53 protein-coding genes are annotated in these 56,390 nt (G+C 65.9%); 38 read left to right on the plus strand and 15 right to left on the minus strand.

Annotation, left to right across the window (positions count from 1 at the left end):
• Positions 1-90 precede the first annotated feature (90 nt).
• Positions 91-723 carry a glutathione S-transferase family protein gene (locus tag V6W80_RS20615; RefSeq protein ID WP_338545262.1) on the plus strand — a complete coding sequence of 211 codons (633 nt, stop codon included), beginning with the start codon at positions 91-93 and terminating at the stop codon, positions 721-723.
• 7 nt (positions 724-730) lie between these two features.
• On the opposite strand, the gene V6W80_RS20620 is transcribed toward V6W80_RS20615, so the two are convergent.
• Positions 731-1,831 carry a catalase family protein gene (locus tag V6W80_RS20620; RefSeq protein WP_338545263.1) on the minus strand — a complete coding sequence of 367 codons (1,101 nt, stop codon included), beginning with the start codon at positions 1,829-1,831 and terminating at the stop codon, positions 731-733.
• A gap of 177 nt (positions 1,832-2,008) precedes the next feature.
• On the opposite strand from V6W80_RS20620, the gene V6W80_RS20625 reads away from it, so the two are divergent.
• Both V6W80_RS20625 and V6W80_RS20630 read left to right on the plus strand, forming a co-directional pair.
• The gene (locus tag V6W80_RS20625; RefSeq protein WP_017642700.1) at positions 2,009-2,152 is read left to right on the plus strand and encodes a hypothetical protein; all 144 of its coding nucleotides are present in this window, start codon (positions 2,009-2,011) and stop codon (positions 2,150-2,152) included.
• Positions 2,153-2,273: 121 nt separating this feature from the next.
• Positions 2,274-3,113 carry a DUF6502 family protein gene (locus V6W80_RS20630; RefSeq protein WP_184290177.1) on the plus strand — a complete coding sequence of 280 codons (840 nt, stop codon included), beginning with the start codon at positions 2,274-2,276 and terminating at the stop codon, positions 3,111-3,113.
• Here V6W80_RS20630 and V6W80_RS20635 read toward each other — a convergent pair.
• The 6 genes from V6W80_RS20635 to V6W80_RS20660 all read right to left on the minus strand — a co-directional run bounded on the left by V6W80_RS20635 (position 3,110) and on the right by V6W80_RS20660 (position 10,532).
• Positions 3,110-3,550, minus strand: coding sequence for a type IV pilin protein (locus V6W80_RS20635; RefSeq protein ID WP_338545264.1), 441 nt, complete (start codon positions 3,548-3,550; stop codon positions 3,110-3,112). The genes V6W80_RS20630 and V6W80_RS20635 overlap by 4 nt on opposite strands.
• A gap of 20 nt (positions 3,551-3,570) precedes the next feature.
• Complete coding sequence (locus tag V6W80_RS20640; RefSeq protein ID WP_338547484.1) at positions 3,571-7,827, minus strand: pilus assembly protein; 4,257 nt, start codon at positions 7,825-7,827, stop codon at positions 3,571-3,573.
• 152 nt (positions 7,828-7,979) lie between these two features.
• Entirely contained in the window at positions 7,980-8,603 is a 624-nt protein-coding gene (locus V6W80_RS20645) for a PilX N-terminal domain-containing pilus assembly protein (RefSeq protein ID WP_338545265.1), read from the minus strand.
• Positions 8,600-9,511, minus strand: a complete 912-nt coding sequence (locus tag V6W80_RS20650; RefSeq protein ID WP_338545266.1) for a PilW family protein — start codon at positions 9,509-9,511, stop codon at positions 8,600-8,602. The genes V6W80_RS20645 and V6W80_RS20650 overlap by 4 nt, the downstream gene beginning before the upstream one ends.
• An 11-nt stretch (positions 9,512-9,522) precedes the next feature.
• Positions 9,523-10,047, minus strand: a complete 525-nt coding sequence (gene pilV / locus V6W80_RS20655; RefSeq protein ID WP_338545267.1) for a type IV pilus modification protein PilV — start codon at positions 10,045-10,047, stop codon at positions 9,523-9,525.
• Positions 10,044-10,532 carry a GspH/FimT family pseudopilin gene (locus tag V6W80_RS20660; RefSeq protein ID WP_430707773.1) on the minus strand — a complete coding sequence of 163 codons (489 nt, stop codon included), beginning with the start codon at positions 10,530-10,532 and terminating at the stop codon, positions 10,044-10,046. Before V6W80_RS20660 ends, pilV begins: the two co-directional genes overlap by 4 nt.
• Before the next feature lie 1,099 nt (positions 10,533-11,631).
• On the opposite strand from V6W80_RS20660, the gene V6W80_RS20665 reads away from it, so the two are divergent.
• Complete coding sequence (locus V6W80_RS20665; RefSeq protein WP_093257443.1) at positions 11,632-12,315, plus strand: class I SAM-dependent methyltransferase; 684 nt, start codon at positions 11,632-11,634, stop codon at positions 12,313-12,315.
• Positions 12,316-12,318: 3 nt separating this feature from the next.
• On the opposite strand, the gene V6W80_RS20670 is transcribed toward V6W80_RS20665, so the two are convergent.
• Together V6W80_RS20670 and V6W80_RS20675 are read right to left on the minus strand one after the other, a co-directional pair.
• On the minus strand, positions 12,319-13,281 hold the full coding sequence (locus V6W80_RS20670; protein WP_017642709.1) for a DUF6515 family protein: 963 nt from the start codon (positions 13,279-13,281) through the stop codon (positions 12,319-12,321).
• 78 nt (positions 13,282-13,359) lie between these two features.
• A complete protein-coding gene (locus tag V6W80_RS20675; RefSeq protein WP_338545270.1) occupies positions 13,360-14,436 on the minus strand; it encodes an aldo/keto reductase in 1,077 nt (358 codons plus the stop codon).
• Between the two features lie 126 nt (positions 14,437-14,562).
• Between V6W80_RS20675 and proP the strand changes: the two genes are divergently transcribed.
• Positions 14,563-16,014, plus strand: a complete 1,452-nt coding sequence (gene proP, locus V6W80_RS20680) for a glycine betaine/L-proline transporter ProP (protein WP_017642711.1) — start codon at positions 14,563-14,565, stop codon at positions 16,012-16,014.
• Between the two features lie 444 nt (positions 16,015-16,458).
• Positions 16,459-16,938, plus strand: coding sequence for an Lrp/AsnC family transcriptional regulator (locus V6W80_RS20685; protein WP_064309082.1), 480 nt, complete (start codon positions 16,459-16,461; stop codon positions 16,936-16,938).
• Here the strand turns inward: V6W80_RS20685 and V6W80_RS20690 are convergent.
• Complete coding sequence (locus tag V6W80_RS20690; protein ID WP_271653119.1) at positions 16,912-17,763, minus strand: Brp/Blh family beta-carotene 15,15'-dioxygenase; 852 nt, start codon at positions 17,761-17,763, stop codon at positions 16,912-16,914. The two genes, V6W80_RS20685 and V6W80_RS20690, sit on opposite strands and share 27 nt — an antisense overlap.
• 2 nt (positions 17,764-17,765) lie before the next feature.
• A complete protein-coding gene (locus V6W80_RS20695; RefSeq protein ID WP_338545272.1) occupies positions 17,766-18,458 on the minus strand; it encodes a bacteriorhodopsin in 693 nt (230 codons plus the stop codon).
• A gap of 223 nt (positions 18,459-18,681) precedes the next feature.
• On the opposite strand from V6W80_RS20695, the gene V6W80_RS20700 reads away from it, so the two are divergent.
• From V6W80_RS20700 to V6W80_RS20710, 3 genes are all read left to right on the plus strand, one after another.
• Positions 18,682-19,074 carry a globin domain-containing protein gene (locus V6W80_RS20700; protein ID WP_338545273.1) on the plus strand — a complete coding sequence of 131 codons (393 nt, stop codon included), beginning with the start codon at positions 18,682-18,684 and terminating at the stop codon, positions 19,072-19,074.
• A gap of 600 nt (positions 19,075-19,674) precedes the next feature.
• Complete coding sequence (locus tag V6W80_RS20705; protein WP_338545274.1) at positions 19,675-21,564, plus strand: 3'-5' exonuclease; 1,890 nt, start codon at positions 19,675-19,677, stop codon at positions 21,562-21,564.
• Positions 21,565-21,574: 10 nt separating this feature from the next.
• Entirely contained in the window at positions 21,575-22,414 is an 840-nt protein-coding gene (locus V6W80_RS20710; protein WP_338545275.1) for a hypothetical protein, read from the plus strand.
• A gap of 48 nt (positions 22,415-22,462) precedes the next feature.
• Here V6W80_RS20710 and V6W80_RS20715 read toward each other — a convergent pair whose 3' ends face one another.
• Complete coding sequence (locus tag V6W80_RS20715; protein WP_338545276.1) at positions 22,463-23,356, minus strand: LysR substrate-binding domain-containing protein; 894 nt, start codon at positions 23,354-23,356, stop codon at positions 22,463-22,465.
• A gap of 107 nt (positions 23,357-23,463) precedes the next feature.
• Between V6W80_RS20715 and V6W80_RS20720 the strand changes: the two genes are divergently transcribed.
• From V6W80_RS20720 to V6W80_RS20825, 22 genes are all read left to right on the plus strand, one after another.
• The gene (locus V6W80_RS20720) at positions 23,464-24,741 is read left to right on the plus strand and encodes an MFS transporter (RefSeq protein ID WP_430707774.1); all 1,278 of its coding nucleotides are present in this window, start codon (positions 23,464-23,466) and stop codon (positions 24,739-24,741) included.
• Positions 24,742-25,108: 367 nt separating this feature from the next.
• A complete protein-coding gene (locus V6W80_RS20725; protein ID WP_338545277.1) occupies positions 25,109-25,831 on the plus strand; it encodes a beta-ketoacyl synthase chain length factor in 723 nt (240 codons plus the stop codon).
• On the plus strand, positions 25,828-26,595 hold the full coding sequence (locus tag V6W80_RS20730) for a lysophospholipid acyltransferase family protein (protein WP_338545278.1): 768 nt from the start codon (positions 25,828-25,830) through the stop codon (positions 26,593-26,595). The genes V6W80_RS20725 and V6W80_RS20730 overlap by 4 nt, the downstream gene beginning before the upstream one ends.
• Positions 26,588-26,848 carry a phosphopantetheine-binding protein gene (locus V6W80_RS20735; protein WP_017642722.1) on the plus strand — a complete coding sequence of 87 codons (261 nt, stop codon included), beginning with the start codon at positions 26,588-26,590 and terminating at the stop codon, positions 26,846-26,848. Before V6W80_RS20730 ends, V6W80_RS20735 begins: the two co-directional genes overlap by 8 nt.
• A 10-nt stretch (positions 26,849-26,858) precedes the next feature.
• Positions 26,859-27,113, plus strand: a complete 255-nt coding sequence (locus tag V6W80_RS20740) for an acyl carrier protein (RefSeq protein ID WP_017642723.1) — start codon at positions 26,859-26,861, stop codon at positions 27,111-27,113.
• Positions 27,114-27,123: 10 nt separating this feature from the next.
• Positions 27,124-27,696: a hypothetical protein gene (locus V6W80_RS20745; RefSeq protein ID WP_338545279.1), complete on the plus strand. Its 573-nt coding sequence runs from the start codon at positions 27,124-27,126 to the stop codon at positions 27,694-27,696.
• Complete coding sequence (locus V6W80_RS20750) at positions 27,693-29,339, plus strand: AMP-binding protein (protein ID WP_338545280.1); 1,647 nt, start codon at positions 27,693-27,695, stop codon at positions 29,337-29,339. Before V6W80_RS20745 ends, V6W80_RS20750 begins: the two co-directional genes overlap by 4 nt.
• On the plus strand, positions 29,336-30,073 hold the full coding sequence (locus tag V6W80_RS20755) for a glycosyltransferase family 2 protein (RefSeq protein WP_064308892.1): 738 nt from the start codon (positions 29,336-29,338) through the stop codon (positions 30,071-30,073). Before V6W80_RS20750 ends, V6W80_RS20755 begins: the two co-directional genes overlap by 4 nt.
• Complete coding sequence (locus tag V6W80_RS20760) at positions 30,070-30,990, plus strand: glycosyl transferase (protein WP_338545281.1); 921 nt, start codon at positions 30,070-30,072, stop codon at positions 30,988-30,990. The genes V6W80_RS20755 and V6W80_RS20760 overlap by 4 nt, the downstream gene beginning before the upstream one ends.
• Positions 30,980-32,506: an HAL/PAL/TAL family ammonia-lyase gene (locus tag V6W80_RS20765; RefSeq protein WP_338545282.1), complete on the plus strand. Its 1,527-nt coding sequence runs from the start codon at positions 30,980-30,982 to the stop codon at positions 32,504-32,506. Before V6W80_RS20760 ends, V6W80_RS20765 begins: the two co-directional genes overlap by 11 nt.
• Positions 32,499-32,933, plus strand: coding sequence for an acyl-CoA thioesterase (locus V6W80_RS20770; protein WP_313647718.1), 435 nt, complete (start codon positions 32,499-32,501; stop codon positions 32,931-32,933). Before V6W80_RS20765 ends, V6W80_RS20770 begins: the two co-directional genes overlap by 8 nt.
• Positions 32,921-33,505, plus strand: coding sequence for an outer membrane lipoprotein carrier protein LolA (locus V6W80_RS20775; protein ID WP_338545283.1), 585 nt, complete (start codon positions 32,921-32,923; stop codon positions 33,503-33,505). The genes V6W80_RS20770 and V6W80_RS20775 overlap by 13 nt, the downstream gene beginning before the upstream one ends.
• On the plus strand, positions 33,502-35,826 hold the full coding sequence (locus V6W80_RS20780) for an MMPL family transporter (RefSeq protein WP_338545284.1): 2,325 nt from the start codon (positions 33,502-33,504) through the stop codon (positions 35,824-35,826). The genes V6W80_RS20775 and V6W80_RS20780 overlap by 4 nt, the downstream gene beginning before the upstream one ends.
• Positions 35,819-37,066 (plus strand): NAD(P)/FAD-dependent oxidoreductase, encoded by a 1,248-nt coding sequence (locus V6W80_RS20785; RefSeq protein ID WP_338545285.1) that lies wholly within the window; start codon positions 35,819-35,821, stop codon positions 37,064-37,066. The genes V6W80_RS20780 and V6W80_RS20785 overlap by 8 nt, the downstream gene beginning before the upstream one ends.
• A complete protein-coding gene (locus V6W80_RS20790; protein WP_338545286.1) occupies positions 37,063-37,563 on the plus strand; it encodes a hypothetical protein in 501 nt (166 codons plus the stop codon). Before V6W80_RS20785 ends, V6W80_RS20790 begins: the two co-directional genes overlap by 4 nt.
• Positions 37,560-38,744: a beta-ketoacyl-[acyl-carrier-protein] synthase family protein gene (locus tag V6W80_RS20795; RefSeq protein ID WP_338545287.1), complete on the plus strand. Its 1,185-nt coding sequence runs from the start codon at positions 37,560-37,562 to the stop codon at positions 38,742-38,744. The genes V6W80_RS20790 and V6W80_RS20795 overlap by 4 nt, the downstream gene beginning before the upstream one ends.
• The gene (locus V6W80_RS20800) at positions 38,741-39,190 is read left to right on the plus strand and encodes a hotdog family protein (RefSeq protein WP_160921888.1); all 450 of its coding nucleotides are present in this window, start codon (positions 38,741-38,743) and stop codon (positions 39,188-39,190) included. The genes V6W80_RS20795 and V6W80_RS20800 overlap by 4 nt, the downstream gene beginning before the upstream one ends.
• A complete protein-coding gene (fabG, locus tag V6W80_RS20805) occupies positions 39,187-39,924 on the plus strand; it encodes a 3-oxoacyl-ACP reductase FabG (protein ID WP_064308899.1) in 738 nt (245 codons plus the stop codon). Before V6W80_RS20800 ends, fabG begins: the two co-directional genes overlap by 4 nt.
• A complete protein-coding gene (locus V6W80_RS20810) occupies positions 39,924-41,156 on the plus strand; it encodes a beta-ketoacyl-ACP synthase (RefSeq protein WP_338545288.1) in 1,233 nt (410 codons plus the stop codon). The genes fabG and V6W80_RS20810 overlap by 1 nt, the downstream gene beginning before the upstream one ends.
• A gap of 23 nt (positions 41,157-41,179) precedes the next feature.
• Positions 41,180-41,578, plus strand: coding sequence for a hypothetical protein (locus V6W80_RS20815; RefSeq protein WP_133862242.1), 399 nt, complete (start codon positions 41,180-41,182; stop codon positions 41,576-41,578).
• Positions 41,579-41,677: 99 nt separating this feature from the next.
• Positions 41,678-42,127, plus strand: coding sequence for an excinuclease (locus tag V6W80_RS20820; protein ID WP_160921891.1), 450 nt, complete (start codon positions 41,678-41,680; stop codon positions 42,125-42,127).
• 59 nt (positions 42,128-42,186) lie between these two features.
• Positions 42,187-42,423: a hypothetical protein gene (locus V6W80_RS20825; protein ID WP_338545289.1), complete on the plus strand. Its 237-nt coding sequence runs from the start codon at positions 42,187-42,189 to the stop codon at positions 42,421-42,423.
• Between the two features lie 388 nt (positions 42,424-42,811).
• Here V6W80_RS20825 and ilvA read toward each other — a convergent pair whose 3' ends face one another.
• Positions 42,812-44,326 carry a threonine ammonia-lyase, biosynthetic gene (gene ilvA / locus V6W80_RS20830; RefSeq protein ID WP_338545290.1) on the minus strand — a complete coding sequence of 505 codons (1,515 nt, stop codon included), beginning with the start codon at positions 44,324-44,326 and terminating at the stop codon, positions 42,812-42,814.
• Positions 44,327-44,453: 127 nt separating this feature from the next.
• Between ilvA and rpiA the strand changes: the two genes are divergently transcribed.
• Positions 44,454-45,128, plus strand: coding sequence for a ribose-5-phosphate isomerase RpiA (gene rpiA, locus V6W80_RS20835; RefSeq protein ID WP_184290127.1), 675 nt, complete (start codon positions 44,454-44,456; stop codon positions 45,126-45,128).
• Between the two features lie 181 nt (positions 45,129-45,309).
• Here rpiA and serA read toward each other — a convergent pair whose 3' ends face one another.
• Positions 45,310-46,539 (minus strand): phosphoglycerate dehydrogenase, encoded by a 1,230-nt coding sequence (gene serA, locus V6W80_RS20840; protein WP_017639986.1) that lies wholly within the window; start codon positions 46,537-46,539, stop codon positions 45,310-45,312.
• Positions 46,540-46,777: 238 nt separating this feature from the next.
• On the opposite strand from serA, the gene V6W80_RS20845 reads away from it, so the two are divergent.
• The 3 genes from V6W80_RS20845 to V6W80_RS20855 all read left to right on the plus strand — a co-directional run bounded on the left by V6W80_RS20845 (position 46,778) and on the right by V6W80_RS20855 (position 49,483).
• A complete protein-coding gene (locus tag V6W80_RS20845; RefSeq protein WP_017639987.1) occupies positions 46,778-47,443 on the plus strand; it encodes a fumarylacetoacetate hydrolase family protein in 666 nt (221 codons plus the stop codon).
• 140 nt (positions 47,444-47,583) lie between these two features.
• The gene (locus V6W80_RS20850; protein WP_338545291.1) at positions 47,584-48,489 is read left to right on the plus strand and encodes an SdiA-regulated domain-containing protein; all 906 of its coding nucleotides are present in this window, start codon (positions 47,584-47,586) and stop codon (positions 48,487-48,489) included.
• Between the two features lie 70 nt (positions 48,490-48,559).
• Positions 48,560-49,483, plus strand: a complete 924-nt coding sequence (locus V6W80_RS20855; protein WP_338545292.1) for an SdiA-regulated domain-containing protein — start codon at positions 48,560-48,562, stop codon at positions 49,481-49,483.
• Between the two features lie 861 nt (positions 49,484-50,344).
• Here V6W80_RS20855 and V6W80_RS20860 read toward each other — a convergent pair.
• Positions 50,345-50,869 carry a gamma carbonic anhydrase family protein gene (locus V6W80_RS20860; RefSeq protein WP_183633851.1) on the minus strand — a complete coding sequence of 175 codons (525 nt, stop codon included), beginning with the start codon at positions 50,867-50,869 and terminating at the stop codon, positions 50,345-50,347.
• 315 nt (positions 50,870-51,184) lie between these two features.
• Between V6W80_RS20860 and V6W80_RS20865 the strand changes: the two genes are divergently transcribed.
• The 3 genes from V6W80_RS20865 (at position 51,185) to pbpG (ending at position 56,374) form a co-directional block, all read left to right on the plus strand.
• Positions 51,185-52,636, plus strand: a complete 1,452-nt coding sequence (locus V6W80_RS20865; protein WP_338545293.1) for an anion permease — start codon at positions 51,185-51,187, stop codon at positions 52,634-52,636.
• 1,050 nt (positions 52,637-53,686) lie between these two features.
• Entirely contained in the window at positions 53,687-55,222 is a 1,536-nt protein-coding gene (locus V6W80_RS20870) for an acetyl-CoA hydrolase/transferase family protein (protein WP_064308403.1), read from the plus strand.
• Positions 55,223-55,462: 240 nt separating this feature from the next.
• Positions 55,463-56,374, plus strand: a complete 912-nt coding sequence (pbpG, locus tag V6W80_RS20875; RefSeq protein WP_338545294.1) for a D-alanyl-D-alanine endopeptidase — start codon at positions 55,463-55,465, stop codon at positions 56,372-56,374.
• Positions 56,375-56,390: the final 16 nt, after the last annotated feature.

Here is a 56,390-nt window from a genome sequence, read left to right on the forward strand (position 1 = left end):
CTAGCAGAAGGGTACCGGCTCTCCCGTGAATGGACGCTGGAGCAGGGCCTACCTATGCTAAGGGGTACGACAACTCAAGGAAGCTTCACCATGTTCGACCGGCCTGTGCTCTATACCCATCCCATGTCGCGCGGACGCATCGTGCGCTGGCTGCTGGAGGAGCTCGGACAGCCCTATGAAGTGCAGCGGGTCGACTACGGGCCGGCGATGAAATCCCCGGCCTATCGCGCCATCAATCCCATGGGCAAGGTACCGGCGCTGCGCCATGGCGCAGCCGTGGTGACCGAGACGGCGGCCATCTGCGCCTATCTCGCCGACGCCTTTCCCGCCGCCGGTCTCGCACCACCCCTCAACGATCCGGCGCGCGGTGCCTACTACCGCTGGCTGTTCTTTGCCGCCGGCCCGCTGGAGGCCGCCGCCACCAACCAGGCCCTGGGCGTGGTCCTGCCCGAGGATCCGCAGAAACGCGGCGCGGTGGGCTACGGCAGTCTCGCCGAGGTACTCGACACCCTCGAGGTCGCCCTGGCCCCGGGTGAATACCTGGTGGACGACCGCTTCACCGCTGCCGACGTCTATGTCGGCGCCCATCTCGCCTGGGGCATGGCCTTTGGCACTATCGAAAAGCGTCCGCACTTCGAGCGCTATGTGGCCGGGCTGGTAAGCCGCCCAGCCGCGATACGCGCCCGCGAACTCGACGACGCCGAACTCGCCACGCTCAACTGAGCCTCGCCTACAACTCCACCGGTCCGCGCGGATGGTGCAACGGGCAGCCGTTGCGCTCGCTGCGAAACTGCGACGACATCTCGTAGGCCGGTTGCCGCGATCTCATGATGCCGCCAAGGGGTCGATGCGCGACCAGACCGTGCCAGGGGCTGAACACCATAGCGTCGTCAACCTCGCGTGAGCGTGCCTCGTTCCAGGCCGGTTGCGGCTGGACCTCCAGGCGCGCCACGGTCACATAGGGGGTCAGGTCTTCCGGCCAGACCACCGAGGCGTCCTCGATCGGCGTCTGCTCGATGTCTACCCCCAGTTGCACACGGATCTCCCAGACCCCGCCGTGCTGGGCGAAATGGGCATTGACCGCCTCACGCAGGCCGTCGGGCTTGCCGTTGACCTCCACCGGGGCATCGGTCAGGGCGGTCAGCTCCGGCGCCACCGGCACCACGCTGAGCTTGGCGAAATAGGGGCCGTAGAGAAAGGGCACTATGGTGTAGAAGGTCTCGCCGAGCGGATGGGTCTCCGGGTGGCCACCCAGACTCTTCAGCGTCGGACTCTCGCCGCCAAAGGCCTCCACCACCTTCTCGGTGCCGCGCAGCACCGCCGAGGCAACTTTCTTCAGGCCCTCGCCGCGGTCGGTGGTCTTGGCCAGCAGCTTAAGCGTCTTGAGAAAGGTCTTGGGATCCGGCGCGGTAAAGGCCGGCGCGTTCTGCATGACGAAATCCTGGGTCACCTGTCCTTCGCTGCCAGGCAGGCGCTCGCCCGGCACGTCGATCAGCTTGAGCGCCAGGCCACGCGGGGTGGAAACGCTGTCGGCCAGGATGTCGCCCGGGTTGGTCGAGAATCTGAGCACCGCGGCATAGCTGCCCGGCACGGCGAAGGCGCCCTGGGCATAGGCCGGCGGCAGGCCGTCCAATACCGTCACCTGGCCGGTGAGCAGACCATGACTCTTGGCATGCACACTGCGGATGGCATGGCCACCATGGGCGTAGGTGGTCTCGGTGATGTCTCTCATGGCCGCCACCATTTCGCGAATGGTGTCGGCTTCATCATCCGGCACCTGTTCGAAGGCGGGCTGGAACGGCAACGGATGGACAGCGGTAGGCGTGGTCATCACGGGAATCCTCGGGTGCCGTCATTCGGACGAGACGGTCAGCCAATGGACCGCTATCGCGCTAACGGCGTTCGGCCATTGGCCACTCAGCCGACACAAGGTCGCGCTCGATGGGCGCTCGGGAACGGCCCCGCTCAGAGGGGTTCGATATCTCCATCACCCACCCAGGAGCCCACCATGAGCGATGCCGACCAGAAGACCTATGACAACCCCAGCAATACCCCGCCACCCGAAGAGCTGCCCTATGCGGACATGGAGCCGGAAGAGTTTCCGGACGATCCGGACGTGGCCGGCGAGACCGAATCGGGCACACCCGGCTAGGCAGCGCCCTGCCCCGCGGACGACAGTCTGAGCGGCGTCCGCGACACTTTATGACTGGCTGGTTTGACGGAGGCCCGAGGCCCCGCGAAGATGGGCGGGCGTCTGCCGCGTCGAGTCCCCCATGCTTTCCACCAAGGTACCCTTGCTTCTGCGCAGCCTGATCGGCCGGCTGGTACGGATCGCCATCGCCTCCGGCGTGACCTACCAGACCTTCGATCGGCTGCTGCGCCAGACCTACTTCGAAGTCGCTCAGGATTTCGAGCCGCTGGGCGACAAGCCCAATTCCGACAGCCGCATCTCGGTGCTGACCGGCCTGCCGCGCCGCGAGGTCCGCGCCCTGCGCGAGGCTGGCCCGGAACGTACGCCCTGCACGCCCAGCCTGGAATGGCAGGTGCTCAGCGCCTGGACCTCACGGCTGGACCTGCTCGATGCCGAGGGCAATCTGCGCCCCCTCCCCCGCACCCAGCGGCGCGGCGGCGAACAGAGTTTCGACGCCCTGGTCGCCAGCGTCGGCAGCGACGTCCGCGCCCGCACCGTGCTGGATGAATGGCTGCGCAAGGGTTACGCCCGCCTCGACGAGGAAGATCGCGTGGTACTCACCCCCCGCTCGTTGCTGCGCGGCACCGAGAGCCAAGAAGGCGCGGGCCGGCTGCTGGCGCATTTCACCGGCGATCTGCTGGCCGGCTTCGAGCGCCTCTACCTGCAGGATCGCGCCGCGCCGGACTTCACCTTCCATGTGGTCTACGGCCACAACCTGACCCAGGACTCGACCCTGAGTCTCTATCGCACCGCCTACGACGAATCCATGCAGCTGCTCAACCGCCTCAATCGCCTGGTGGTCGAGCACGAAGCCCAAGACGCCGGCAAGGCCGACGCCACCCAGCGGGTGACCCTGGGCTTTGGCGGCTATCGGGTGGAGCAGGAGCGGGATGCGGGCCTGGTGCAGGGGCGGGAGGATTAGCGCCAGCAGTTGCTGACCGTGGCGGCGTCGTTGGTCGCCGTCTTGTCCGCCGCGCCGCGTAGCCCGGTGGAGTCCAGCGTCAGGGTGCCGCAGGTATCCGACCTTTGGGCATTCTGGGGCGTCGCGCTGAGGCTGTAGGTCGTCGCGGTCGGGGTGCCCAGGCTCAGGCTGTAGTAACCGTTCGCCGAATTGACCGTAGTCGCGTTGGCCGTGCTGGTCAGTCCCAGCCTGTTGGGCGTGGCGGTGGCGTAGGTGCTGTTCTGTGCGTAGTAGCGCTCCATCCGCGCCGCCGCTTCGCTGAGCAGGGCCATGCCCTCCGAGCGATGGCTGCGCAGGATGTAGCTCTGATAGCTCGGATAGGCGATGGCGGCCAGGATGCCGACGATGGCGACGGTGATCATCACCTCGATCAGGGTGAAGCCTCGCGTGCTGGTCATGCTGCTGTTGTCTCCCGAACTTATTGCGGTTGCGGTATCACCCGCCAGGTTTGCCGGCCCGAGGCCTGGGGGCCCTTGTTGATAGTGGTCAATGTAGCGTCCGTACTGCCCAGTTGACTACCCGACAAGGTAGCTCCTCCAGCGGGGGTGTCGAATCCAGAGATCACCGTGCCGTTCGTACTGTCCGCAGCGTTGACCACTCCATCGCCGTTGAGGTCGAACACATTGAAGGTCGTGCGTCCTCCCGAATGGGGGTCCACCGCGTAGGTCCAGCCGGAGATACCCGCTGCGCACACCTCACCATTGGGCGTGATGGTGCTGAAAAACAGGGCCTGTCCGCTGGCCGTCATGGGATCGACCATACGCTCGCCAAGCAGGGAGTCATTATAGGCGAGGTCAAGATACCAGCCGCTTGCCGCGGACCAGTTCACGCTGTTGTTGCTAAGTACTCGCACGGCCTTGCCGCTAAGAGAGGTCTCTTGGGAAAAGGCTTGCTGTTGCAAAGAGCCGCGATTGAGCGTCGGCGTAGTGGCTGCGGCATTGGAGGTAGAGACCGTGGCGACATTCTTGTCCCATATGCCATAGATACTCTGCAGGTCGGTAGACGACTTGTCCTCCAGGGTAAAATAGCTGCCGGTGCCGAACATAACCACAAAGCCTTTACCGGATGGATGACGGACCACCGACGGCGGCGCCGTGATGGGTTGGACGGTACCCTTTTTGTCACTGCTCCTGGCCCGGTAGAGCGGACTACCGCCAAAGGAAACCTTGAAGTCCGAGGCCCGTGCCGAACTCGTGAGATCGCCATTGGCGATCAGGTCAAACCGCCATAGATTGCCCTGCAGATCACCGCCGTAGACATAGTCGGCGATACCGTCGGAGTTGACGTCCAGAGACTTCAGGTTGAACAGCCCGTTGCTCTTGCTATCGGTTTCGACCACCAGTGGAAAATTGGGACCTATGAGCGAGCCGTCCGCTACATTCAAGGCATAAAGTGCGGCTTTGCGGCCGTCGCCATCATAGCCATTGCCAAACAGTACGGCCCACTGCCCAGAGTGCAATCGAACCACCAGCGGAGTACCGAAACTGTTGCCCAACGTGGGATCGCTACGCGAATTCTTCACCGCTTTCGCGCTACTGTTGGCCGAAGAATTGGTGCGGATGTCCGCCCCGGTGAACTCCCATAACAACTTAGGCTTCGTTGGATCGGTGATATCCAGCGCGAAGATCTCCTTACCACCACCACGCAGGGTACCGATGAGAACCTTGCGCCATTGGTCGAGGAAGACGTCGGCGATGACGGGCGAGCCGTCCACATAGTAAGTATGTAGCGAAGCATTGGCGTCGTTGTAGGAAGAACGGGCCAACTGATAGAGGTTGGGAATTACCGCCGTGGGAATGAAGGCGAAGACCTCCTTGCCCGTGTTGGCGTTGAAGCCATGCAACATGCCATCGTTGGCGCCGACGTAGACCATGGGCGCGACACTCGCCTGGGCCTTCTTGAAGGCGGCGTAGTCACCCGTAGCGCCTTCCAGCGCATTGGCAGCGCTGGTCAGGTACTGAGCGCCACTCGCCACCGCAGGCGCGGAATTGACGATGTCGCCCAACAAGGACGAGCGCTTGCGATAGAGGGAAGACTCCTTGGACGTATCGCCCTTGAGGAAGTTGACCTTATCGGCGTCCAGATTGGTTTGCAGGGGCTTGCCGTCGTAGGTTCGGTCCGCAAGGTTCTTATAGGTGAAGGAGCGCACCCCCTCTCCGTCCCCGGGAACCGCAGGGATCAGAATATTGCGTTCGGTCCAGGCCGGCATCACCGTACTGGCCTTCCAGACTGTAGTGGTCGTCTTGTTCGTAGCACTGGCAGTGGTGTTGATAGCCACTGTCGTCTTGGTCAGTTCGCCGCTCCAGTACGCCACGTTGAGGCCTGTGGCATAGGTGTCGTAGTTGGTCGTCGTGCCACTGCTCGCGCTTTGCGAGGGCAATACCGCAGGCGCCGCCACGGAATTGTTGTTCTGCAAAATCTGACTCAGGGCAGCGCGCAACTGGCTTTTCAGTCTCGCGGCATTGGTGACCAGGAAGTAGTTATCCGGATCGCTACTGATTCCAGTCGTATCCCGTCCAGCGATACCGTACTTGGCGGCGAACCACAGGGGATTGTTCAGCGTGGTGGCCGCGGTACTGCCCGGCGTGAACATCTGAGTACTAGCCGCCGGGCTACCGTTGATCCAGGGCAGCAGGGCGCAGGAGGCGGGCATGTTCGCCTCGGAGCCGTAATCGCAGTAACCGGCATCCCGGCCCGGCGGCACATTGAGGAAGTACTTGAGGCTGGTGTCCTTGTCCTGGACGACGAGATAGGTTCCGTCGCGATTGGTACCGGAGATTACATAGCCGAGGTTCTGGTTACTGCCCGTGGACTGGGCCGTAGGGGTCACCACCACCCTCAGCTGACCGCCAGTTACGCTGATGTCGTACTTGACGATAACGTCACTATCGAAGTCATTGCCCTGCTCATCGGCTTCGTAGTTGACGCGAAAGACGGCGCCCGTACTGCTGTAGGACTCTACATACAGATCGACGATGGCATCGGTTGGCTGGTAGTTACCCTTGGTTCGATTGGTGCTCGCACCGTTGATGGTCTTGGCGAAGGGCACCAGGGAAACCGTCCTGCCGCCAACGCTGAATTCAAACTTGGGCAGCGAGGATGCCAGGGCGACGACGTAGGTGTTGGTTTTCTGATCGCCCGAGACGCTGTTCAGATCGGTGTTCGCGCCATAGCGGGCCACCGAGGCCGAATAGTAGCTCCCTTGTTTGGTTGGTTCTTCGGGCGCCAAACCGCGGATATTGGCGAGAGTGGTGACCGCCTTGGCCGTCGGTGCATAGTCCTCGTTGTCGCGACCTACCGCACCTATGTAGCGCTGGCCCGCGACCGAAGGCTCCAGAGCGCTGATGGCAGTGGCTTGAGCGCTGACGTCGAGCCCGCTGAGATCACCGCTGAAGGACGCGAAGGTACTGCCAGGTAACTGATCCGAATCGTAGGAGACGTTGACGTTGCTCATCACCAGCATGTTCGGCTTGGCACACCAGTGGGCATTGGCGGCGCTATTGCTGGCATAGGGGTTGTCCCACGCCGGCTGGGGAAGTCCCACATACGCGTCTTCGTTCCTGCCGGTATCGGTATTGTTGCCGGTGAAGGCAGCGGTCGCCGCGGCCTTACCCGCGAAGTAGCGCAACGTTTCGTACATCATCTCGGCGATGGGATTGCCCCAGTCGGGATAATAGCCTTCCGGCATGATGCCGGTTCGATAGCTACCGCGCCGATAGGCACTGCCGGTGCCCCCGTTGTTGTAGTCACGGATGCGCAAGGCGTCGAGGGCTTTGACGATAGTGGCGTTGGCGCTGAAGACTCCGGTACTGGCGTTCACTTCGGTGCTGAACCTGGATACGACCTTGCGCAGCACGCCACCGGACATGTTCTTGTTGTAGCTGCCCGTCAACAAGCCGAAAAGCATGGCGTCGTCGGCACCGAAGTCGTGCAGCAATCCGACCGGTTTGTACTGCCCGTTGGGATAGGCTTGGCAGTCGTTGTCGTGATAGTCACTCGTGCAGACCGCTACCTGTACGGTGTAGTTGGTACGGGTACCCCTACCGTAGGTGTTGTTGTTCAGCACCGGGGATTCCGAAGACGCCCAATCCCAGACCCGTGTCGTGGTATCCGCGGTTTTGACCACGGACAACAACGGCGGCAGGTTGCTGCAGGAACTCAAGACACTGCAGTTGGTGCCGGCAGTCATGGTTACGTTGCCGAAGAACAATCGGGTGCCGTTGGCAGGCGCACTCAGGGGCGTGAAATTAGCGATGTCGTAGCCATCGACGGCGACGCTGGTGTACTCCTTGGCCCAGGAGTGGCCATCCTGCGGGATGTAGGCCCGCCGCAGGACGGTCTGGGAGGTGTCATCGAGCTGTCGATAGCCGCCGTAGAGCACCTTGCGCAGGGCATCGATGCGACTGGTGGTGACGTAGTTGAGCCAGTTGCCGGACCAGCTCCCCGAGCAGGTGGCATAGGTCCCAGCGCTATTGCTGGTGGCCTTCCCGATGGGGGTGAACTTGTCGCCGTTGCCGCTGCCGCCGGAATGGCTGTAGCACAGGGCCGAGTCGAAGAGACCGTAGTAGGCAATGGCCGGCTTGAACTTCAGATCCAGTACGCCATCGCCGTCAATATCGCTGGCATCGTTGTAAGCTTCGAAAAACAGCGAATGATCCTTGCCCAATACCAGCATCGCCAATGGAGGCTCCGCTTGGCTAACGAATAGGGGCGACTGGTTAGGAAACGTAGTGGTGGCCTGTCCCAGGGTTGGGAAAACCAGAGCTATCAACAGCGCTACCCAGCCAGGACAACCCGTTTGAACATTCATCGAATGATCCTCGCGCATTAAAAGCTCTTAGCCATGACTGAGCGGAAGGTGATCCGCTGCCCGCCCTGCGCGCTCGCACAGCCCGCGCCGGCGCAGCTGTTGACTTCGTAGTAGCGGGTACCACAGCCGGTCAGGGCGCAATTGTTTTCACTGCCATTGTCCAGCGGTCCGAGGTCGACCACGTACCAGCGGGCATTGGGCGTCTCGGTAGCACTGGCGTTGCTCAGGATGCTGTAGCCGTCCAGGGTGGCGCTGGGGTCGCCGTTGCGGAACAGCGGCGTCATGTAACCCAGGGGCACGCTACGGGTACCGATCGTCTGGCTGCCCAAGGCCGCGCCAGCAGCATTGAGATAGGCGTTGTTACGCAGCTGATAGGGCACGCAGAAGGTCATCGTGCAGGTGCTCGCCAGGTCCGGCGCCGCGACGACCCTGCCCAGCACGCCCTCCCCGGTACGGAGCGCGGTTTCGGCGGCGCTCTGCAGGTTGCGTTGCTGTTTGATGTTGCCCATCACCCGCGATTCCAGGATGACGCTGCGCAGGCTGGTCAGCGCCAGGAGCGTCAGCAGCAGCAGCAGGATCAGGGCGATCAGCAAGGAGGCACCGCGCTGCCTTTGCCCGGCGAGGTTGTGCAAGGCGGTCATGGCATCAGGTTCCTCAAGGTGATGGTGTCCTGGGCGATCTGGTAGAGATAGGCGTTGCCGGTGAGGGTAGTGGCGTAGCGTCCGTTCCACTGGGTCAGGACGGCGGGCGTCTCGCTGCTGTCCCGCAAGCCCTGGGCTGGTGCCTGCATCAGCGCGGAGTAACGCACCGTGCGGATCAGGTTGGCCGCGCTGACGGCGGGGGTGAGGCTGAAGGCGGTGACGCTGCGATCGGCCCCTACGCCATAGTCGAAGCGCAGGTCGCGGACGCCGCCGATGAGCTGCGCGGTCGTGGTGTCGCCGTTGGTGCGGGTACAGGCGCCATTGCCACAGGCCAGCAGATTGCTGGCACATACCAGGGCACCGGGCCGCTCATTAGCCGCGCCGGTCGTGACGTTGGTATCGGCCGCCAACGAGAAGCGCTCGACGATCACCGCGTTCTGCGCCGTGTTGGAATACTCGTAAGGCGCATCGGCATTGTTGGCCAGGGCGGCCGACTGGGCACTGAGCACCTGCCCCCGGCAATTGGTCTCCTGGACGTCGCGGGCCTGGTAGCGGATGCAGAGGCTGGTGGCGTTGCCCGTCACCGCTGCACCTGCGGCGAAGTTGCAGCCAAGGGCGTTACCGGTGGTGGTCGTCCCGCTATCCGCGGGAAAATCCCGGTTGACGGCGATGTCCGGGCGCCGACGATAGCCGGCCTTGGCCAGTTCCTGGTTCAACAGCGCCAGCGCGAAGCGCCCGTTCTCCTGGTTGAGTTCCTGGCCCTGCTGGAAGAGATAGGTCCTCTTATTACTGATGTAGAGCTCGGTGACGCCAAGGATCAGGAAGCTGCTGAGCGCCAGGGCAACCATCAGCTCGACGATGGATAGTCCCTGCTGCCGGACCGGTACGGTCGCGAAACGGTTGAGCATGACGGGCGCCTTCAGAGTCGGGTTCGTACGCGATAGGTACAGATGGAGCTGGTCCCGCTGCTGGTCGTGGTGCCGTCCAGGCAGCTGTCGAGGGGTGCGCTCCAGGCCACCTGGATCTCGAGATAGTCGCCACCGGTACAGGAGGCCGTCGCGCCGGTAAGCCCGGGGGTGGCATTGCGACAGACATAGAAGGAGCCATTCAACAGATCCGCAGCGCCCGGCAGCAGCGCACTCGCCTGGGCTGCCCAGCAAGCGAGCTGGTCCGCTGCGGCCGCGGGCGTGGGCAGGCAGCTGTCCGGCGCGCTGGCGAAGTCGTCGCCGGGCGCCTTGAGATAGTCGGCAAGGGCGTCGGGGTGACTGCGCACCAGCTCGAGCAGGTCGTTGCTCAACATGATGGCGGCATTGCGCTGGACGGAATCCTGGGTGAAGGGCACGGCCTTGCTCTGCAGGGCGGCGATACCGAGCAGCCCCACGCAGATCAGCACCACGCTGACCAGTACCTCGATCATGCTGAAGCCGGACTGGGTACGTATCACGAGCACTCCCCGGTCTGCGGTCGGGTCGTCGAGGGCGGAGTGATGCGCCCGGTCACGCTGAGGCCGACGAAACGGCATTGCCCGGACTGGTCGGCGGAACAGATGGTGAAGCACTGGTTGGTGCTGGCGCCGCTGGTGCCCGTTGCACTGAAGCTGGCCTGGGCCGCCCCCGAGCTGACCGTCACCCCGGTCTGCAGGCCGCTCGCATCGATGCGCCGCAGCGGCGGCGTCTGCCCGGCGGCGGACAGGGTGAAGCCGGCGTTCCAGGCGTTGGCGTCGGTCGCCGTCAGGGTCACGGTCACGCCCCGGGTGACGGCCTCACCCCGCGCGTACTGCAGTACCCCCACCAGCTCATCGGCGGCGGCCTGGACCCGGTTGGAACGAATCAGTCCCGCGAAACTGGGCGCGGCAATGGCCACGAAGATCCCCATCAGGGTGACCACCACCAGCATCTCGATCAGGGTGAAACCCCAGGTTCTACGCAATGACACTCTCTTCACGACTGCAGTACCCAAGCGAAAGGCGTTAGCCGGGATTCCGATTCCGCAGCAAAACAGCGCTCAGCCGTCATCCTTGAGCATTCGCACGGCCGAACGAGAGCCCGGGACCTCGAGTCCCCCACGCCGGCCATCGAAAATGATTCTTCCGCCATGCTGCGGCTATTCTTGGCGCAAGTCAGTAGACGTATGACATTCGGCCTCTAAAGCATGATGATCGGTGGCCTTGTCAGGGAAACCGCCTTTCGAGGCAGCATTCATTCCTCAGATGCAAATAAAGCCAGACACCGAATAGCCTGCTAACGAAAAACCTCGACGGTTCTCCGCCGCCTTGGACAAGGCCTGAGTACAATACTGCAGACCATACAAGGCCCGGGCAGACCGCCGAAAGCGGTCTAGAATCGCTGGTATCAGCGAGAAGCAGTAATGCGGCATTCCAGTCAACCGGCACCTGGTGAAGCGCCAGGCACCCTGGAGACGCCCTGCCCTAACAGCCTAAGTATCCAATCCGGCCCGAAGCCACCGCGCCATTCGCTCTTCTGGCGCAACAAACGCAAGCTAAGTGTCAGCGAAACGCTGGTCCAGCCACCTGTCAAGGCGAAGGTGCCCAGCGTAGTAATCTTACCATTAGATCAAAGTGGTGATTCCTATACTGCTTGGCGGAAATTCAGACATGAGCGCACGCCCCGTGGGCTTTCCCAGCAACATCCATATCCCGCCACTCCGTTCCGCTGATTGAACGAACAAACAATAAAACTTGTTCAATCTTCATATTTGACTGAAGAGCCAAACAATAAAGAACGCATTAAAAGCACCAACCTCTCATTCATGAATAACTCCTTCACCCATAACTAGCCAAAGACTTCGTAATTGTTTTAAAAAGAACGAGAACAAGGACTGTCGCGTACCGCCTTGGGCCCTGCGCCTGCCTCGCGGGCAGGAGGCGCCAAGCCCGCGAACCCTTGTCGCACTGCATTTCTGGAGCGCCTCTGCCTCGCCATAGGCGCGCACCTCCCACCATCGGACACCGCTCTGAGTTAGCTCCGTAACGCCTCTGCTTTCATCTACCGACAATGACAAGGCCGCTATGCACGACTCGAAGAAAATCGATTATTCGCTAGATACCGCCGACACGTCCGCACCGCACTCCGCGCTGGACAATGCCGCCATCATTTCCGCCTACCGGCGCTGGGCCAATGTCTATGATCGAGTGTTTGGTGGCGTCTCTGCGCCCGGTCGCAAGCGGGCGGTGGCGGCGGTCAATGCCCTGGCGGGTACCCGGGTGCTGGAGGTCGGGGTAGGAACTGGTCTCGCCCTGCCGCACTATGGCGCCGACAAGCGCGTCACCGGGATCGATCTCTCGCCGGACATGCTGGCCAAGGCGCGGGACCGGGTCGCGCGCGACGAGATCACCACGGTGGAGGCGCTGCTCGAAGCCAATGCCGAGGAAACCGGCCTGCCCACCGGCTCTTTCGATATCGCCGTGGCCATGTTCGTAGCCTCCGTTGTGCCCAATCCGCGCAAGCTGATGCAGGAGATGCGGCGGGTGGTTAAGCCGGGTGGCCACCTCTTGCTGGTCAATCACTTCCAGGCCGAGAGCGGCCTGCGCCTGCTGGCGGAAAAGACCCTGGCGCCGGCCTCGCGCAAGCTGGGCTGGCACCCTGACTTCGCCATGGACTCCATCCTTTCCCGCGAAGACCTGCGCCGCGCCAGTCGCAGCAGCGTGCCGCCCTTTGGGCTGTTCACCCTGGTGCAGCTGACCAACGACTGAGCGCTACTCCACCCGATACCCACGCCTCGCCAGGCAGGCGGCCAGGGCTTGGCGGAAACGCTGGGTCAGGTAGGGATCGCCAACCGCACCGGGTCGTTCGGGATCGAAGCCCGACTCACCGGCGGCGTAGCGGCGGCAATCGTAGCGATCCGTGGCGTAGCGTTCGGGCGGCTGGCCCTGCAAGGGATAGGCGGTAACGTCATAGGCATCGTAGCCGGTCCCGGCAGGTGCTGCCGTCGTGGTCGGTACTGCAGCGACGTTGGGATCGGCGACGGTGACGAAGCCGCCGCCCGGATCGGTGCGGTAATAGCTGCCCGCGGCGAAATAGTAGGTGGTGCCGCCCATCCACAGCGTTTCGGCAAAGGCCGGCAAGACGCTGACGCGTACCCCGGTCGGCGGCAGGGTCACCACATAGCGCGGCCCCTGGGGCCGATACCAGTAGCCGTCGGCGTAGTAATACTGACTGTCCCGATACCAGACGCGGGTGAAACCGGCCGGCACGCCCGGTACCTCGAAACCGGGTCGCCACTGGGGATTAGCGCCCCAACCGGGACGCGGGCCGGACCAATGCGGGTCCCGCTCCGGTCGTGGGGGTGGCGGCGGCGGATAATTCCGACCGGGCTGGTCAGGCGCCGGCATCATGTAGCCTGGACGCGGCAGCGGGACGGGGCGGTCTTGCCAGGCCGGCTGATAGCCTGGTCGCGGCGGTGGTGGATCGTTGCGCTCCCAGCGCTCCAGGGCTGGACCATTGCCGCGTCCGGGCGAGCCGCCATTCCAGTCACCCTGACCGCGGCCCTGCCAGCGCCCAGCATTGCCTGGGGGAATGACGGGTGGCGGCTGGGCGCCCGGCGGCGGATTCACATAGACGCCGCCCAGGCGATAGTTGTTATCGGCCCAGGCGGGCGCGATGCTCCAGAGCGAAACGCCGGAGAAGACAAGCGCGAACAGCACGGCAGGCGATTTCATCGCACGGCTCCACGAGGGGATGGCCCAGAGTACCCCAAGGCTTGGACCCTCCCCCAGCCCGGCCGTTAGCCGCTCGCCCTATTTGTCGCGGCGCTGCTCCAGGGTCTTGCGCTGCTCGGCCAGGAACGGCTGCTCGGCCGGATCCAGTCGATCCATCCCGGCGACGATGCGGTGCCAATAGGGATACAGCGGCTCGCGACGGGTCGCCGCCTCGATCCGGGCGGACTCCTCTGCCGTCAGCGCCAGCTCCATGGCCGCCAGGTTGTCGTGCAGCTGGGCTTCGCTGCGGGCGCCGACGATCAGGCTGGTGATGCCCGGGCGATCCCTGAGCCAGGCCAGGCAGACCTGGGCTACCGAGACGCCATGGGCATCGCCCACCGCGGCCAGGGTCTCGATGATGTCCAGGGCGCGTTCGGGATCGTGTACATAGGGCTCGGGCCAATCGCTGCCCTGGCGCGTCCCCTGCGGCGCAGGCTTGCCGCGGCGGGTCGAGCCGGTCAGCAGACCCTCGCCCATGGGGCCCCAGACCAGGGTGCCGACCTCTTGGTCGAGGGCCAGCGGCAACAGTTCGTACTCCGCCTCGCGGGATTCCGGGGTGTAATAGATCTGCTGGCTGACCGGCTTGATGAAACCGTGCAGCTCAGCCTTGCCGAGGGTCTTCATCATTTGCCAGCCGGTGTAGTTGCTGGTGCCGAAGTAGCGCACCTTGCCGCTTTGCACCAGGTGGGTCATGGCCTCCAGCGTCTCTTCGATGGGGGTGACCCCGTCCCAGTTGTGCAGCTGGTAGAGATCCAGGTGATCGGTGCCCAGCCGGCGCAGGCTGTTCTCGCAGGCGCGGATCAGGTGATAGCGCGAAGCGCCGCTGTCGTTGGGGTCGTCGCTCATGGCGCTCCGCCCCTTGGATGCCAGCAGTATGTCGTCGCGCTTGTCGCCCAGGGCCTGGCCGACGAGTTCCTCGGCCAGGCCGTAGGAATACAGATCGGCGGTATCCACCAGATTCACCCCGGCGTCGAAGGCGATGTCGAACAGGCGTCGCAGGGTGCGCAGGTCGATGCCACCGCACTTCTCGAAGCCATCACGACCACCCACCTGCAGGGTGCCAAGGGCGAGTTGGGAAATTAGCAGGCCGGAGTGGCCGAGCGGACGATATTGCATGGTGCCTCCAAGAGTTTTTACCGATAAAGGGTCGACTCCAGGCGTGTTCGGCAAGTTTCAACCGCACAGGAATCGCACTTACAGCGGTCCGCTTGGGTCTATGGCCCCACGCAAGGAGGAAAACACATGTCGAAACACCATCATCACGTTGGCTGGTTCAAGCGTCGCCATGAGGTAAAGCCGGACGACCTCACCATCGTCGACAATTCCCTGGTCAAGCGCGCCGTCGGCGCCGCCGCCCTTGGCAATGCCATGGAGTGGTTCGATTTCGGCGTCTATGGCTACCTGGCCGTGACCCTTGGCAAGGTCTTCTTTCCCGACGGCGATGCCGCCGCCCAGCTGATCGCCACCTTCGCCACCTTTACCGTGGCCTTTCTGGTCCGCCCCCTCGGCGGCATGGTGTTCGGCCCCCTGGGTGACAAGTACGGTCGCCAGAAGGTGCTGGCCCTGACCATGATCATGATGGCCCTGGGCACCTTCAGCATCGGCCTCATCCCCAGCTACGAGAGCATCGGCATCTGGGCGCCTGCCCTGCTGCTGCTGGCACGTGTCGTCCAAGGCTTCTCAACCGGCGGTGAATACGGGGGAGCGGCGACCTTCATCGCCGAGTACGCCACAGACAAGACCCGCGGACGCATGGGCAGCTGGCTGGAATTCGGCACCCTGGCCGGCTATATCGCCGGCGCGGGAACGGTCACGGCGCTCACCGCGGCCCTGACCCAGGAACAGTTGCTCGACTGGGGCTGGCGCGTGCCCTTCTTCATCGCCGGTCCCCTCGGCCTACTCGGCCTCTACATGCGCCTAAAGCTGGAAGAGACTCCGGCGTTCAAGGCCCACACCGAGGCCAACGAAGGCAAGGCCGCGGACGGTCCTGCGCACAGTCTGCGCGAGCTGTTCACCCTGCATCGGGTCGCCCTGCTCAAGTGCGTCGGCCTGGTATTGGTGTTCAACGTCACCGACTACATGCTGCTGACCTACATGCCCAGCTATCTGGCGGTGACCATGGGCTACGCCGAGACCAAGGGTCTGCTGCTGATCCTCATCGTCATGGTGGTGATGATGCCGCTCAACATCCTGGGCGGTTTCTTCAGCGACCGGTTGGGGCGCAAGCCGATGATCATCGGTGCGTGCGTGGCGATCCTGGTCCTGGCGATTCCCTGCCTCAAGCTGATCGGCAGCGGCCACGACTGGCTGATCTTCCTCGGCCTGATGCTGCTGGGCATGGCCCTGGCCTGCTTTACCAGCACCATGCCGTCCACCCTGCCGGCGCTGTTCTACACCCCGATCCGCTACAGCGCCCTGTCCATCGCCTTCAACATCTCGGTGTCGCTGTTTGGCGGGACCACTCCGCTGGTCACCGCCTGGCTGGTGGAAAAGACCGGCGACCCCCTGGTGCCGGCCTACTACCTGATGGCTGCAGCGGTGATCGGCATCCTGACCATGCTGACCGTGCGCGAAACCGCCGGCCAACCCCTGCGCGGCTCGCCACCCTCGGTAGCCAGCGAAGAAGAGGCCCGGGAGTTCCTCGCCAGCGACGCACCCCTGACCGTGGACAAGCAGCCGCCGGGACAGGCGTGAGTTTCACGGATTGATCGCGGCCGCTCCTACAGGCATATACCGCTGTAGGAGCGGCCCATGGCCGCGATGCTCTTCCCCCTTACCCAACCTTCCCCAGACGCCCTCCTCGCCCCCCAAATCCCACCCAAAAGAAAAGGGGAGACCTTGCGGCCTCCCCTTGAATTCGTTGTCCTCTCGCACCGCTCGTGACGGTGGCTGCGATCGACCAGGAATGGTGACCTGGGCGGGCCCGGGCGCGGCGGACGGGATACCGTCGTTGGCGATGCGAAAGGCCCTCCTGGGGCACTTCCGTTGGACAGCTCTACCGGGCTATCGAAGTTGAGTTCAGCTTACGCCCCTGCCGCCGGCAGAGGTTTGCGTTGTGCGCACTCTTTCCTACCTCTTGCGCAATTCATGGCTAGAAACCTAGGATTGGACGCAACCCGATAGCGCAAGGCATGAAAAATGGACAAACTCGATCGCTTCGATCTGAAAATCTTGGCAGAACTGCAGCGCGATGCGCGTCTTTCCAATCAAGAACTGGCCGAACGCATTGGCCTGTCGCCCTCGCCCTGTTCAAGACGAGTCAAGCAACTGGAAGACAGCGGCTACATCACCCGCCAGGTGGCCCTGCTGGATCGCAAGAAACTTGGCCTGTCGCTGACCGCCTTCGTCCTCATCGGCATGGATAGACACACCCCGGAGCGCTTCGAGAACTTCCAGGCGATCATCGCCCAGTGCCCCGAGGTGCTGGAGTGCTGCCTGGTCACCGGCATGGATGCGGACTATCAGCTCAAGGTCGTCGTGCCCGACATGGAGCACTACCAGCAGCTGCTCTTGGGCACCCTGACGCGCATCGAGGGCGTCTCCAGCGTGCGGTCGAGCTTCGTGCTCAACCAGATCCTGGCCAGTACCGAACTACCGCTCAACCACCTGCGGCCCTGAGCGCGGCGCGGCTTCGACGCCGGCGTCGAGAAAACGCGGCAGCACCAGCATGTGCGGTACGGCGAAGGCGGCCAGCACGGCGAACAGGGCGCGGATACCGGTACGCTCCTGCAGCAGGAACACCAGGCCACCGGCCAGGGTAAACAGCGCAGCGCCCAGCAGGATCGGCCAGGTCAGGCGCAGATAGGCCTTGAAGGTGGGTGCCCCCAGCAAACGTTGGCGCACCCCGGTCTGGGGCGCGGCGTGCAGCAGATAGAAGCCCAGGGCGAACCCCACCAGGGGCGGCGCCAGCACCACGGCCAGCAGCGTCACCGCCAACCTGGGGCAACGCTGCTGCCAGGCGGCCAGCAACAGCACCGGCAGTGCCAGCAGCCCACCCAGTAGAAGCACGCGGGCTAGCCAATCTGCGAGGGCAAGAGAAGCAGCCGGCCCCATGGCCAGGGCCAGCAACCGGGCGACGGCGGCTTCGTGCACCACCGCCGGACCGCCAATGATGAACAGCCCCAAAGCCAGCGAGGTCAGCCGCTTGGGAAACAGCTCGTCTTCATGGGCGAAATGCCAGGCCGAGAGCAGCAGGAACAGCAGCAGCGCCGCCGTGCCTGCCAGTTGCCAGCAGAGCAGGCAGGCCAGGGCCGTCGCCAGATAGCAGCCGAGAAAGGCGAGGCGCCGCCCGGGTGCGACCAGGCGCAGATCACTGGCGCCATGCAGCAGGCCCAGACCCAAACCTACCACCAGGGCGTAGGCCAGTTGCCCGGCCCCGCCCGCCAGGCTGGCGAGCCCGGCGGTCAGTACCAGCGCCAGCCAGCCTCGCCCGGTCTCCTGCATCCTTAGACGCCGGTCCGCGCCAGGGCCGCACGCAGATTGCGCTCGGAGGTGAAGGCATAGACCACCTTGGCCAGCACGTCGAGCACCAGGATGATCCAGATGGTCGCCGCATCGCTCACCATCCACACGCCCTCCGGGCCAATGGCGAAGACCACCGGATAGATCAGCCAGAGCACGGTCAGAAAGCCGGTGTTCTTGCGATAGGCTGCGCCGATCGCGGCATGTTGCCCGGCCAGGGTCGCCAGCGGTTTCCACAGTAGATAGAGCACCCCGACGAAGGCCGCGCAGGACCAGGCGAAGAACACCCACTTGATGGTGCCGTAGGGCGCCAGGGAGGCCACCAGGCCCGTCACGATCATTACCACGTCCAGGGTGACGATGGAGGCCACGAAGCCGCCTTGTCCCTCTTGCTCACGCGCGCCGAGAAAGACCGAGCTCACCACCCCGGCCAGCAGCAGTGGCGTGGTGAAGGTCCAGTCCAGGTAGCGGGCGACATAGGTCACGCTGCCATCCGGCTTGATCAGATTGCCAACCCCCAGGTACATGGCCAGATAGGCCGTAGCGGCGATGAAGGGCACGGCGGCGTGGATCAGGGTGTGGCCGCGTAGCGGACCACGGTGCGCGCCCTTGGCATAGATCGCCAGGGAGGCGAGCGACATGATGACGAAGCCGATTAGCAGGGGTGTCTGACTCATTGGAGGTCTCCAGAGGATAAGGGACGCGCATCGGCGGGGCCAGCCGCTCTGGAGTAGGGGTTCCTGGTCTACCGCTGCGCTTAAGGTAGAGAAGTCGCCGCGTGACTTGGTTCAAAATGTTTCAGTGTTCGCGACCAATCGCTGCAGGCCCTTGATCCGGGTCAAGAGGTCCTGGCAGTGGCCGAGGCAAGCTGCGTCGTTTCGTGTCCGCCCAGGAATCCGCATGCTGCCGGCCCAGAACGTGATGCTGAGCTACGGACGCTGCTGCGCCAGCCCCGACTTCTTCGATGATTTCTACCAGCGCTTCCTGGCCAGCTCGCCCCGGGTAAGGGAGAAGTTCGTCCATACCGACATGGCCGCGCAGAAGCTGCTGTTGCGCCACGGCATCATGAACCTGGTCCTGGTGGCCCGCGGCATGCCCACCACCAAACTGCGCCAGCTCGGCGAAAGCCATTGCCGGGCACGGCTGGACATAGGCCCCGAACTCTACGAACTCTGGGTCGACTGCCTGCTCGCCACCCTGGCCCAGCACGACGCCGACTTCACCCCCGCCCTGCGCCAGGAATGGCAGGGCGTGCTGGAGGCAGGGATCGCGGTAATACGCAGCTACTACTGAGCGGGCCTGGGCCCTGTTGGGCTTCGCTGCGCTCAACCCAACCTACGACACCCGCAGGTTGGATTGAGACAGCTCCACCGTCGAAGCCCAACACCCCAAGGCACCGCTCCTCACCCAAACACCCCCTCTCCCCCAGGGAGAGGGCCGGGGTGAGGGCAAACCAGACCCCGTAGGTTGGGCTGAGACAGCCTCACCGTCGAAGCCCAACGCCCCAAAGCAACGCATCCCACCCAAACGCCCCCTCTCCCTCAGGGAGAGAGCTGGGGTGAGGGCAAACCACACCCCGTAGGTTGGGCTGAGACAGCTCCATCGTCGAAGCCCAACACCCCAAGGCACCGCACCTCATCCAAACGCCCCCTCTCCCCCGGGAGAGGGCCGGGGTGAGGGCAAACCAAACCCCGAAGTACCGCTATCCCCCCAAAACAGCCCAATACCGGCCACCTGCCAGCCACCATCGGTCGGCCAAGCGCTCCAGTCGCCTACCAAACGCCCTTCCTCGCTTTACCCGCCTTGCCGGTCTGGCTAACGTATGACGAAAGGATTTTTTGTGCGCCAGGTCTCGCTTTACCGCGCCCTGCCGCCCCTCGGAATGGATGACCGATGGCCCGCTTTTTCCCCGCTCGCAGCCAGTGCCAGTTCGATACCCCCGGTGAACGTCGCTTCGCCGAGCGCCTGGAAAAACTGCTCGAAGACGACTACCTCTGCTGGAGCAACGTCCCGGTCGGCCCCAAGGCGCGCTACCCGGATTTCGTCGTGCTCCATCCACGGCGCGGCATCCTGGTGCTGGAGGTCAAGGACTGGAAACTCGCCACCCTGGAATCCGTCACCCACGGCAAGGTCCGCCTGCATACCCAGGACGGCCTGAAGACCGTCGCCAATCCCCTGCTGCAAGCCCGCTCCTACACCCTCGAAGTCGACCTGCTACTCAAGAAAGATCCGCTGCTGCGCCAGAGCGCCAGCTCGCCTCACCCGGGCCAACTGATCATGCCCTGGGGCTGGGGCGTGGTGCTCACCGGCATCACCCGCCGCCAATTCGAGCAGACCGATCTCGCCGACGTCCTCGATCCCCAGCGCGTGCTCTTCCAGGACGAGATGACCGAATCCGCCGACCCGGAAGCCTTCCAGCAACGCCTCTGGGACATGTTCCCCCACGTCTTTCCCTGCGCCCTCAGCCTGCCGCAGATCGACCGGGTGCGTTATCACCTCTACCCCGAGGTACGGGTCAACAGCCAGCCCGGCCAATTCGGCTTGTTCGACGCCGCCGAGGCGCCGCTGCCCAGCCTGATCAAGGTCATGGACCTGCAGCAGGAACAGCTGGCGCGCTCCCTGGGCGACGGCCACCGCGTCATCCATGGCGCCGCCGGCAGTGGCAAGACCATGATCCTCGGCTATCGCTGCGCCCACCTGGCCAAGGTCTCGGTCAAACCCATCCTGGTGCTCTGCTACAACAAGTCCCTGGCCGGCCGGCTGCGCCAGGTGATCGAACAGAAGGGCCTCGGCGAACGGGTAGTAGTACAGAACTTCCACGCCTGGTGCGCCGAGATGCTCACCGCCTACCAGGTGGATAAGCCGGATCAGCGCCTGCCGGTGGCGGCCAAGATGGAGCAGTACGTGCTGCGCACCATCGACGGCGTCGAGCGCGGCCAGATCCCCCGCGGCCAGTACAGCGCCGTGCTGATCGACGAAGGCCATGACTTCGCCCCCGAGTGGTTCAAGCTGGTGGTGCAGATGGTCGACCCCAGCACCCAGTCCTTGCTGGTGCTCTATGACGACGCCCAGGCCATCTACCGCGGCAAGGGCGGCCGGAAGGCGCTGGACTTCAGCTTCGCCAGCGTCGGCATCCAGGCCCAGGGCCGCACCACCATCCTCAAGCTCAACTACCGCAACACGGTGGAGATCCTCGCTGTCGCCCGCGCCTTCGCCACCGAACTGCTGACCAGTCGCGACGCCAGCGAAGACGGCGTGCCCCTGATCGCCCCGGAAAGCGCCGGCCGCCGCGGCCCCTTCCCCGAACTCATCCAGTGCGGCAGCGACCGCGAGGAATGGGACCTGCTCATCGCCCGCATCCGCGACGAACATGCCGCCGGCCGCCCGCTCAGCGACATGGCCATCCTCTACCGCAGCACCCGCCAGGCCTACCAGGCCGAATACGAACTCAAGAAGGTCGCCATCCCCTACCGCTCCGGCGCCAGCACCAAGGGCCGTGGCCAACTCTACGATGAAGAAGACAGCGTCAAGATCGTCAGCATGCACTCCAGCAAGGGATTGGAGTTCGGGCTGGTATTGATTCCAGGACTAGGCGAAATGCCCAAGCAGGGCGAGCCGGAAGCGGATGAGGCGCGCTTGCTGTATGTGGCAATGACGCGGGCGATTGATCGGTTGGTGATGACTTATCAAGCATGCTCCGAATTTACGCTAAAAATAAAAGAAAAAATAACCCTTATAACCAATCAAGAAGATCCAAAAGAAAAAATAACCCAGCCATTTTAAAGGACTAAAAATGCGAGATAACTATAAGTTCGAAATGAAAGGACGGGCGTTCGAGGATGGCGACCGCCTAGACAAAGTAGCAGCAGGTCTACAAGCTCTACAACACATATTCGATGGGCAGTTTCGAGCTATTTCCGATAAAAAGAGACTGCATGAACAGGATCGGCAGCTATTTCAAGCACGCATTTTCAGATATGAAGACGGCTCATTTATAGCTTACCTGGGAGTGGCATACTCAGGGCTTCAAACAGCATTACCATTCATCCAAGGCACACCAAACATATGGGAAGCAACAAAAAATGCTTTTGATTTTTTAAAAAATATCTACGAGTCTGCCCACAATGGAGAAGAAGTAAAAATAACTCATGAGGGAAATGGAAACACCATAGTACACGCCAACAGCTCCACCATTATTTACAATGGCCCTGTCGTCAACATAGGCACGCAAATAATTGGAGCGGTTAGAGAGCTAGATGACCTTTTAGACAATGAAGAAGTTAGCAAAGTAGTCCTAGAAGGACCAGACTCAACTCCCATCTTAGAAATGGAATCTAGCAAAAAGGGCTTGTATTATCCCCCAACAAGAATAGATGACTCACCAATACAAATTCTATGTGACATATATGACTTCAATAAATACGACAAAACTGGCAAGGCGAGAATATCTACTCAGCAAAAAATACCTCTAGGTAACTACAAATTCAGAAGCATTGGAGACCAGTCTGTCGAAGAATTTATTTTATCGATGACGGAGCCCCAAGTATTACTGAACTGCTTAATAAAATATCAAACTGACCCGCTCTCCGAAAGCAAGATAAATGAAATATTAGTAATAAGCATCGCCGCATAAAAAAGCAACTAAAGCGGCATGCTATTAAAAGCCACAAGCATCTCATATCTAACTTTCATCAATACCAAGCAACAACTTCAAAAACGCCTCCGCCTGCGGCGACACCTCATCCCGGCGCCGCAGCAACCACACCGCCGAAGTCGCCTCGGGGTCGTCCAGCTCCCGATAGACCAGCCCTTCCATCTGGGTGCGCTGGTAGGTGGCGGGCAGCACGGTGACGCCGAGGCCGGCGGCGACCAGGCCGAGGATGATGAGGACTTCACTGGCCTCCTGGACGATGCGCGGGGCGAAGCCGGCGCGGGCGGTAAGGGTCAGCAGCTGGTCGTAGAGACCGGTGCCGAAGCTGCGCGGGAAATAGACGAAGGGTTCCTCGGCGAGGGCGGCCAGGGGCAGCGGGCCGCTGCCTTGCTGCGCCAGGGGATGGTCGTGTCGCAGGGCGACCACCAGGGGTTCGCGAAAGAGTTCGACCGCCACGAGGGAATCCGGCAGTTCGATGGGACGGATCAGGCCGATCTGCAGATTGCCGGCGAGCATGGCGTCGATCTGTTCGCGGCTGCTCATCTCCTGCAGTTGCAGGCGTACCTCGGGGTAGGCGCGGCGATAGGCGAACAGGGTCTTGGGGATGGTGGCGACGAAGGGCGAGGAGGCGCTGAAGCCCACCTGCAACTGCCCGGTCTCGCCACGGCCGGCACGGCGGACCCGTTCGGCGGCGCGCTCGCTGGCAAGGAGGATCTGCCGGGCTTCGTCGAGAAACAGCCGGCCGGCCTCGGTGAGGGCAACGCGTCGGTTGGTGCGCTCCAGCAGACGCGTGCCCAGCTCGGTTTCCAGGGCCTGGATCTGCTGACTGAGCGGTGGCTGGGAGAGATTCAGACGCTGGGCAGCGCGACCGAAGTGCAGCTCTTCGGCCACCGCCACGAAGTACCTCAGGTGGCGCAATTCCATGTCGTCCCCATTGAGTCGTAAAACCTATCAATCGAGACGGACAATATATTGGATATATGGCAGCTGCCAGCCTAGGGTGATGAGGTCAGACCTGCCCTGAGGTACCCGTGAATACGTCCCGGTCGTCCGCAACGCCCCCTTCCCCGCCGCTGGAAACCCGCCCTGCCGCCAATGAGCCGCAGCACGCGCCGGACGCCTTCATCGAAAAGGGTACGCCGCAATTCCTGCGCACCGCCCTGGCGCTGTTCTGCGGCGGTCTCGCCACCTTCGCCCTGCTCTATTGCGTACAGCCGCTGATGCCGATCTTTTCTCAGGCCTTTGGCCTCACCGCCGCGGCCAGCAGTCTGTCGCTGTCCCTGGCCACCGGCCTGATGGCCTGCGGCCTGCTGGTGACCGGGCCGATCTCCGATGCCATCGGGCGCAAGTCGGTGATGGTCTATGCACTGTTCGCCGCGGGCGGCTTCACCCTGCTCAGCGCCCTGATGCCCACCTGGGACGGCATCCTGGTGACCCGCGCCCTGGTTGGCCTGTCGCTGGCCGGGGTGGCGGCGGTGGCCATGACCTACCTGGCCGAAGAGGTGCACCCCGAGCACCTGGGCTATGCCATGGGCCTCTATATCAGTGGCAATGCCCTGGGCGGGATGTCCGGTCGGGTGATCAGCGGGGTCCTGGTGGACTTCGTCTCCTGGCGCATCGCCCTCGGCGCCCTGGGGGTGCTGGCGCTGGTGGCGGCGCTGCTGTTCAAGCGCAGCCTGCCGGCGTCGAAGCGTTTTCAGCCACGGCCGCTACGGCCGCGCAGCTTGCTCGCCGGCTATGCCCTGCACTTTCGCGACGCCGGCCTGCCCTGGCTGTTCCTGGAGGCCTTCCTGTTGATGGGCGCCTTCGTCACCCTGTTCAACTACATTGCCTATCGCCTTCTCGCCGAGCCCTATCACCTGAGCCAAGCCTGGATCGGCGTCCTCTCGCTGGTCTATCTGGCGGGGATCTACAGCTCGGCCAAGTTCGGCAGCCTGGCCGATCGTTTCGGTCGGCGGCAGGTATTCGCTGGCGCCATCGTGCTCAAGCTGTGCGGTCTGCTGCTGACCCTGTTCACCCCGCTGTGGCTGGTGCTGCCGGGGATGCTGCTGTTCACCTTTGGCTTCTTCGGCGCCCATTCGGTGGCCAGCAGTTGGGTCGGGCGGCGGGCGCGCCAGGCGCGGGGCCAAGCCTCTTCGCTCTATCTGTTCAGTTACTACGCCGGTTCCAGCGTGGCCGGCACCCTGGGTGGCTTCTGCTGGCACCTGGGGGGCTGGGCCGGTGTCGGTCTGTTCATCGGCGCCCTGCTGCTCGCGGCCCTGGCCGTGGCGGTCCGGCTGTCTAGGTTGCAGCCGCTGCCAGCGGCGTGACGCCAGGGCTCGACCGCTCCCTTGAGGTTGAAACGCCTCTGGAGCGGTCTTTGCGGCCATGATCGCGATAACCATCAACGACAGCTTCACCTTTACCTTCACCTCTCTTGCCCAAATCACCGCTTCCACTGCCGCTCGTCGCACGGAGCGGCGTTTCGTGCCCTGAAAAGGGGCCCTCTACCTCCCGCCACGCTAGCCTGTCCCTGGCTTCGCGGCGCGACTGTCACCTCTTCGCAAAGTTCAGACAAATGTTTGCCTAGGGTGGGAGCCGCTTGGATAATGCGCGCCGAACGCTGCAATACCCTGCTCATCAGGGATAGATGAAACGGCAAGCACGTAAGGCTCCGGGGTAGATTCGGCTGTGAACATGCACTTCCAGATTAGCGATTGGCGCGCCTGGGCGCCTGGTCTTGGCGACCAGGACGCCTGGCGGCAGTGGTGCGCCGCGCCCTGGTGTCCGGCGGACGACGGCAGCCAACCCGACGCCAGCTTCCTGCCGGCCATGCAGCGCCGCCGCCTGAGCCGCTTGGCGCGCATGACCTTCCAGGTGGCCTGGCCGTTGGCCGACGCCCATGGCGAGCCGCTGCCGCTGATCTTCGCCTCGCGCCACGGCGAGACCCCGCGCACCCTGGCCATCCTCCAGGAACTGGCTCGCGGCGAGCCGCTCTCGCCGACCCAGTTCAGCCTCTCGGTGCACAACGCCATCATCGGCCAATGGTCGATCCTGCGCGGCGACCACAGCGAGATGAATGCCCTGGCCACCGGCCGCGACGGTCTCGAACACGCCGTGCTGGAGGCCTGCACCCTGCTCGCCGAAGGCGCCAGCGGGGTGCTGGTGGTGATCGCCGAAGAGGCGCCGCCGACGCTCTATGCACCGCAGATCGACGATGTCCCCTTTCCCTATGCCGTGGGCCTGCTGCTCACCCCTGGCAGCGGCCATGGCCTGAGCGGCGAGCCGGCCCCGGCGGATGCCGCGACCAGTGCCTGGCCCCATGCCCTGGAATTGCTGCGCCTGCTGGAAGCGCCTGGCGCCCTGCACCTCGCCTATGCCGGGCGCGCCTGGCACTGGCAGGCGGAGGCCTGCGGATGAGCGGCCGCCTGGACTATGGCTATCGACTGCTGGCCACGGGGCTCAACTTCGTGGTGTTCGGCTGCGGCGCCCTGGTCTTTCGCCTGCTGATCCTGCCGCTCCTGCTGGTCCTGCCGGGCGATCCCCTGCGCCGCCGCCAGCGTGCGCGGCGGGCCAATGCCCGGCTGTTCCGCTTCTTCGTCGCCTTCATGGTGCTGACCCGGGTGATGAATCTGCGCATCCAGGGCCGCGAGCGGTTGGGTCGTCCAGGCCAGCTGATCATCGCCAACCACCCCTCGCTGATCGACGTGGTGGTGCTCATCGGCCTGGTGCCCGACGCCAATTGCGTGGTCAAGCAGGGCCTCTGGCAGAACCCCTATCTCAAGCGGCAGATCCAGGCCGCCGGCTACATCAGCAACAACGGCAGCGCCGAGATGCTCGACGACGCCGCCGACGCCCTGCGCGAAGGCCAGACGCTGATCATCTTTCCCGAGGGTACCCGCACCACCCCCGGCGAGCCGCCGCGCTTCCATCGTGGCGCCGCGGCCATCGCCCTGCGCGGCGCCCGCTGCATCACCCCGGTCACTATCCGCGTGGTGCCCAGCACCCTGACCAAGGCCACGCCCTGGTATCGCATTCCCGCGCGGCGCTTCGACTTCCAGCTGGAAGTGGGCGCCGACATCGACCCCACCACCTTCGCCGGGCGGCCGCTGCCGCTGGCGTCGCGTGAACTCAACGACCAGCTGCACCAGCTCTACCTGAAGGAAACCGGCAACCATGACTGATCTCAACCTTGAGCTCAAAAGCCTGATCATCGAGGCGCTCGGCCTCGAGGACGTCACCGTCGACGACATCGGCGACGACCAGATCCTGTTCGGCGACGGCCTGGGCCTGGATTCGGTGGACGCCCTGGAGCTGGGCCTGGCGATCCAGAAGCGCTACGGCATCCGCATCGACGCCGAAGCCAAGGACACCCGCACCCATTTCGCCAACGTCAACGCCCTCGCGGCCTTCGTGGCCGCCCAGCGCGCCGCCTGAGGAGATCGCCATGCAAAGCCGTGAAGCCATCTTCGAGACCCTGCGCAGCGCCCTGGTCGAGCTCTTCGAACTGGAGCCCGAGCGGGTGACCCTGGAAGCCAACCTCTACGAGGACCTGGAGATCGACAGCATCGACGCTGTCGACCTGATCGACCACCTGCGCCGCCAGACCGGGCACAAGATCGCCGCCGAGCAATTCCGCCAGGTGCGTACCGTGGGTGACGTGGTCGAGGCTGTCTATCGCATCAGCCAGGCGGACGCCTGATCCGCCGCCTATGAGTGCCCTGCCTTCCCACTCCCCGCTGGGCCTGCTCGCCGCTGCCCTGCTGCTCCTGCTCGGCCTGGCCTATCCCTTCGCCGTGTACTTCGGCCTGCAGCACCTGTCGCCGCGGCTGTTCGCGGTCGGTCTCGGTGTGCTCTGGGGCCTGCGCCTGCTGCAACCCGGCCTCAACGGCCTGCAGCGCGGCACCGGCCTGGTCGCCCTGGGCTTCTGCCTGCTGCTGGCCCTGAGCGACGCCGCCGTGCTCTTGCGCTGGTATCCGGTGCTGCTCAGCCTCTTCCTGCTGGCGGTGTTCGGCCTGAGCCTGCTGCGCGGCCAGCCGCTGATCGAACGCCTGGCGCGGCTGCGCGAACCCGAGCTGCCACCCCGTGCGGTGCGCTATACCCGCCGGGTGACCCAGGTCTGGTGCCTGTTCTTTCTGTTCAATGCGCTCACCGCCGCTGCCCTGGCGCTCTGGGCGCCGCTGGCCTGGTGGACGCTTTATACCGGGGTGATCGCCTATGGCCTGATGGGCCTGCTGTTCGCCGGTGAATGGCTGGTCCGCCAGCGCGTGCGGAGGCTGCCATGACGTTCACCCCTCTCGCCGAGCTGCTGGGCGCCGCGAGCCCGCTGGATGCGGCCCTCAAGCAGCGCGCCCTGCACCTGGCGGCGGCCTTCCAGGCCAGTGGCCTCAAGCGCCTGGCGCTGCATCTGGACGATGCCGAGGACCTGGCCTGCGCCCTGCTCGGCGCCTGGCGCGCCGGCATCGAGGTGATCCTGCCGGCCGACGCCCAGCCCGCCACCCGTGCTCGGCTGATGCCTACGCTCGATGCCTGGCTCGACGATCTTGCCGGCTGGACGGCCGCCGAGCCTCTGGCGCCCGCCGCGCTCGACCTCCAGGCACCGCTGCTGACCCTGAGCACCTCGGGCTCCAGTGGCGAGCCCAAATTGATCGCCAAGCAACTGTTCCAGCTGGCCAACGAGGTCGCCGCCCTGGAGCGGCTGTGGGGTGGCTCTGTTGGCGAAGCGACCATCCTTGGCAGCGTCTCCACCCAGCACATCTATGGCCTGCTGTTCCGCGTGCTCTGGCCGCTCTGCAGCGGTCGCCCCTTCGCCCGCCAGGCGCTGCCCTTCACCGAGGAGCTGCAGCGGGAGACCGCCGCCCTGCTACGCGAGGGTCGCCGTGCGGTGTGGATCAGCAGCCCGGCGCTGCTCAAGCGCCTGGGCGAGAACCTCGATGACGCCATCCTCGGTCAGGTGGTGCGGGTGTTTTCCTCTGGCGGCGTGCTGCCGGAGGCGGCGGCCACGGCCTGCCAGGCGCGCTTCGGCCAGTACCCTACCGAGGTCTATGGCAGCTCCGAGACCGGCGGCATCGCCTGGCGCCAGGGCCCGCAGCCCTGGCAGGCCTTCGCCGACCTCACCCTGGGCCAGGATGCCGAGGGCGCGCTCTGGCTGACCTCACCCTATCTGCCCCAGGGCGTGCGCGAGCAGACCATGGACGGTGTGAGCCTGCTGGGAGACGGTCGCTTCGAGCTGCTCGGGCGTCTGGATCGCATCGTCAAACTGGAAGAGAAGCGCATCGCCCTGCCAGCGCTGGAAGCGCGCCTGCTCGACCATCCCGCCGTCGCCGACGTCCGCCTGGGCGTGGTGCAACAGGGTCGCGCCCTGCTCGGCGCCCTGGTCGCCCTGAGCGAAAGCGGCCTGCATCTGTTGCGCAATGGCGGTCGCCGCGCCCTGGTGGCCGAGTTGCGCGAACACCTGGCCGGCCACTGCGAGGCCATCGCCCTGCCGCGCCGCTGGCGCCTGCTGCTGGCGCTGCCCTACAGCGCCCAGGGCAAGCTGGCCCAGGCCGAGGTGGAGCGGCTGCTGGCCCAGCCACGGCCGGTGGACATCGAACCGCTCGGCGTCGAGCAGACCGAAGACGGCTGGCGCCTGGAGCTGGAAGTCGCCCCGGACCTGGCGTTCTTTTCCGGTCACTTCCCCACGGCGCCGGTGGTGCCCGGGGTGGTACAGGTCGGCTGGGCCCAGCGCCTGGCCCGTCAGCACCTGGAGCTGCCCGCGGACTTCGCCGGCATAGAGGTACTGAAATTCCAGCAGCTGCTGCGCCCCGGCGACCGGGTAACCCTGACCTTCCACTTCGACGCCACCCGCAGCAAGCTGCACTTTGCCTTTCGCCAGGGCACCGCGGCCTGCTCCTCCGGGCGCATCCTGCTCAAGGAGGCGCAGCCATGAGCTTTCGTGCCTGCGCGGTGATCCCGGTATTCGACCATGAGCACGCCCTGCCGCTGGTGGTCCAGGCGCTGCGCCAGCGCGCCCTGCCCTGCGTGCTGGTGGACGATGCCTCCAGCCCCGCCTGCGCCCAGGTGATGGACGAGCTGGCGACCCAAGCCGACGTCCATCTGCTGCGGCTGCCGGTCAACCAGGGCAAGGGCGGCGCGGTGATGGCCGGACTCGCCGAGGCGCAGCGCCTGGGCTTCACTCATGCCCTGCAGGTGGATGCCGACGGCCAGCACGACTTGGCCGACGTGGCCGCCTTTCTCGCCGAAGCCCAGGCCTATCCCGAGGCGCTGATCTGCGGCTATCCGCAGTTCGACGACTCGGTGCCCAAGGGCCGGCTCTATGCCCGCTACCTCACCCATGTCTGGGTGTGGATCAACAGCCTGTCCCTGGCGATCCGCGACAGCATGTGCGGCTTTCGCGTCTACCCGCTGGCGCCGACCCTGGCGGTGATCCGCGCCGGCGGCCTGGGCAAGCGCATGGATTTCGACCCGGAGATCCTGGTGCGCCTGGCCTGGCGCGAGCAGCCCATGCGCTGGCGGCCGACCCGGGTGCACTATCCGCTGGATGGCCGTTCGCACTTTCGCCTCTGGCAGGACAACGTGCTGATCTCGCGCATGCACACCCGGCTGTTCTTCGGCATGCTGCTGCGCGCGCCGCGTCTGCTCTGGCGCCGGGTGCGCGCGTGAGCGGCCACTGGGCGCAGCAGCGCGAGCGTGGCAGCCCCGTGCTGATGCGCCTCACCGCCTGGCTGGCACGGCACCTGGGCCGCCGCGCCATCGCTCCGCTGCTGCGGCTGATCGTGCTGTACTTCTTCCTGTTCGGCGCCCGCGCCCGCCGTGGCATCCGCGACTACCAGCAGCGCCTGGCCCGCTGGAGCAATCGTCCCGACCTGCAACCCAGCTGGCGCAGCGGCTATGCCCAGTTCATGGCCTTCGCCGAAGCCCTGCTGGACAAGCTCGACGCCTGGAACGGCCGCCTCGGCCTGGATCAGGTGCAACTGCACGACCCGGATCAGGTGCACAGCCGCATGCACGCGCCGCGCGGCGAGATCCTGGTCACCGCCCACCTGGGCAACCTCGAAGTCTGTCGCGCCCTGGCCCAGCTGGGACGGCGGGTGCGCCTCAATGTACTGGTGCACACCCGCCATGCCGAGGCCTTCAATCGTCTACTGGAAGAGGCCGGTGCCAGCGATCTGCGGCTGATCCAGGTCAGCGAGCTGGACCCGGCGGTAATGCTGCAGCTCAGCGAACGCCTGGAGCGCGGCGAGTGGCTGGCCATTGCCGGCGACCGGGTGCCGCTGCACGGCGGCCGGACCGTCGAGGTGGACTTCCTCGGCGCCCCGGCGCCCTTCCCCCAGGGCCCCTGGCTGCTGGCGCACCTGCTGCGCTGCCCGACCAACCTGCTGTTCTGCCTGCGCGAAGCCGACGGCTACCACCTCTACTTGGAAGATTTCGCCCCGGCCCCGGCCTGGCGTCGCCAGGAGCGCGCCGCCGGCATCCAGGGCCTGGCCCAGGCCTATGCCGAGCGCCTTGCCGCCCATTGCCTCAAGGCGCCGCGGCAGTGGTTCAACTTCTACCCCTTCTGGAGTCGCCATGAACGCTAGTGTTCGCTTTGGTAGCCAGGCCCTCGCCATCGAAGATCTGGTCGCCCTGGCCGAGGGCCGGGCCCAGGCCGAATTGCAGGACGACGCGGCCTTTCGCGACGGCATCGCCCGCGGCGCCCGCTTCGTCGATTCGCTGCTGGCCCGCGAGGGTTCGGTCTACGGCATCACCACCGGCTATGGCGATTCCTGCGTGGTCGCCGTGCCCCTCGCCCAGGTTGAGGCGCTGCCGCGTCAGCTCTACACCTTCCACGGTTGCGGCCTGGGGCGCCATCTGGATGCGGCGGCGACGCGCGCGGTACTGGCCGCGCGGTTGCAGTCGCTGTGCCAGGGCGTCTCCGGGGTGCGCGTCGAGTTGCTCGAACGTCTCACCGCCTTCTTGCGCGAAGACATCCTGCCGCTGATCCCCGAGGAGGGTTCGGTAGGCGCTAGTGGCGATCTCACCCCGCTGTCCTATGTCGCCGCCGCCCTCTGCGGCGAGCGCCAGGTGCTCTGGCGCAATGAGATACGGGAAGCAGCGGACGTCCATGCCGAGCTGGGCTGGACGCCGCTGGTGCTCAGGCCCAAGGAAGCCCTGGCGCTGATGAACGGCACCGCGGTGATGACCGGCCTGGCCTGCCTGGCCTTCTCCCGCGCCGAGTACCTGCTGCGCCTGGCGACGCGCATCACCGCGCTCAACGTGGTGGCCCTGGCCGGCAACCCCGAGCACTTCGACCAGCGCCTGTTCGCCGCCAAGCCCCATCCGGGCCAGGGTCAGGTGGCCGCCTGGTTGCGCGCGGATCTCGCCGCCGAAGGGCCGGCCGCGCCCCTGCACCGCCTGCAGGACAGATATTCGCTGCGCTGCGCCCCCCATGTCCTGGGCGTGCTGGCCGACAGCCTGCCCTGGCTGCGCCAGTTCATCGAGACCGAACTCAACAGCGCCAACGACAATCCGCTGATCGACGCCGAAGACGAGCGAGTGCTGCATGGCGGCCACTTCTATGGCGGCCATATCGCCTGCGCCATGGACAGTCTCAAGACCCTGGTGGCCAACGTCGCCGACCTGCTCGACCGCCAGCTCGCCCTCTTGGTGGATGCGCGCTACAACCATGGCCTACCGGGCAATCTCTCCGGCGCCCCGGCCGCGCGGACCATGCTCAACCACGGCTTCAAGGCGGTGCAGATCGGTGCCAGCGCCTGGACCGCCGAGGCGCTCAAGGGCACCCTGCCGGCCAGCGTCTTCTCCCGTTCCACCGAGTGCCACAACCAGGACAAGGTCAGCATGGGCACCATCGCCGCCCGCGACGCCCTGCGTGTGCTGGAGCTCACCGAGCAGGTGGCCGCCGCTACCCTGCTGGCCGCCCAGCAGGGCGTCTGGCTCAGGTGCGAGCAGGGCGGGCAACCGCCCGCGCCCCTGGCCGCCATGCACCGCGCGCTGGGCGAGACCTTCCCGCCGCTGATCGAAGACCGTGCCCTGGAAGCCGAACTGCGCCAGACCCTGACCCTGATTCGCGCCCGCCACTGGAGGCTCTATGCGTAAGACCGGTGCCCTGCAGGTCGAGGTGGAGATGCAGATCCCCTTCTTCGACGTCGACATGATGGAAATCGCCTGGCACGGCCATTATGTGAAGTACCTGGAGGTGGCGCGCTGCGCCCTGCTCGACCGCCTCGACCACAATTACCTGCAGATGCGCGACTCCGGCTATGGCTGGCCGGTGATCGACCTGCAGATCCGCTACATCCGTCCGCTGCTGTTCCAGCAGCGCGTGCGCGTCCGCGCCGATCTGGTGGAGTGGGAGCATCGCCTCAAGCTCAACTACCTGATCAGCGACGCTGCCACCGGTGAGCGCCTGACCCGCGCCAGTACCGTGCAGGTCGCCGTGGACCTGGCCAGCCGCGAGATGCAGCTGGCCTCGCCCAAGGTCTTCATCGACGCCGTGGAGAGGGCCCTGGCATGCGCACGCTGATCGCTCTGCTATTCATCCTGGCCGCGCCCCTGGCCCAGGCCTTCGATCTCGACGACCTGGCCGCCCAGCTGGCGCGCCCCGCGGCGGTCGCGGGCAGCTTCGTCCAGCAGCGCTATCTGCGCGCCCTGCCGCAGCCGCTCACCAGCAGCGGCCACTTCACCCTGGCCCGCGGCCTGGGCCTGCTGTGGCGGCTGGAAAAGCCCCTGGCGCAGACCTATCGCATCACCCCCGGGGCCATCGCCAAGCAGACGCCGACGGGCTGGACGCCCCTGCCCGGCAGCGACCTGGCCGCGCGCCAGAGCGCACTGTTCCTGGCCGTGCTCAGCGGTGACCGCAGCGGCCTGGAACGCGACTTCGAGCTGGCCCTGACCGGCGACGCCAATCACTGGCAGCTGCGCCTGACCCCACGCGGCGCGCTGCTCAAGCAGGTGTTCGACGGCATCCTCATCCAGGGCGGTGCCCTGGTCGAACAGGTGGAGATCCGCGAGACCCAGGGCGACCGCAGCCTGCTCAGGCTGGACGGCCAGCCTAGCGACACCCTAGGCGCCGAGCAGCGCGCGGTCTTCCAGTGACCCGGCTGCAGCGCCCCTTCCTGCTGTTATTGCTCACCCTGCTGGCGCTCAGCGCCTGGCAGTGGCGGCATGGTCCGCCGGTGGCCGCCGATCTGCTGGCGCTCCTGCCCCAGGGCGCCGGCGACGCCCTTACCCAGCAGGCCGAGGCGCGCATGGCCGAGCCGCTCAATCGTGAGGTGCTCCTGCTGGTGGGTCATCCCCAACGTGAGCGAGTAGCTGCCCTGGTCGAGCGCCTGGGCCAGGCCTGGTCCCATGAGCCACTGTTCGAAAAGGTGCAATGGCAGCTGACGCCGGATCTGCCTGGCCTGCGCCAGCAACTCCTGGCCAGTCGCCTGGCGCTGACACCGGGGCCGGCGCGCGACGAACTGCTCAAGACGCCCGACAGCTATCTGCAGGCCCGTGCCGCGGCCCTCTTCGATCCCTTCGCTGGCGCCGGCGCCCTGCCCCTGGAGCAGGACTGGTTCGGCCTCGGCCTGTTGGTGCAGCGCCAGCTCACCCCGGCCAGCAAGGTGCAATTCGACGCCGGCAGCGGCCTGCTGCTGACCCAGGGCGACGGCCTGACCTGGGCCCTGATCCGCGCCCGTACCCGCGCCGATGCCTTCGACTTCGATGCCCCTCCACGGGTAGAAGCCCTGATCGAGGCCGCCCACCGTGAGGTGGTCGCCGACGGCGGCCAACTGCTCGCCGCCAGCGGCCTGAGATACGCCGCCGCCGGCCAGGCCACCGCCAGTCGCGAGATGTCGCTGATCGGCGGCCTGGCCACCCTTGGCACCCTGGCCCTGCTGCTGAGGCTGTTCCGCCGCTGGCGGGTGCTGCTCAGCCTGCTGGCGGTGGGCGTGGCGCTCCTGGCGGGCAGCGCCGCCTGCGTGCTGCTGTTCGGTCAGATCAACGCCCTTACCCTGATCCTTGGCGCCAGCCTGACCGGGGTGGCCGCCGACTACCCGCTGCACTACCTGAGCAAGAGCTGGAAGGGTGGCCCATGGAATGCCACGGCCATCCTGCGCCAGACTCTGCCGGGATTGTCCCTGAGTCTGGCGACCAATCTGCTGGGCTACCTGGCGCTGGCCTGCACGCCCTTTCCGGCGCTGACCCAGGTGGCGGTGTTTTCCGCCGCCGGCCTGATCGGCGCCTACCTCACCACCGTCTGCCTCTTGCCGGCCTGGTGGCAACGCCTGGACCTGGCGCCGCCCGCCGCGCCTCTGCGGCTGATGCAGCGCCTGCTTGACCTGCGGCTGCGCCTGCTGGCGCGCACCGGCAGCCTGCCGCTGCTGCTGGCGCTGCTGGCCTTTTGCGGCGCCGGCGTCTGGCAGCTGCACCTGCAGAACGACCTGCGCCTCTGGCTTGGCCAGGACCCGGCGCTAACCCGCGAAGCCCAGGCCATCGCCCGCCTCACCGGGCTGCAACCCACCAGCCAGTTCTTCCTAGTGCGCGGGGCGGATGCCGATGAGGTGCTGCGCCGCCAGGCCGCCCTGGGTCAGCGCCTGGATAGCCTGGTCAGTCAGGGCCAACTGCAGGGCTATCGCGCCCTTAGCGGCCTGGTCGCCCCCGCCGCGGCCCAGGCCGAACTGCGCCAGGCCCTGGCCGGTTGGGGCGAGCGCCTGCAACCCCTGCTGGCGGTAGGCATTCCGGCCGAGGCGCTGGACGCCGAACTGAGGCAACTGCATCAGCTACCCGACCTGAGTCTCGACCAGGCCCTGGCCGGCCCGCTGGGCGAGCCCTGGCGACCGCTCTGGCTGGGCCGCACGGCCGATGGCGGCGCGGCCGGCCTGGTCAGCCTGCAAGGGCTGGGCAACGCCCAGGTCCTGCAGACGGTGGCCGAGGGTATGCCCGGCGTGCAGCTGGTGGATCGCCTCGGCGAACTACGCGGGCTGTTCCTCCATACCCAGCGCCTCGCGGTGGAGCTCAAGTTGCTGGCCTCGGCGGCCATCTTCCTCCTGCTGCTCTGGGCCTTCGGTCGCCGTGCGGCGCTGCGTATCGTCTGCCTGCCGCTGCTGGCGGCCCTCGCGGCCCTGGCCTGCCTGGGCTGGCTGGGTCAGCCGCTGACCCTGTTCAGCCTCTTCGCCCTGCTGCTCATCACCGCCATCGGCGTGGACTACGCCATCCTCATGCACGAGGCCATCGGCGGCGCGGCGGTGAGTCTGCTCGGCGGCCTGCTGTCCGGCGTCGGCAGCTGGCTGTCGTTCGGTCTGCTGATGCTCAGCAGCACCCCGGCCATCGCCAACTTCGGCCTGGCCATCAGCCTGGGGCTGGTGTTCAGCTTTCTGCTGGCGCCCTGGGCCTCGCCCCCCGTCTCCCACGAAAAGGACCTTCGTCATGGTTGAACATCATCCCCTGGTCGTCATCGGTGCCGGCCCGGCCGGCGCCGTGGTCGCCGCCCTGCTCAAGCGCCGGGGCCATCCGGTACTGGTGCTGGAAGCCCAGCACTTCCCGCGCTTTTCCATCGGCGAGAGCCTGCTCTCCCACAGCCTGGATTTCGTCGAGGAAGCCGGGATGCTGCCCGCGGTCGAGGCCGCCGGTTTCCAGACCAAGGTCGGCGCGGCCTTCGCCTGGGGCGAGCGCTACACCGACTTCGACTTTCGCGACACCTACAGTGGCGGGCGCAGCACCTTCCAGGTCCAGCGCGGCCCCTTCGACAAGATCCTCGCCGACGACGCCGCTCGCCAGGGCGTGGCGATCCGCTACGGCCAGCGGGTGACCGCCGTGACCCTGGGCGAAGGCGGTGAAAGGACCCGGATCGAGGTGCTGGGCGACGACGGCCAGGCCTATGCGCTGACCACCGACTTCCTGCTCGATGCCAGTGGCTACGGGCGGGTGCTGCCACGCCTGCTGGACCTGGAAGCCCCTTCGGACTTCCCGGTGCGTCGCGCCCTCTTCACCCATGTCGAAGACCGCATCGACGATCCCAGCTTCGACCGCGACCGCATCCTCATCACCACCCACCCGACCTGGCGCGACGTCTGGTTCTGGACCATCCCCTTCAGCGACGGCCGCACATCGGTCGGGGTGGTGGCCGCCGCCGAGCGCTATGCCGGACGCGCCCCCGATCTCGCCACCTGTCTGCGCGACTGGGTCGCCGAGACCCCGAGCCTGGCCCGGGTACTGCACAATGCGGTCTGGGATACCCCGGTGCGCGAGCTGGGCGGCTATGCGGCCAACGTCAAGCGCCTGCACGGCCCCGGCTTCGCCCTGCTGGGCAACGCCGCCGAGTTTCTCGATCCGGTGTTTTCCTCGGGCGTCACCATCGCCCTGCGCTCGGCCAGCCTGGCCGCGCCCCTGGTGGATCGCCAGCTGCGTGGCGAGGCGGTGGACTGGGAGGGCGAGCTCGCCCGACCGCTCAAGGCGGGCGTCGATACGTTCCGTGCCTATGTGGAGGGCTGGTACGATGGCAGCTTCCAGGACGTCATCTATTTCGAGAACGCCGACCCCGAGATCCGCCGCATGATCTGCGCCATTCTCGCCGGCTACGCCTGGGACCTTCGCAACCCCTTCGTCAAGGAGCCCAAGCGGCGCCTGCGCCTGCTCGTCGAGCTCTGCCAGCTGAATTCGGCCCACCCTGCATGACCCTGCCCCGTCCGCTCGTCTTCGCGCTGGCCTGCCTGCTGCTTCTCGCCGCCTGCGCCAGCCAGCCACCACTGCCCAGCAGTCCGCCACCGCTGGCGCACACGCTCGTCTATCAGGTGGAGCGCCAGACCGCCGAGGGCAGCGACGCCCTGCTGCTGGCCATCCAGCCGGAAGGCCAAGCCCTGCGCTTTTCCCTGTTCGATCCGCTGGGTGTGCCCCAGGCGCGCCAGCGGCTGCTCGACGGCGCCTGGCACGCCGATGGCCTGCTGCCGCCCAATCCCCGGGCGCGCACCTTCTTCAGCGTGCTGCTGTTCGCCCTGACCCCGGCCGACCAGTTGCCGCGGGCCTATGCCGCGGGCGACTGGCACAGGGCTGCCGACGACAGTCGCACCCTCAAGGACTGGCAGGTGCGCTATCCCGCCGCCGAGCGCCTGGAGCTGGAGGCGCCGGACGGGTCGCGCTATCGCCTGACCCTGCTGCCGGAGTCCGCGCCTTGAGCGCCTACCTGAATGCCCTGGGGCTGCTCTGCGCCTTGGGCCAGGGCAAGGCCGAGGTGGCGCGCGGCCTGTTCGCCGGCGACACGACGGGCATGCAGCCCACCCCGGGCTGGATTCCCGAGCGTGAGCCGCCGGTAGGTACCGTCACCGCCGCGCTGCCGGCCTGGCCAGCGGCCTGGACGCCCTATTTCAGTCGCAATAACCAGCTCCTGCTGGCGGCCCTGGCCGAGATCGAGCCCCAGGTGCGCCAGGCCATCGAGCGCCATGGCCCCGCGCGCATCGGCGTGGTGCTGGGCACCAGCACCTCCGGCATTCACGAAGCCAGCCTGGGCATCGCCGTGCACCAGCGCAGCGGCCAGCTGCCCGAGGGTTATCAGTACGCCCAGCAGGAGCTGGTCGCGCCGGCGGATTTCCTCGCTCGCTACCTGGGCCTGAGCGGCCCCTGCTACGGCCTGTCCACCGCCTGCACCAGCAGCGCCCGCGCCCTGCTCAGCGCCCGCCGGCTACTGGTCCAGGGCCATTGCGATGCCGTGCTCTGCGGCGGCGTCGACAGCCTCTGCGGCCTGACCCTGAACGGCTTCGCCGCCCTGGAAGCGGTCAGCGAGTCGCTGTGCAATCCCTTCTCGGTCAATCGTTGCGGCATCAACATCGGCGAGGGCGCGGCGCTGTTCCTGCTGACCCGCGAACCCGGCCCCATCGCCCTGCTCGGCGGCGGCGCCAGCTCCGATGCCCACCATATCTCCGCCCCCGATCCCAGCGGTCGTGGCGCCGTCCAGGCCATGCAGGCGGCGCTGCGCGCCAGCGGTCTGCAGCCGGGCGACATCGGCTATCTCAACCTGCACGGCACCGCCACGCCACACAACGACGCCATGGAAAGCCACGCCACTCACGAGGTATTCCCGGCCGGGGTGCCCTGCTCCTCGACCAAGCCGCTGACCGGCCATACCCTCGGCGCCGCCGGCGCCCTGGAAGCCGCCTTCGCCTGGCTGACCCTGGACCCGCAGCTCAACCCGGCCGGCCAGCTGCCACCGCAGCGCTGGGACGGCCAGGCCGATCCGGCCCTGCCACGCCTGGCGCTGGCCCACGCCGACAGCCGTCTGGACGGCCGCCGCCACGCCATGAGCAACAGCTTCGCCTTTGGCGGCAGCAACGTCAGCCTCATCCTCGGAGCCACGCCATGATCCCCTGGCCCCTCGCCGAGCTGGTGCCCCACGCCGGCGACATGCTGCTGATCGAGGAGATCCTCGCCTGCGACGACCAGGGCATCGAGACCCGCCTGGTGGTACGTCCCGGTCTCTTCACCGACGCCGACGGCGCCCTGCCGGCCTGGATCGGCGTGGAGTTGATGGCGCAGAGCGTGGCGGCCTTCGCCGGCTGCCAGGCGCGCCGCCGCGGCGAAGCTCCGGCCCTGGGTTTCCTGCTCGGCACCCGCCAGTTCGCCTGCGACGTGGCGGCCTTTCCAGCCGGCGGTGAGTTGCGCATCCACGCCCAGCCGGCACTGCAGAACGACGATGGCATGGCCATCTTCGACTGCCATCTGCAGGGTCCTGGCTGCCAGGCCAGCGCCCGCCTGAACGTCTATCGTCCGCCCCGGGCGGATCTGTATCTAGAGGAGCCCGCGCCATGAGCGTTGCCCCCGCCCCGGTCCTGGTGACCGGTTCCAGCCGCGGCCTGGGCCGCGCCATCGCCCTGCGCCTGGCTGCCGCCGGGCACGACTTGGTGCTGCACTGCCGCAGCCGGCGCGAAGAAGCCGAGGCCGTCCGCACCGAGGTCGAGGCCCTGGGCCGCACGGCCCGGGTGCTGCAATTCGACGTCGGCGACCGCGCCGCCTGCGCGGCCATCCTCGAGGCCGATACCGAAGCCCACGGCGGCTACTATGGTGTGGTCTGCAATGCTGGCCTGACCCGCGACGGCGCCTTTCCGGCGCTGACCGGCGAGGACTGGGACGTGGTCCTGCGCACCAATCTCGACGGCTTCTACAATGTCCTGCACCCGGTGGTCATGCCGATGATCCGCCGCCGCGCGCCGGGGCGTATCGTCTGCATCACCTCGGTCTCCGGGCTGATCGGCAATCGCGGCCAGGTCAACTACAGCGCCTCCAAGGCGGGGCTGATCGGTGCCGCCAAGGCCCTGGCCGTGGAGCTGGCCAAGCGCAAGATCACCGTCAACTGCGTCGCCCCGGGGCTGATCGACACCGAAATCCTCGACGAGCACGTACCGGTGGACAAGATTCTCGAGATGATTCCCGCCGGGCGCATGGGCACCCCCGAGGAGGTGGCCCATGCGGTGGCCTTCCTGCTCGCCCCCGAGGCCGGCTACATCACCCGCCAGGTGCTGGCGGTCAACGGAGGGCTGTGCTGATGATCGGTCGTCGCGTCGTGATCACCGGGATGGCCGGCGTCACCGCCCTGGGCAGTGACTGGCCGACCATCCGCGACCACTTCCTGGCCGGCCACAGCGGCATCCGCCGCATGGACGCCTGGGATCGCTACACCGAGATGAACACCCGCCTGGGTGGACCCATCGTCGACTTCCAGGTGCCCGGCCACTGGACGCGCAAGCAGCTGCGCAGCATGGGCCGCGTCTCCCAGCTGGCGGTGGCCGCCGCCGAGCGCGCCCTGGCCGATGCCGGACTGCTGGATGATCCGCGCATCACCGACGGCCGCATGGGCGTGGCCTGTGGTTCCTCCACCGGCAGCACCGACGACATCAAGGCGCTGGCCAACATGCTGCTCAGCGACGCCGCCGTGGGGCTCAACGCCAACACCTATGTGCGCATGATGCCGCACACCGCCGCCGCCAACCTGAGCCTGTTCTTTGGCCTCAAGGGCCGGCTGATCCCCACCTCCAGCGCCTGCACCAGCGGCAGCCAGGGCATCGGCTACGCCTACGAAGCCATCAAGTTCGGGCGCCTGCCGCTGATGCTGGCGGGCGGCGCCGAAGAACTCTGTCCCAGCGAGGCCATGGTCTTCGACACCCTCTATGCCACCAGCCTGCGCAACGATGCGCCCCACACCTCGCCGCGCCCCTACGACCGCGGACGCGACGGCCTGGTGATCGGTGAAGGCGCCGGCATCCTGGTACTGGAAGAGCTGGAACACGCCCTGGCGCGCGGCGCGCACATCCACGCCGAGATCGTCGGCTTCGGCAGCAACGCCGACGGCCACCACTCCACCCGCCCGGAACAGGCCACCATGCAGCGCGCCATGGAGTTGGCCCTGGAAGACGCCGGGCTGACGCCGGAGGCCATCGGCTACGTCAACGGCCACGGCACCGCCACCGAACAGGGCGACATCGCCGAGACCCGCGCCACCCAGGCGCTGTTCGGTTCCCGCATGCCCATCAGCTCGCAGAAGAGCTACCTGGGCCATACCCTCGGTGCCTGTGGCGCCCTGGAGTCCTGGTTCAGCATCGCCATGATGAACGAAGAGCGTTTCGTGCCGACGCTCAACCTCGACGACCTGGACCCCCAGTGTGGCGAGCTGGACTATCTGCGTGACGGACCGCGGACCCTGCGTACCGATCATGTGATGAACAATAATTTCGCCTTTGGCGGGGTGAACACCTCGCTGATCTTCCGCCGCTGGTCCTGATGGCCATTTCCCGAGGTATTCCCATGTTGCGTCGCCTGCTGCTCGTCTCCGCTCTGCTGTTCCTGGCGGCCTGCACCCGCGCGCCCCTGGTGACGCCCCAGGAGGTCTTCCCCGCCGACCGCACGGAGAACGCCGCCGATGTCCGGCGCGCCATCGTCGACACCCTCGAACGCCGTGGCTGGAGCGTCGGCCAGGAGAGCCCCGGCCTGGTGGTCGCCAGCATCGTGGTGCGCGATCGCCACCAGGCCTGGGTCGACATCCCCTACAGCACCAAGGGCTACCAGATCCGCTACCGCGACAGCGCCGGCCTCGACTACGACGGCGAGCGCATTCATCGCAACTACAACAAGTGGGTCCAGTTGCTCGACGCCGACATCCGTCGTCAGCTGCAGCTGCCGGCCCCCGCTGCCGACGCGGAGTAGCGCTCCGCAGCCTGCGCGATATCGCAGAATGCCGGTCCCCAGGCTGACGGGGCGAGCGTTCTGGGTTAAACAGTCATCCCCCACCACAAGGAAGTCACCATGCGTACCCTAGCCGCCACCCTCGCACTGACCCTGAGCCTGACCACCCTGCTGCCCAGCATCGCCCAGGCCCGCGACACCACCCTGCATCTGCCCTTCGCCGAGGTGGTCCAGGAAGCCCTGGCCGCCAAGCGCCTGGACGGCAGCGTGAAGTTCTACCTGGCCGGCAACCCGGTGCCAGGCAAGGCCACGGTGGTCAATTCCAGTATCACCACCAACCAGAAGACCAACGCCTTCAACAAGACCGACGAGGTCGCCTGCCGCTGGGTGCTGCAATCGGCGCTGATCCGCCTGCAGGAAGCGGCCAAGGCCGCCGGTGCCAATGCCGTCACCGACATCACCAGCTACTACAAGAAGAACGAGTGGAGTGATCCCACCCGCTACGAATGCCACGCCGGCGCGCTCATGGCCGGTGTCGCCCTCAAGGGCAAGCTGGTGATCCTCAAGTAGGTCGGAACGGCGGCGCGTCCGGGCGGGTCTGTCTAGAGACCTACCTGGAGGCCGCCGCCATGCCCCACTTTCGCGTCCACTACCGCAAGGACGGCGAACCCCGCCAGCTCGATCTCGACCGTCCGCAGGCGACGCTCGCGCCCCATGAAGCGGCCCTCGCCGTGCTGGAACACCTGCGCGCCGACGCCGAGAACAGCCTGGCCCTGCCCCCCGCCGATGCCCCCGCCGCGGCCATCCTGCGGCAGGCTGAAGTGCATGGGTTGACGGATATCAGCGTGGAGGAGCCGGCGTCGTAGGTTGGCGCTGAGCGCAGCGAAGCCCAACGGGCAGGACTGGCGGTGTCTGGCCTCCCTCACCCCAGCCCTCTCCCAGAGGGAGAGGGGGCGGTTGAACCCCGTAGCGTGGAAAACGGCGCAGCCTTTTCCACTGACAGGTCACGGTGTCAACGGTGGATAAGGCACCCTACCCGTAGGTTGGCGCTGAGCGCAGCGAAGCCCAACAGCTTAACTTCTCGCTGGTTACCCTCACCCCAGCCCTCTCCCAGAGGGAGAGGGGGCGATTGAACCCCCGTAGCGTGGAAAACGGCGTAGCCTTTTCTACTGACAGGTCACGGTGTCAACGGTGGATAAGGCACCCTACCCGTAGGTTGGCGCTGAGCGCAGCGAAGCCCAACACCACTAGACCTCAGCCCAGGAACAACCGGTACGCCGGATTCTCGGTCTCGTCCCAATAGCGATAGCCGATGGCATCCAGGGTCGCCAGCAGCTCCGGCCGTTCGTCTTGGCTGGCCTCCAGCGCCGCGAATACCCGCCCGTCCGCCGCGCCGTGGTTGCGGTAGTGAAACATACTGATGTTCCAGCGGCCGCCTAGGCGTTCGAGGAAATCGAACAGCGCCCCGGGTCGCTCGGGGAATTCGAAGCGGAACACCTGTTCCTGGTCGACCCGCATGGCATGGCCACCCACGGTGTGGCGGATGTGCAGCTTGGCCAGTTCGTTGTCGGTCAGGTCCAGCACCGGAAAACCCTGGTCACGTAGTCCCTGCAGCAAGGCCTCACGCGGATCGCGCTGGGGGTGGGTCTGGACGCCGACGAAGATATGGGCTTCCTGGCCGGTGTGGTAGCGATAGTTGAATTCGGTGATCTGCCGCCGGCCCAGGGCCTCGCAGAAGGCCCGGAAGCTGCCCGGCCGCTCGGGGATGGTCACGGCGATGATGGCTTCGCGCTGCTCGCCCAGTTCGGCGCGTTCGGCCACATGTCTCAGGCGGTCGAAGTTGATATTGGCGCCGGAATCGATGGCCACCAGCACCTGCCCGCCGCTGCCTGCACGCTCGGCGTATTTCTTGATCCCGGCCACGCCCAGGGCGCCGGCCGGTTCGGTGATGGAGCGGGTGTCGTCATAGATGTCCTTGATCGCCGCGCAGATCTCGTCCGAGCTGACGGTGATCACCTCGTCGACATAACGCCGGCAGACCTCGAAGGTATGGTGGCCGATCTGGGCCACGGCCACGCCATCGGCGAACAGCCCCACCCGCGGCAAGACCACCCGCTCGCCCGCGGCCATGGCCTGCTGCAGGCAGTTGGAGTCGTCCGGTTCGACGCCGATGACCTTGATCTCGGGGCGCAGGTATTTCACATAGGCGGCAATGCCGGCGATCAGGCCGCCACCGCCCACGGGGACGAAGATGGCGTCCAGCCGGCCCGGATGCTGGCGCAGGATCTCCATGGCCACGGTGCCCTGGCCGGCGATGACGTCGGGGTCGTCATAGGGCGGGACGAAGGTATAGCCCTGCTCCTCGACCAGGCGCAGCGCCTCGGCCAGGGCCTCGGGAAAGGCGTCGCCGTGCAGCACCACCTCGCCACCACGGGACTGCACGCCGATGACCTTGAGCTCGGGGGTGGTGCGCGGCATCACGATGATCGCCCGCACGCCCAATTCGCGGGCCGCCAGGGACAGGCCTTGGGCGTGGTTGCCGGCGCTGGCGGTGATCACCCCGCGCGCCTTCTCGCTGGCCGAGAGGCTGGCCAGCTTGGTATAGGCGCCACGGATCTTGAAGGAGAACACCGGCTGCAGGTCTTCGCGCTTGAGCAGCACCTGGCAGCCCAGCCGCTCGGACAGCGCCCGCGCCGGTTGCAGGGGCGTTTCGATCGCCACGTCGTAGACGGGGGCGAGCAGGGTCTTCTTCACATACTGTTCGAGCATCGGCGGGGCGATCCGGTGGGTGCGGCGGGGGCGAAAAGTCTACTACGGGCACTCCCGGGTAGGTTAGCCAAGCCGTCCGAGCGGCTATAATCGGCGACCCTTCACCCGTTTCTCTGCGGATACCCCCATGAATCAGGACCAGCTCAAGCAGGCCGTCGCCCAGGCCGCGGTCGACCTCATCCTTCCCCAGCTCTCCCGCGACAGCGTGGTCGGCGTGGGCACCGGCTCGACCGCCAACTTCTTCATCGACCTGCTGGCCAAGCACAAGCTGGAATTCGACGGCGCCGTGGCCAGCTCCCAAGCCACCGCCGACCGGCTGAAGCGCCACGGCATCACCGTCTATGACCTCAACGGCGTCAGCGACCTGGAGTTCTACGTGGACGGCGCCGACGAAGCCGACGGCCACCTCAACCTGATCAAGGGCGGCGGCGCGGCCCTGACCCGCGAGAAGATCGTCGCCGCGGTGGCGCGCAAATTCATCTGCATCGCCGACGCCAGCAAGCGCGTCGACGTCCTCGGCGAATTCCCGCTGCCGGTGGAAGTCATCCCCATGGCCCGCAGCCACGTGGCCCGCGAGCTGGTGAAACTGGGCGGCGACCCGGAATACCGCGACGGCGTGGTGACCGACAACGGCAACATCATCCTCGACGTGCACAATATGCACATCGTCGATCCGGTGGGCCTGGAAGCGAAGATCAACAACATCGTCGGCGTGGTCGCCAACGGCCTCTTCGCCGCCCGCCCGGCGGACGTGCTGCTGTTGGGCACCGCCCAGGGCGTGGAGCGTCTGGAGCGCAGCTGAATCAGCATTTCTTGGCTAGCCGGCTGTTGGGCTTCGACGATGGAGCCGTCTCAACCCAACCTACGAGGTTTGAGTAGGTTGGGTTGAGCGCAGCGAAGCCCAACACCGCTCAAACGCTGAGCCCACAAAAAAGCCCCGGTCAGGCGAACCCGACCGGGGCTTTTCTATGACAGCTAAAGGCTTAGAACAGCACGCGGCAACGGATGGTGCCCTTGATGTTCTGCAGCTTTTCCTGGGCCAGGTCGGAGTAGTCGGCGTCGACGTCGATCACCACGTAGCCGACCTTCTCGTCGGTCTGCAGGTACTGACCGGAGATGTTGATGCCGCTCTCGGAGAAGACCCGGTTGATCTCCGACAGCACGCCCGGCACGTTCTGGTGGATGTGCAGCAGGCGGTGCTTGCCCGGGTGCGACGGCAGGGCCACTTCAGGGAAGTTGACCGAGGACACCGAGGTGCCGTTGTCGCTGTACTTGACCAGCTTCTCGGCCACTTCCAGGCCGATGTTGGCCTGGGCCTCGGCGGTGGAGCCACCGATGTGCGGGGTCAGGATGACATTGTCCAGGCCACGCAGCGGCGAGACGAACTCGTCGTTGTTGGAACGCGGCTCCACTGGGAAGACGTCAATGGCGGCGCCGATCAGGTGCTCGTCCTTGATGGCGGCGGCCAGGGCGTCGAGGTCGACCACGGTGCCGCGCGCGGCGTTGATCAGGATGCCGCCCTTCTTGATGGCGCGGATCTCGCGCTCGCCCATCATCAGCTGGGTGGCGGGGGTTTCCGGCACGTGCAGGGTGACGATGTCGCTCATGCCGAGCAGTTCGGTCAGGGAGCCGACCTGCTGGGCGTTGCCCAGGGGCAGCTTGGTGATGACGTCATAGAAGAACACCTGCATGCCCAGGCCCTCGGCCAGCACCGACAGCTGGGTGCCGATGGAGCCGTAGCCGATGATGCCGAGCTTCTTGCCACGGATCTCGAAGGAATTGGCCGCGCTCTTGATCCAGCCGCCGCGGTGGCAGGAGGCGTTCTTGGCCGGGATGCCGCGCAGCAGCAGGATGGCCTCGGCCAGTACCAGCTCGGCGACCGAACGGGTGTTGGAATAGGGGGCGTTGAACACGGCGATGCCGCGCTCGCGGGCAGCCTGCAGGTCGACCTGATTGGTGCCGATGCAGAAGCAGCCGACGGCGACCAGCTTCTTGGCGCAGTCGAACACCTCTTCGGTGAGCTGGGTGCGCGAGCGGATGCCGATGAAGTGGGCGTCGGCGATCTTTTCCTTGAGCTGGGCATCCGGCAGGGAGCTGGTGACGTACTCGATGTTGCTGTAACCCGCGGACTTCAGGATATCCACGGCGGACTGGTGGACGCCTTCCAGGAGAAGGAAGCGGATCTTGCTCTTGTCGAGGGAAGTCTTGCTCATCTGCGTTGAATCCAGAGTTTCCAGGGAGAAGGATGCCGGCGCGGCGCAGGCCAGGTCAGCCAGCGGCAAAGGGGTCGCTATCTTAGCATGAGCCACCGGATGCAGGTCCGGTTGCGACCTGAAGCTTTCTCAGGGCGACCATGAGCGCCTTGCGACCCGCATCGCGCCGCGGCGTCCGCTTTTGGTTAAGATCGTGGGGTCAAGATCGCCCGCAGACGCCACTCACCAGGAGCACCCCATGGCCTACCAGCACCAGTACCTCGATGGCACCAAGATCCACTTCCCCCTGGGCAAGGTCGTCTGCATCGGCCGCAACTACGCCGAGCACGCCAAGGAGCTGAACAATCCGGTTCCCACCGAGCCCCTGCTGTTCATCAAGCCGGCCAGTTGCGTGGTGCCGGTGGCCGAGGGCTTCGCCATTCCCACCGATCAGGGTTCGGTGCACTACGAGGCCGAGATCGCCGTGCTGATCGGCAAGCCGCTGTCGAAGAAGCCTTCGCCAGAGGAAGTCCGCGACGCCCTCTCCGGCTTCGCCCCCGCCCTGGACCTGACCCTCAGAGACGTGCAGAGCCGCCTCAAGGAAAAGGGCTATCCCTGGGAGATCGCCAAGAGCTTCGACGGCGCCTGCGTGCTCGCGCCCTTCGTGCCGGGCGATGCCTTCGAGGACCTGGCCGACATCCCGGTGCGCCTGACCATCAACGGCGAGGTGCGCCAGGACGGCAACAGCCGCGACATGCTCAACCCCATCCTGCCGCTGATCCAGACCATCGCCGGGCATTTCTCCCTGCAACCGGGTGACGTCATCCTCACCGGCACACCGGTAGGTGTCGGACCGCTCAACGTGGGCGATCAACTGGTGCTGGAGCTGCCGGACGTTAGCCGCTTCGAAACCCGCGTGCTATAACCCCCGCCACCCCACCGTCGCCTGGCGGGTGCCTGGCGATGGTGTACCGGCACGGCCACGACGCTCTAGGCTTTGCCTGAAAAGTGCCTACGCTCGGCGACTTTGCAGACAAGCCATAACAAGAAGCCGTACGAGCCCGCATGTCCAGACTCCCCCGCCTCATCCTGTTCCGCCTCCTCCCCGCCTTCGTCCTGCTGGTGCTGATCGTCCTCACCTTCGTCTGGCACTGGAACGATAGGGCGCTGCTCTGGTGGCAGGAATACCGCACGCCGCCGGAAGTACGGGCCCAGGCGGTCTGGTTGCCGGACTACCAGGCGGTGATCCAGGGCAAGCCGCTGCCGGGCCTGGCCGAAGCCGAGACTTCCGACCTCACCTACGATCCCCGCACCCGCACCCTCTTCGCCGTCACCGGCAATACGCCCTACCTGGTGCAATTGAGCCTGACCGGCGACATCCTCAGGCGCATCCCGGTCCGCAACGTCGCCAACCTCGAAGGCGTGACCGCCCTGGAAGACGGGCGCCTGGCCATCGTCGACGAGCGCCAGCGGCGGCTGTCGCTGTTCCAACTGGCGGACGACACCCAGGAGCTGGACGCCAACACCTTCGAGCATCATGACCTGGGCTTTCCCGACGCCGGCAACAAGGGCTTCGAAGGCATCGCCTGGGATCCGCGGCGCCAACGCCTGATCCTCAGCAAGGAGCGCGACCCGGCCGCCCTCTTCACCCTGGCCAGCGACGGCCGCGGCGTTACCGGTACCCTCCAGCCCTTTCCCCTCAAGCAGCTGGTGATCGACTACTCCGCGGTGGCGGTCGATCCGCGCACCGGTCACCTGCTGGCGCTGTCCGATCAGTCCCACACCCTGGTGGAGCTGACCGCGGAAGGTGCACCGGTCAGCTTCATCAGCCTCAGAAACGGTCTGCACGGCCTCAAGGCGACCATGGAACAGCCGGAAGGCGTGGCCCTCGATGAGGCCGGCAATCTCTACCTGATTGGTGAACCCAATCTCTTCCACGTGTTTCACAAGGTGTCCAAAGCAGCGCAATGAGCGCCTATTCAGCTTGAATTCAGGGTGGCGCCCTTAGGCTGCGCGGCATCACCGCCTCAGGACCCTGTCGATGCTTCCGCTGTTTTCCCCGCGCACCCTGGGTGCCCTGTTAGGCGCCGCGCTGCTGCTGACCCTGACCCTGGTGGCCCAGCAGCACCGGCTGTTCGAGCGCCTCTGGTTCAACGTCCAGAGCCAGCTCCAGGCCGAGAGTCGGCAGGCCCGCTCGCTGTGGCTGCCGAGCTATCGCGTCAGCGTGGAAGCGCGCCCCATCGGCGAGGGCATCACCGACGTCTCGGCGCTGAGCTTCGACCCCGACCGCCGCACCCTGGTCAGCGTCACCAACAAGCCGGCGCGTTTTCTCGAACTCGACCTGGATGGCCGGCTGCTACGCCAGGTGGACCTCAAGGGATTCAGCGATCCGGAAGCCATCGAGTACATCAAGCCGGGTGTGTACATGATCAGCGAAGAGCGCCGCCAACGCCTGGTGCGGGTACATATCGGCGCCGACACCCGCGAGGTGGACATTGACGATCGCCAGGTCAGTCATCCTTTCAGCCTGAGCGACGTGGAAAGCGACAACCGCGGCAACGAGGGCCTGGCCTACGACGCCGCCCGCGAGCGCTTCTTCGTCGCCAAGGAAAGCGATCCGGTACGCATCTACGAGATCGACGGCCTGGGCAGCGAAGCCTTCGAGGGCCTGCAGGCCTTGTCGCTGCGCAGCGACCCCAAGCGTGACCGCCGCCTGTTCGTGCGTGACCTCTCCAGCCTGCAATTCGACCCTGGCACCGGCCATCTGCTGGCGCTCTCCGATCAGTCGCGGCTGGTACTGGAGCTGGATGACGACGGCAAGCCGATCAGCTCCCTGTCGCTGCTGCGCGGCCAGCACGGCCTGAGCCGCAGCGTGCCCCAGGCCGAGGGCGTGGCCATGGACGACCTGGGCCGGCTGTATGTGGTCAGCGAGCCGAATCTGTTCTATCGCTTCGAGAAGCCATGAGGTAGAGGCTCATCGCGGCCAAGGCGGTCCGCCGCCTGCTCGGATAGCCCCCTCTCCCCCCCGGGAGAGGGTTGGGGTGAGGGCGCGCCCGGCAGCGATGGTCATATGGAAAAGGCTGCGCCGTTTTTCACGCTACGCGGCCAGTGTTGGGCTTCGACGATGGAGCCGTCTCAACCCAACCTACGAGAATCGCCGTAGGTTGGGTTGAGCGCAGCGAAGCCCAACAGGCTTTGGCACCTCCCCCTCACCCCAGCCCTCTCCGCAAGAGAGAGGGGGGTGGTCCGGCGCCGTGGATAGCGGGGCGACAATGGATCGCGAATCTGCCTTTGGCGCTGGAAACGAACGCCTGCTCGGATAGCCCCCTCTCCCCTCGGGAGAGGGTTGGGGTGAGGGCGCGCCCGACAGCGAATGGTCATGGGAAAAGGCTGCGCCGTTTTTCACGCTACGCAGCCGGTGTTGGGCTTCGACGATGAAGCCGTCTCAACCCAACCTACGGGAATCGCCGTAGGTTGGGTTGAGCGCAGCGAAGCCCAGCAAGCTGGAGCGGCTTGACCCTCTCCCTGAGGGAGAGGGGGTGGTTCCGCGCTAGCGGATGGCCTGGCGACAATGGAGCGAATCTGCCTTTGGCGCTGAAAACGAACGCCTGCTCGAACAGCCCCCTCTCCCCCTGGGAGAGGGTTGGGGTGAGGGCGCGCCTGGCACCTGATCTCCATGTGGAAAAGGCTGCGCCGTTTTCCACGCTACGCCGCCGGTGGTGAGCGCAGCGAAGCCCAACAACCCGGAGTGGTTTCACCCTCACCCCAGCCCTCGCCCATGGGGAGAGGGGGTCATCCAGTGCAGAGCGCGGCTCCCGAGCCTCTTCTACTCCCCCTGCTCGAACAACTCCTCCAGATAGCGCCGCGCATTGGCCACATAGACCTGGGCATTGGCTGCCAGCTGCGCCTGCTGGGCTTCGCTGAGGGCGCGGACCACCTTGGCCGGCGAGCCGAGCACCAGGGAGCCATCGGGGATCACCGCGTTCTCGGTGACCAGGGCATTGGCGCCCACCAGGCAGTTGCGCCCGATGCGCGCGCCGTTGAGCACCACCGCGTGGATGCCGATCAGGCTGCCGTCGCCGATCTCGCAGCCATGCAGCATGGCCTGGTGCCCCACGGTGACGCCGCGCCCCAGGGTCAGCGGCGAACCGGGATCGGTGTGCAGCACGGCGCCGTCCTGCACGTTGCTATCGGGGCCGATGTGGATCAGTTCGTTGTCACCGCGCAGCACCGCGCCAAACCAGACGCTGGCGCCTTCATCCAGGCGCACCTTGCCGATCACCGCGGCGGTAGGCGCGACCCAGCTGTGCGGATGGGCGTCGACGCGGTGTTCTCCCAGGCGGTACTTCATGGCGGTCATCCTCGTGTTGTTATGGTTGGCGGAAAGTCCGATTGTTCGCCGAGGTGAGCGACGGGCGCAATCGCCAGCGACCGGCGCCTTCGCGTTGTTGCAAGTCATTCTCGATAGCGAAAGAATGCCTTCAGGGAACCTGAGACCGCAGGACTGCGACGAATGACCACGGCCAGCACGCTGGGAAAGGCGCTCGACCTTTGCAAAGCTTGCGGCCGCTGATGGCATCTTGTCCTCACGGCCAGTGTCCTCTCCGTCGTCAGCCGTCCCGGCCCAGGCCGGTTTCCCGAGACCACCGGAATCTGCGAGCGCCCGATGCGTACCACCTGGAAATTCCTGCTGCCCCTCGCCGTCACCGGACTGCTGGCGCTGCTGCCCGCACCGGAGGGCCTGCCCGCTCACGCCTGGCTGTACTTCGCCCTCTTCGCCGGGGTGGTGGTGGGGCTGATCCTCGAACCCCTGCCCGGCGCGGTGATCGGCCTGATCGGGGTAGCTCTGGCGGCCCTACTGGCGCCCTGGGTGCTGTTCAGCCCGGCGCAACTGGCGACACCGGGCTTTCGCGCGCCCCAGGAGGCACTGAAATGGGGTCTGGCGGGCTTTTCCAATAACACCGTCTGGCTGATCTTCAGTGCCTTCATGTTCGCCCTGGGCTATGAGAAGACCGGACTCGGGCGGCGAATCGCCCTGCTGCTGGTCAAGGCCATGGGTCGCCGGACCCTGACCCTGGGCTACGCGGTGATGCTGGCCGATCTGGCCCTGGCCCCCTTCACCCCGTCCAACACCGCGCGCAGCGGTGGCACCGTCTACCCGGTGATCCGCAACCTGCCGCTGCTCTACGATTCCAAGCCCAACGACGCCAGCGCGCGGCGCATCGGCTCCTACCTGATGTGGGTGGCGATCTCCTCCACCTGCGTCACCAGTACCCTGTTCCTCACTGCCCTGGCGCCTAACCTGCTGGCCGCCGCCCTGATCGAGAAGACCGCCCAGGTGCACATCAGCTGGGGCCAGTGGTTCATCGCCGCCGCGCCCATGGGCATCCTGCTGCTGGCCCTGCTGCCGCTGCTGGCCTACTGGCTGTATCCACCGGAGATCAAGCGCAACGACCAGGTGCCGCTGTGGGCGGCCAAGGAACTGGCCGCGCTCGGCCCGCTGACACGCGATGAAAAGCTGCTGCTGGCCCTGGTGATCGGCGCCCTGGCGCTGTGGATCTTTGGCGCCGCCTGGGCCGACCCGGCGTTGGTGGGGATCCTGGTCATCGTGCTGATGCTGCTGCTCAAGGTCATCACCTGGAACGATGCCTTGGGCAACAAGGCCGCCTGGAACACCTTCGCCTGGTTCGCCACCCTGGTGGCCCTGGCCGACGGCCTGACCCGGGTCGGCTTCGTCGCCTGGTTCGGCCAGTGGGTCGCCGGCCACCTGGGCGGCTTCCACGCCGGCACCGCCATGGTGGTACTGGTAACGGTGTTCTATCTCGCCCACTACCTGTTCGCCAGTTCCACCGCCCACACCACCGCGCTGCTGCCGGTGATGCTGGCCGCCGGCATGGGCATCCCCGGCATCGACCTGCCGGTATTCGCCCTGCTGCTGGGCACCTCCCTGGGGCTGATGGGCATCATCACCCCCTACGGCACCGGGCCGAGTCCGGTGTACTACGGCAGCGGCTACCTGCCCAGCGCCGACTACTGGCGACTGGGGACCATTTTCGGTGCGCTGTTCCTGCTGGTGCTGCTGGGGATCGGGGTGCCGTGGATCATGATGGTGGCGTGAGGCGGAGGCCCGGACGGAGCACCGTAGGTTGGGTTGAGCGACAGCGAAGCCCAACATTGCGGAGGTTGCCGTGATGCCTTTATCGGTGCCCTGGCTGCTTATCGAGTGCTCGGATGACTTTTGTTTCGCCCACCCGGGCGACTCACTTTTGCCAATCGCCGCAAAAGTAAGCAAAAACGCTTGCCCCGACCATCCGGCCTTCCGCTTCGCTCCAGGTCCGCTCACGCCAGCGCCATTCCGGGGTCGGCCTACACGGGCCGTCCATGGCCCGTTAGGCCTCTCGCCGCATCCATGCGGCTCGACCCACTCCACGACGCCGGCGTTCGCCCTCCTGAACGGGGCGATTCGCGCGCCTGATGCCTTCGGTGCAAACCGGTAGGGTGGACAACGGCGCAGCCTTGTCCACGCGATAGGCGTTACCTCCTCAGTGGAAAACGCTGCGTGGTTTTCCAAGTTCCAAACCTGTGAACACCCAGGCATCAGGCTTGCGCCCCGTCCCCGTCAGTGAGGCCGAGTTCCGATGTCGTGGCTGGGGTTGCGAGGCAGGACGCCGAGCAAGGCGCGAGGGGCAGGAGGCCCCTTCGTGCCGTGCCCCTGCCACGGCGCCGGAGCGAGGGAAACGTAGCGAAGCGGAGTAACAGCTACTGGCTGGCCCGAAGGGTGAGCGGAGCGAATCACTCGGAGCGCAGCGGAGGGCCGAAGCGTGGGGACAGCGTTTTTGGTTACTTTTGTCCGGGGCGCGTAGCCGCGACTGGCAAAAGTGACTCGCCCGGGTGGGCGAAAAAAAGCATCAGCAAACCACGATAAACAGCTAGGGCACCCACAACCCTAATCCGTTGGGCTTCGCTGCGCTCAGCGCCAACCTACAAATACCGATGTTTGGAATGACTAGACACCGTTGGGCTTCGACGGTAAAGCCGTCTCAACCCAACCTACGCCCTACTCCAAAATTTCCCCGCCCACCCGACCTTTTGCTTAGGGACCTAAGCATCCCTTCGGCGTAGAATCCACATTCTTAGTGTGCTTTCGATAACACCCGCAGAGGTCGTCATGTCCCACCGTATTCGCCATCCCGGTTTCGCCGCCAAGCGCCAGAGCGCCGAGCAGGCCGCGCAGTTCATTCGTCACGGCATGACCGTGGGCATGAGCGGTTTCACCGGGGCCGGTTATCCCAAGGCCGTGCCCGGCGCCCTGGCCCAGCGCATCACCGCCAGCCATGGCGCCGGCGAGCCCTTTCGCATCAAGGTGTTGACCGGTGCCTCCACCGCACCGGAGCTGGACGGTGCCCTGGCGCGGGTCGATGGCATCGAGTTGCGGGTGCCCTTCCAGTCCGATCCGGAGCTGCGCAGCCGCATCAACGCCGGCGGCCTGGATTACATGGACATCCACCTGGGCCAGCTGGCGGAAAAGGTGCGCTATGGCTTCTTCGGCAAGATCGATGTGGCGGTGGTGGAGATCGCCGCGATCCGCGAAGACGGTCTGCTGGTGCCCTCTTCCTCGGTGGGCAACAACAAGACCTGGCTGGACATGGCCGATGCGGTGATCCTGGAGGTCAATCGCTGGCAGCCCGATGCCCTGGACGGCATGCACGACATCTACACCGATGGCGCCCTGCCGCCCCACCGCACGCCCATTCCGCTGGCCCATCCCGGCGACCGCATCGGATCGCCCTACCTGGAGGTGCCGCTGGACAAGGTAGTGGCCGTGGTGGAGACCGATGCCCCCGATCGCAACAGCCCGTTCAAGGCACCGGACGCCGCCTCCCAGGCCATCGCCGCGCACCTGCTGGACTTTCTCCGCTTCGAGGTCCGTCAGGGTCGTATCCCGGCCAACCTGCTGCCGATCCAGTCGGGGGTCGGCAACATCGCTAACGCCTTCATGCAGGGCCTGGCCGAGAGCGAGTTCGAAGGGCTGACCGCCTTCACCGAGGTGATCCAGGACGGCATGCTGGAACTGCTCATCAGCGGCAAGATGGAATTGGCTTCGGCGACGTCCTTCTCCCTGAGTCCGGCGGGCATCGAGCGCTTCCTCGAACACGCCGAAGCGCTGCGCCAGCGCATCATCCTGCGCCAGCAGGGGGTGAGCAATCATCCGGAACTGGTGCGCCGTCTGGGCTGCATCGCCCTGAACGGCATGCTCGAAGCCGACCTCTATGGCAACGTCAACTCCACCCACCAGATGGGTACGGGGATGATGAACGGCATCGGCGGCTCCGGCGACTTCGCCCGCAATGCCTATCTATCGGTGTTCATGGCGCCGAGCACGGCCAAGAACGGGCTGATCTCGACCCTGGTGCCCATGGTCAGCCACGTCGACCATACCGAGCACGATGTCTCGGTGATCGTCACCGACCAAGGCTTGGCCGACCTGCGCATGCTCAGTCCCAAGCAGCGCGCCCGGGCCATCCTCGAACACTGCGTGCACCCCAGCTTCCGCCCGGCACTGGAGGACTACTTCGCGCGCGCCCTGGCCGGCAGCCATGGCAAGCACACCCCGCACCTGCTGCCCGAGGCCCTGGCCTGGCACGAGCGCTACCTGGTCACCGGCAGCATGCTCGGCCCCGCCGCCCAGGAAGCCCACGACTGAAAGGCAAGGCGTCCGAGTCTTCTCGGGCGCCCTTTCGCTCCGCCATCCCTGCCGTTCGTCGCCCATCTGCAACTAATTGTGACTTTTTGCCAGCGCGCTGTGTAAAAAGCTGTCCTGTCGGATTCCCAGCCGACATTCCGGGTGATAAAAGACGTGAAATCTCTGAGCAATGTCCTTGATCTGCAAGGGGCATTGCCGTTCGCGGTTGTTCTAATTCCGCCCCCTTTGAGAGCTGCTACCGTGAAGATCTGTTATCAACTCGCCGGCTTGTTGCTGGCTGGCTTGGTCGGGCTGAGTCCGGCCGTCCTGGCCCAGACCCCACCGAAGGTCAAGGCCGCGGCTGCCGCCACTGCCCAGCGCCTGGCCTCGAACCACGCCCTGGTCGTGGACCTCAAGACCAACCAGGTGCTCTTTTCCCAGAATCCCGATCAGGTCGCCCCCATCGCCTCGGTGACCAAGCTGATGACCGCCCTGGTGGTGCTTGATGCCAAGCTGCCGCTGGAGCAGACCATCGACATCGACATCAGCGAGAATCCGGCCATGCGCGGCATCTTCTCGCGGGTGCGCCTGGGCAGTCAGCTGACCCGGCGCGACATGCTGCAACTGGCGCTGATGTCCTCGGAAAACCGCGCCGCCACCAGCCTCGCCCACCACTATCCAGGTGGCCAGCGCGCCTTCGTCGCCGCCATGAATGCCAAGGCCCGCGCCCTGGGCATGAAGAACACCCGCTACGCCGAGCCCACCGGCCTGTCGCCGCTCAACGTTTCCACCGCGCGTGATCTGGTCACCCTGCTCAAGGCCACCGAACGCTATCCGCTGCTCGGTCAGCTCAGCACCACCCCGGAAAAGACCCAGGCCTTCCACAATCCCAACTATGTGCTGGGCTTTCGCAATACCAATCACCTGGTCTACAACGCCGACTGGAGTGTGCAGCTGACCAAGACCGGCTACACCGACAAGGCCGGTCACTGCCTGGTGATGCGCACCGTGATGGCCGGTCGTCCGGTGGCCTTTGTGGTGATGGACGCCTTCGGCAAGTTCACCCACATGGCCGATGCCACCCGCGTCCGTCGCTGGCTGGAAACCGGCGCCCTGAGCCCCCTGCCGGGCGCGCCCAAGGCGGGTCGCAGCACGGTATTGGCGCGGCAGTGACGCCCGCCTGAGCGAG

This window comes from Pseudomonas benzopyrenica (assembly GCF_036884265.1).
Lineage (GTDB): Bacteria > Pseudomonadota > Gammaproteobacteria > Pseudomonadales > Pseudomonadaceae > Chryseomonas > Chryseomonas benzopyrenica.

Bases quoted from the DNA above. Each gene is read 5' to 3' on its own strand.
- V6W80_RS20625 (WP_017642700.1), top strand. From the start codon at position 2,009: ATGAGCGATGCCGACCAGAAGACCTATGACAACCCCAGCAATACCCCG.
- V6W80_RS20810 (WP_338545288.1), top strand. From the start codon at position 39,924: ATGATCGGTCGTCGCGTCGTGATCACCGGGATGGCCGGCGTCACCGCC.
- V6W80_RS20650 (WP_338545266.1), bottom strand. From the start codon at position 9,511: ATGCTCAACCGTTTCGCGACCGTACCGGTCCGGCAGCAGGGACTATCC.
- proP (WP_017642711.1), top strand. From the start codon at position 14,563: ATGTCGAAACACCATCATCACGTTGGCTGGTTCAAGCGTCGCCATGAG.
- V6W80_RS20735 (WP_017642722.1), top strand. From the start codon at position 26,588: ATGACTGATCTCAACCTTGAGCTCAAAAGCCTGATCATCGAGGCGCTC.
- V6W80_RS20765 (WP_338545282.1), top strand. From the start codon at position 30,980: ATGAACGCTAGTGTTCGCTTTGGTAGCCAGGCCCTCGCCATCGAAGAT.
- V6W80_RS20755 (WP_064308892.1), top strand. From the start codon at position 29,336: ATGAGCTTTCGTGCCTGCGCGGTGATCCCGGTATTCGACCATGAGCAC.
- V6W80_RS20635 (WP_338545264.1), bottom strand. From the start codon at position 3,550: ATGACCAGCACGCGAGGCTTCACCCTGATCGAGGTGATGATCACCGTC.
- V6W80_RS20685 (WP_064309082.1), top strand. From the start codon at position 16,459: ATGGACAAACTCGATCGCTTCGATCTGAAAATCTTGGCAGAACTGCAG.
- V6W80_RS20790 (WP_338545286.1), top strand. From the start codon at position 37,063: ATGACCCTGCCCCGTCCGCTCGTCTTCGCGCTGGCCTGCCTGCTGCTT.
- V6W80_RS20695 (WP_338545272.1), bottom strand. From the start codon at position 18,458: ATGAGTCAGACACCCCTGCTAATCGGCTTCGTCATCATGTCGCTCGCC.
- V6W80_RS20645 (WP_338545265.1), bottom strand. From the start codon at position 8,603: ATGACCGCCTTGCACAACCTCGCCGGGCAAAGGCAGCGCGGTGCCTCC.
- V6W80_RS20715 (WP_338545276.1), bottom strand. From the start codon at position 23,356: ATGGAATTGCGCCACCTGAGGTACTTCGTGGCGGTGGCCGAAGAGCTG.
- V6W80_RS20825 (WP_338545289.1), top strand. From the start codon at position 42,187: ATGCCCCACTTTCGCGTCCACTACCGCAAGGACGGCGAACCCCGCCAG.
- V6W80_RS20615 (WP_338545262.1), top strand. From the start codon at position 91: ATGTTCGACCGGCCTGTGCTCTATACCCATCCCATGTCGCGCGGACGC.
- V6W80_RS20690 (WP_271653119.1), bottom strand. From the start codon at position 17,763: ATGCAGGAGACCGGGCGAGGCTGGCTGGCGCTGGTACTGACCGCCGGG.
- V6W80_RS20745 (WP_338545279.1), top strand. From the start codon at position 27,124: ATGAGTGCCCTGCCTTCCCACTCCCCGCTGGGCCTGCTCGCCGCTGCC.
- V6W80_RS20730 (WP_338545278.1), top strand. From the start codon at position 25,828: ATGAGCGGCCGCCTGGACTATGGCTATCGACTGCTGGCCACGGGGCTC.
- V6W80_RS20770 (WP_313647718.1), top strand. From the start codon at position 32,499: ATGCGTAAGACCGGTGCCCTGCAGGTCGAGGTGGAGATGCAGATCCCC.
- V6W80_RS20815 (WP_133862242.1), top strand. From the start codon at position 41,180: ATGTTGCGTCGCCTGCTGCTCGTCTCCGCTCTGCTGTTCCTGGCGGCC.
- rpiA (WP_184290127.1), top strand. From the start codon at position 44,454: ATGAATCAGGACCAGCTCAAGCAGGCCGTCGCCCAGGCCGCGGTCGAC.
- ilvA (WP_338545290.1), bottom strand. From the start codon at position 44,326: ATGCTCGAACAGTATGTGAAGAAGACCCTGCTCGCCCCCGTCTACGAC.
- fabG (WP_064308899.1), top strand. From the start codon at position 39,187: ATGAGCGTTGCCCCCGCCCCGGTCCTGGTGACCGGTTCCAGCCGCGGC.
- V6W80_RS20620 (WP_338545263.1), bottom strand. From the start codon at position 1,831: ATGACCACGCCTACCGCTGTCCATCCGTTGCCGTTCCAGCCCGCCTTC.
- V6W80_RS20705 (WP_338545274.1), top strand. From the start codon at position 19,675: ATGGCCCGCTTTTTCCCCGCTCGCAGCCAGTGCCAGTTCGATACCCCC.
- V6W80_RS20710 (WP_338545275.1), top strand. From the start codon at position 21,575: ATGCGAGATAACTATAAGTTCGAAATGAAAGGACGGGCGTTCGAGGAT.
- V6W80_RS20855 (WP_338545292.1), top strand. From the start codon at position 48,560: ATGCTTCCGCTGTTTTCCCCGCGCACCCTGGGTGCCCTGTTAGGCGCC.
- V6W80_RS20750 (WP_338545280.1), top strand. From the start codon at position 27,693: ATGACGTTCACCCCTCTCGCCGAGCTGCTGGGCGCCGCGAGCCCGCTG.
- V6W80_RS20640 (WP_338547484.1), bottom strand. From the start codon at position 7,827: ATGCTGGTATTGGGCAAGGATCATTCGCTGTTTTTCGAAGCTTACAAC.
- V6W80_RS20845 (WP_017639987.1), top strand. From the start codon at position 46,778: ATGGCCTACCAGCACCAGTACCTCGATGGCACCAAGATCCACTTCCCC.
- serA (WP_017639986.1), bottom strand. From the start codon at position 46,539: ATGAGCAAGACTTCCCTCGACAAGAGCAAGATCCGCTTCCTTCTCCTG.
- V6W80_RS20785 (WP_338545285.1), top strand. From the start codon at position 35,819: ATGGTTGAACATCATCCCCTGGTCGTCATCGGTGCCGGCCCGGCCGGC.
- V6W80_RS20725 (WP_338545277.1), top strand. From the start codon at position 25,109: ATGCACTTCCAGATTAGCGATTGGCGCGCCTGGGCGCCTGGTCTTGGC.
- V6W80_RS20820 (WP_160921891.1), top strand. From the start codon at position 41,678: ATGCGTACCCTAGCCGCCACCCTCGCACTGACCCTGAGCCTGACCACC.
- V6W80_RS20865 (WP_338545293.1), top strand. From the start codon at position 51,185: ATGCGTACCACCTGGAAATTCCTGCTGCCCCTCGCCGTCACCGGACTG.
- V6W80_RS20740 (WP_017642723.1), top strand. From the start codon at position 26,859: ATGCAAAGCCGTGAAGCCATCTTCGAGACCCTGCGCAGCGCCCTGGTC.
- V6W80_RS20775 (WP_338545283.1), top strand. From the start codon at position 32,921: ATGCGCACGCTGATCGCTCTGCTATTCATCCTGGCCGCGCCCCTGGCC.
- V6W80_RS20800 (WP_160921888.1), top strand. From the start codon at position 38,741: ATGATCCCCTGGCCCCTCGCCGAGCTGGTGCCCCACGCCGGCGACATG.
- V6W80_RS20630 (WP_184290177.1), top strand. From the start codon at position 2,274: ATGCTTTCCACCAAGGTACCCTTGCTTCTGCGCAGCCTGATCGGCCGG.
- V6W80_RS20700 (WP_338545273.1), top strand. From the start codon at position 18,682: ATGCTGCCGGCCCAGAACGTGATGCTGAGCTACGGACGCTGCTGCGCC.
- V6W80_RS20860 (WP_183633851.1), bottom strand. From the start codon at position 50,869: ATGAAGTACCGCCTGGGAGAACACCGCGTCGACGCCCATCCGCACAGC.
- V6W80_RS20665 (WP_093257443.1), top strand. From the start codon at position 11,632: ATGCACGACTCGAAGAAAATCGATTATTCGCTAGATACCGCCGACACG.
- V6W80_RS20675 (WP_338545270.1), bottom strand. From the start codon at position 14,436: ATGCAATATCGTCCGCTCGGCCACTCCGGCCTGCTAATTTCCCAACTC.
- V6W80_RS20670 (WP_017642709.1), bottom strand. From the start codon at position 13,281: ATGAAATCGCCTGCCGTGCTGTTCGCGCTTGTCTTCTCCGGCGTTTCG.
- V6W80_RS20850 (WP_338545291.1), top strand. From the start codon at position 47,584: ATGTCCAGACTCCCCCGCCTCATCCTGTTCCGCCTCCTCCCCGCCTTC.
- V6W80_RS20870 (WP_064308403.1), top strand. From the start codon at position 53,687: ATGTCCCACCGTATTCGCCATCCCGGTTTCGCCGCCAAGCGCCAGAGC.